This window comes from Frateuria sp. YIM B11624 (genome assembly GCF_049727805.1).
Taxonomy (GTDB): domain Bacteria; phylum Pseudomonadota; class Gammaproteobacteria; order Xanthomonadales; family Rhodanobacteraceae; genus Frateuria_A.
The window spans coordinates 1-55,666 of the sequence record NZ_JBCNYA010000025.1; the positions used below are offsets into that span (position 1 = coordinate 1).

54 protein-coding genes and 1 tRNA gene (1 of these 55 cut by a window edge) are annotated in these 55,666 nt (G+C 69.4%); 38 read left to right on the forward strand and 17 right to left on the reverse strand.

Annotated features, from left to right (window positions below):
- Positions 1-102: 102 nt before the first annotated feature.
- From otsA to AAIL17_RS13120, 3 genes are all read right to left on the reverse strand, one after another.
- Positions 103-1,512 carry an alpha,alpha-trehalose-phosphate synthase (UDP-forming) gene (otsA, locus tag AAIL17_RS13110; RefSeq protein WP_424683296.1) on the reverse strand — a complete coding sequence of 470 codons (1,410 nt, stop codon included), beginning with the start codon at positions 1,510-1,512 and terminating at the stop codon, positions 103-105.
- A 105-nt stretch (positions 1,513-1,617) separates the two neighbouring features.
- A complete protein-coding gene (otsB, locus tag AAIL17_RS13115) occupies positions 1,618-2,421 on the reverse strand; it encodes a trehalose-phosphatase (RefSeq protein WP_424683297.1) in 804 nt (267 codons plus the stop codon).
- A 309-nt stretch (positions 2,422-2,730) separates the two neighbouring features.
- Entirely contained in the window at positions 2,731-4,053 is a 1,323-nt protein-coding gene (locus AAIL17_RS13120; protein WP_424683298.1) for a hemolysin family protein, read from the reverse strand.
- Positions 4,054-4,191: 138 nt separating this feature from the next.
- Between AAIL17_RS13120 and AAIL17_RS13125 the strand changes: the two genes are divergently transcribed.
- Positions 4,192-4,821 (forward strand): DUF47 domain-containing protein, encoded by a 630-nt coding sequence (locus AAIL17_RS13125; protein WP_424683299.1) that lies wholly within the window; start codon positions 4,192-4,194, stop codon positions 4,819-4,821.
- Positions 4,822-4,834: 13 nt separating this feature from the next.
- Entirely contained in the window at positions 4,835-5,956 is a 1,122-nt protein-coding gene (locus AAIL17_RS13130; protein WP_424683300.1) for an anion permease, read from the forward strand.
- Positions 5,957-6,002: 46 nt separating this feature from the next.
- On the opposite strand, the gene AAIL17_RS13135 is transcribed toward AAIL17_RS13130, so the two are convergent.
- Positions 6,003-6,407 (reverse strand): hypothetical protein, encoded by a 405-nt coding sequence (locus tag AAIL17_RS13135; RefSeq protein WP_424683301.1) that lies wholly within the window; start codon positions 6,405-6,407, stop codon positions 6,003-6,005.
- A 64-nt stretch (positions 6,408-6,471) separates the two neighbouring features.
- Here AAIL17_RS13135 and AAIL17_RS13140 point away from each other — a divergent pair, with 64 nt between their 5' ends.
- Together AAIL17_RS13140 and recQ are read left to right on the forward strand one after the other, a co-directional pair.
- Positions 6,472-6,810: an MGMT family protein gene (locus tag AAIL17_RS13140; protein WP_424683302.1), complete on the forward strand. Its 339-nt coding sequence runs from the start codon at positions 6,472-6,474 to the stop codon at positions 6,808-6,810.
- Positions 6,811-6,960: 150 nt separating this feature from the next.
- Positions 6,961-8,796, forward strand: coding sequence for a DNA helicase RecQ (gene recQ, locus AAIL17_RS13145; RefSeq protein ID WP_424683303.1), 1,836 nt, complete (start codon positions 6,961-6,963; stop codon positions 8,794-8,796).
- A 161-nt stretch (positions 8,797-8,957) separates the two neighbouring features.
- On the opposite strand, the gene AAIL17_RS13150 is transcribed toward recQ, so the two are convergent.
- Complete coding sequence (locus tag AAIL17_RS13150) at positions 8,958-9,281, reverse strand: MliC family protein (RefSeq protein WP_424683304.1); 324 nt, start codon at positions 9,279-9,281, stop codon at positions 8,958-8,960.
- A 119-nt stretch (positions 9,282-9,400) separates the two neighbouring features.
- On the opposite strand from AAIL17_RS13150, the gene AAIL17_RS13155 reads away from it, so the two are divergent.
- A complete protein-coding gene (locus AAIL17_RS13155) occupies positions 9,401-9,922 on the forward strand; it encodes an FHA domain-containing protein (RefSeq protein ID WP_424683305.1) in 522 nt (173 codons plus the stop codon).
- Positions 9,907-11,640, forward strand: coding sequence for a protein kinase domain-containing protein (locus tag AAIL17_RS13160; RefSeq protein WP_424683306.1), 1,734 nt, complete (start codon positions 9,907-9,909; stop codon positions 11,638-11,640). Before AAIL17_RS13155 ends, AAIL17_RS13160 begins: the two co-directional genes overlap by 16 nt.
- 30 nt (positions 11,641-11,670) lie before the next feature.
- Here AAIL17_RS13160 and AAIL17_RS13165 read toward each other — a convergent pair whose 3' ends face one another.
- From AAIL17_RS13165 to AAIL17_RS13180, 4 genes are all read right to left on the reverse strand, one after another.
- Positions 11,671-12,609 (reverse strand): LysM peptidoglycan-binding domain-containing protein, encoded by a 939-nt coding sequence (locus tag AAIL17_RS13165; RefSeq protein WP_424683307.1) that lies wholly within the window; start codon positions 12,607-12,609, stop codon positions 11,671-11,673.
- Positions 12,606-13,457, reverse strand: a complete 852-nt coding sequence (locus tag AAIL17_RS13170; RefSeq protein ID WP_424683308.1) for a PP2C family protein-serine/threonine phosphatase — start codon at positions 13,455-13,457, stop codon at positions 12,606-12,608. The genes AAIL17_RS13165 and AAIL17_RS13170 overlap by 4 nt, the downstream gene beginning before the upstream one ends.
- 52 nt (positions 13,458-13,509) lie before the next feature.
- A complete protein-coding gene (locus AAIL17_RS13175) occupies positions 13,510-13,932 on the reverse strand; it encodes a DNA polymerase III subunit chi (protein ID WP_424683309.1) in 423 nt (140 codons plus the stop codon).
- Between the two features lie 63 nt (positions 13,933-13,995).
- Entirely contained in the window at positions 13,996-15,489 is a 1,494-nt protein-coding gene (locus tag AAIL17_RS13180) for a leucyl aminopeptidase (protein WP_424683310.1), read from the reverse strand.
- A 92-nt stretch (positions 15,490-15,581) separates the two neighbouring features.
- On the opposite strand from AAIL17_RS13180, the gene lptF reads away from it, so the two are divergent.
- Genes lptF through AAIL17_RS13200 form a run of 4 tightly spaced genes read left to right on the forward strand, consistent with a single transcriptional unit; the run spans position 15,582 to position 18,949 of the window.
- On the forward strand, positions 15,582-16,694 hold the full coding sequence (lptF, locus tag AAIL17_RS13185; protein WP_424683311.1) for an LPS export ABC transporter permease LptF: 1,113 nt from the start codon (positions 15,582-15,584) through the stop codon (positions 16,692-16,694).
- Entirely contained in the window at positions 16,694-17,791 is a 1,098-nt protein-coding gene (gene lptG, locus AAIL17_RS13190) for an LPS export ABC transporter permease LptG (RefSeq protein WP_424683312.1), read from the forward strand. Before lptF ends, lptG begins: the two co-directional genes overlap by 1 nt.
- A 31-nt stretch (positions 17,792-17,822) precedes the next feature.
- Positions 17,823-18,290: an OsmC family protein gene (locus AAIL17_RS13195; protein WP_424683313.1), complete on the forward strand. Its 468-nt coding sequence runs from the start codon at positions 17,823-17,825 to the stop codon at positions 18,288-18,290.
- On the forward strand, positions 18,287-18,949 hold the full coding sequence (locus tag AAIL17_RS13200; RefSeq protein WP_424683314.1) for an HAD family hydrolase: 663 nt from the start codon (positions 18,287-18,289) through the stop codon (positions 18,947-18,949). Before AAIL17_RS13195 ends, AAIL17_RS13200 begins: the two co-directional genes overlap by 4 nt.
- Here AAIL17_RS13200 and AAIL17_RS13205 read toward each other — a convergent pair.
- The 3 genes from AAIL17_RS13205 to AAIL17_RS13215 are packed head-to-tail and all read right to left on the reverse strand — an operon-like array spanning position 18,946 to position 21,984.
- Positions 18,946-19,665 carry a TVP38/TMEM64 family protein gene (locus AAIL17_RS13205; RefSeq protein WP_424683315.1) on the reverse strand — a complete coding sequence of 240 codons (720 nt, stop codon included), beginning with the start codon at positions 19,663-19,665 and terminating at the stop codon, positions 18,946-18,948. The genes AAIL17_RS13200 and AAIL17_RS13205 overlap by 4 nt on opposite strands.
- Positions 19,662-20,222 carry a nucleoside deaminase gene (locus AAIL17_RS13210; protein ID WP_424683352.1) on the reverse strand — a complete coding sequence of 187 codons (561 nt, stop codon included), beginning with the start codon at positions 20,220-20,222 and terminating at the stop codon, positions 19,662-19,664. Before AAIL17_RS13210 ends, AAIL17_RS13205 begins: the two co-directional genes overlap by 4 nt.
- Before the next feature lie 4 nt (positions 20,223-20,226).
- Complete coding sequence (locus AAIL17_RS13215) at positions 20,227-21,984, reverse strand: glutamine--tRNA ligase/YqeY domain fusion protein (protein WP_424683316.1); 1,758 nt, start codon at positions 21,982-21,984, stop codon at positions 20,227-20,229.
- Positions 21,985-22,120: 136 nt separating this feature from the next.
- Here AAIL17_RS13215 and AAIL17_RS13220 point away from each other — a divergent pair, with 136 nt between their 5' ends.
- From AAIL17_RS13220 to AAIL17_RS13235, 4 genes are read left to right on the forward strand one after another with little or no spacing between them, the layout of a single operon-like run.
- The gene (locus tag AAIL17_RS13220) at positions 22,121-23,044 is read left to right on the forward strand and encodes a 2OG-Fe(II) oxygenase (RefSeq protein WP_424683317.1); all 924 of its coding nucleotides are present in this window, start codon (positions 22,121-22,123) and stop codon (positions 23,042-23,044) included.
- Positions 23,045-23,082: 38 nt separating this feature from the next.
- The gene (locus tag AAIL17_RS13225; protein WP_424683318.1) at positions 23,083-23,358 is read left to right on the forward strand and encodes a DUF2007 domain-containing protein; all 276 of its coding nucleotides are present in this window, start codon (positions 23,083-23,085) and stop codon (positions 23,356-23,358) included.
- Complete coding sequence (locus AAIL17_RS13230; RefSeq protein WP_424683319.1) at positions 23,355-24,290, forward strand: DMT family transporter; 936 nt, start codon at positions 23,355-23,357, stop codon at positions 24,288-24,290. The genes AAIL17_RS13225 and AAIL17_RS13230 overlap by 4 nt, the downstream gene beginning before the upstream one ends.
- Positions 24,283-24,801: an adenine phosphoribosyltransferase gene (locus AAIL17_RS13235; RefSeq protein ID WP_424683320.1), complete on the forward strand. Its 519-nt coding sequence runs from the start codon at positions 24,283-24,285 to the stop codon at positions 24,799-24,801. The genes AAIL17_RS13230 and AAIL17_RS13235 overlap by 8 nt, the downstream gene beginning before the upstream one ends.
- Here the strand turns inward: AAIL17_RS13235 and AAIL17_RS13240 are convergent.
- Entirely contained in the window at positions 24,795-25,490 is a 696-nt protein-coding gene (locus tag AAIL17_RS13240; RefSeq protein ID WP_424683353.1) for a lysophospholipid acyltransferase family protein, read from the reverse strand. The genes AAIL17_RS13235 and AAIL17_RS13240 overlap by 7 nt on opposite strands.
- Positions 25,491-25,705: 215 nt before the next feature.
- Here AAIL17_RS13240 and clpB point away from each other — a divergent pair, with 215 nt between their 5' ends.
- The gene (clpB, locus tag AAIL17_RS13245) at positions 25,706-28,297 is read left to right on the forward strand and encodes an ATP-dependent chaperone ClpB (RefSeq protein WP_424683321.1); all 2,592 of its coding nucleotides are present in this window, start codon (positions 25,706-25,708) and stop codon (positions 28,295-28,297) included.
- A gap of 58 nt (positions 28,298-28,355) precedes the next feature.
- On the opposite strand, the gene AAIL17_RS13250 is transcribed toward clpB, so the two are convergent.
- Positions 28,356-30,779 carry a TonB-dependent receptor plug domain-containing protein gene (locus AAIL17_RS13250; RefSeq protein ID WP_424683322.1) on the reverse strand — a complete coding sequence of 808 codons (2,424 nt, stop codon included), beginning with the start codon at positions 30,777-30,779 and terminating at the stop codon, positions 28,356-28,358.
- 241 nt (positions 30,780-31,020) lie between these two features.
- Between AAIL17_RS13250 and AAIL17_RS13255 the strand changes: the two genes are divergently transcribed.
- The 20 genes from AAIL17_RS13255 (at position 31,021) to AAIL17_RS13350 (ending at position 48,579) form a co-directional block, all read left to right on the forward strand.
- Entirely contained in the window at positions 31,021-31,317 is a 297-nt protein-coding gene (locus tag AAIL17_RS13255; RefSeq protein WP_424683323.1) for an FmdB family zinc ribbon protein, read from the forward strand.
- Positions 31,318-31,518: 201 nt separating this feature from the next.
- A complete protein-coding gene (gene aspS, locus AAIL17_RS13260) occupies positions 31,519-33,303 on the forward strand; it encodes an aspartate--tRNA ligase (protein WP_424683324.1) in 1,785 nt (594 codons plus the stop codon).
- 117 nt (positions 33,304-33,420) lie between these two features.
- Positions 33,421-34,068, forward strand: coding sequence for an esterase/lipase family protein (locus AAIL17_RS13265; RefSeq protein ID WP_424683325.1), 648 nt, complete (start codon positions 33,421-33,423; stop codon positions 34,066-34,068).
- 60 nt (positions 34,069-34,128) lie between these two features.
- Positions 34,129-34,851, forward strand: coding sequence for a YebC/PmpR family DNA-binding transcriptional regulator (locus tag AAIL17_RS13270; RefSeq protein WP_424683326.1), 723 nt, complete (start codon positions 34,129-34,131; stop codon positions 34,849-34,851).
- Positions 34,852-34,897: 46 nt separating this feature from the next.
- Positions 34,898-35,440 carry a crossover junction endodeoxyribonuclease RuvC gene (ruvC, locus tag AAIL17_RS13275; RefSeq protein WP_424683327.1) on the forward strand — a complete coding sequence of 181 codons (543 nt, stop codon included), beginning with the start codon at positions 34,898-34,900 and terminating at the stop codon, positions 35,438-35,440.
- A complete protein-coding gene (gene ruvA / locus AAIL17_RS13280; RefSeq protein ID WP_424683328.1) occupies positions 35,437-36,036 on the forward strand; it encodes a Holliday junction branch migration protein RuvA in 600 nt (199 codons plus the stop codon). The genes ruvC and ruvA overlap by 4 nt, the downstream gene beginning before the upstream one ends.
- Positions 36,037-36,044: 8 nt before the next feature.
- Positions 36,045-37,955, forward strand: a complete 1,911-nt coding sequence (locus AAIL17_RS13285) for a potassium transporter Kup (protein WP_424683329.1) — start codon at positions 36,045-36,047, stop codon at positions 37,953-37,955.
- Positions 37,956-38,060: 105 nt separating this feature from the next.
- Entirely contained in the window at positions 38,061-39,107 is a 1,047-nt protein-coding gene (gene ruvB, locus AAIL17_RS13290) for a Holliday junction branch migration DNA helicase RuvB (RefSeq protein WP_424683330.1), read from the forward strand.
- A gap of 82 nt (positions 39,108-39,189) precedes the next feature.
- A complete protein-coding gene (gene ybgC, locus AAIL17_RS13295; protein ID WP_424683354.1) occupies positions 39,190-39,600 on the forward strand; it encodes a tol-pal system-associated acyl-CoA thioesterase in 411 nt (136 codons plus the stop codon).
- A gap of 46 nt (positions 39,601-39,646) precedes the next feature.
- Positions 39,647-40,333: a protein TolQ gene (tolQ, locus tag AAIL17_RS13300; RefSeq protein WP_424683331.1), complete on the forward strand. Its 687-nt coding sequence runs from the start codon at positions 39,647-39,649 to the stop codon at positions 40,331-40,333.
- Between the two features lie 17 nt (positions 40,334-40,350).
- Positions 40,351-40,800, forward strand: coding sequence for a protein TolR (gene tolR / locus AAIL17_RS13305; RefSeq protein WP_424683355.1), 450 nt, complete (start codon positions 40,351-40,353; stop codon positions 40,798-40,800).
- The gene (tolA, locus tag AAIL17_RS13310) at positions 40,787-41,728 is read left to right on the forward strand and encodes a cell envelope integrity protein TolA (RefSeq protein WP_424683332.1); all 942 of its coding nucleotides are present in this window, start codon (positions 40,787-40,789) and stop codon (positions 41,726-41,728) included. Before tolR ends, tolA begins: the two co-directional genes overlap by 14 nt.
- Before the next feature lie 7 nt (positions 41,729-41,735).
- Positions 41,736-43,052 carry a Tol-Pal system beta propeller repeat protein TolB gene (tolB, locus tag AAIL17_RS13315; RefSeq protein WP_424683333.1) on the forward strand — a complete coding sequence of 439 codons (1,317 nt, stop codon included), beginning with the start codon at positions 41,736-41,738 and terminating at the stop codon, positions 43,050-43,052.
- Between the two features lie 261 nt (positions 43,053-43,313).
- Positions 43,314-43,820 carry a peptidoglycan-associated lipoprotein Pal gene (gene pal, locus AAIL17_RS13320; protein WP_091339827.1) on the forward strand — a complete coding sequence of 169 codons (507 nt, stop codon included), beginning with the start codon at positions 43,314-43,316 and terminating at the stop codon, positions 43,818-43,820.
- Positions 43,820-44,686: a tol-pal system protein YbgF gene (gene ybgF, locus AAIL17_RS13325; RefSeq protein WP_424683334.1), complete on the forward strand. Its 867-nt coding sequence runs from the start codon at positions 43,820-43,822 to the stop codon at positions 44,684-44,686. Before pal ends, ybgF begins: the two co-directional genes overlap by 1 nt.
- Before the next feature lie 11 nt (positions 44,687-44,697).
- Entirely contained in the window at positions 44,698-45,378 is a 681-nt protein-coding gene (queE, locus tag AAIL17_RS13330) for a 7-carboxy-7-deazaguanine synthase QueE (RefSeq protein WP_424683335.1), read from the forward strand.
- Between the two features lie 142 nt (positions 45,379-45,520).
- Positions 45,521-46,216, forward strand: a complete 696-nt coding sequence (queC, locus tag AAIL17_RS13335; protein ID WP_424683336.1) for a 7-cyano-7-deazaguanine synthase QueC — start codon at positions 45,521-45,523, stop codon at positions 46,214-46,216.
- Between the two features lie 143 nt (positions 46,217-46,359).
- Positions 46,360-46,435 (forward strand) — tRNA-Lys (locus tag AAIL17_RS13340).
- Between the two features lie 105 nt (positions 46,436-46,540).
- Positions 46,541-47,569, forward strand: a complete 1,029-nt coding sequence (gene ltaE, locus AAIL17_RS13345; protein WP_424683337.1) for a low-specificity L-threonine aldolase — start codon at positions 46,541-46,543, stop codon at positions 47,567-47,569.
- Positions 47,566-48,579, forward strand: coding sequence for a glycoside hydrolase family 43 protein (locus AAIL17_RS13350; protein ID WP_424683338.1), 1,014 nt, complete (start codon positions 47,566-47,568; stop codon positions 48,577-48,579). The genes ltaE and AAIL17_RS13350 overlap by 4 nt, the downstream gene beginning before the upstream one ends.
- Before the next feature lie 6 nt (positions 48,580-48,585).
- Here the strand turns inward: AAIL17_RS13350 and AAIL17_RS13355 are convergent, their stop codons facing one another.
- The 3 genes from AAIL17_RS13355 to AAIL17_RS13365 form a co-directional block, all read right to left on the reverse strand.
- Complete coding sequence (locus AAIL17_RS13355) at positions 48,586-49,836, reverse strand: polyhydroxyalkanoate depolymerase (RefSeq protein WP_424683339.1); 1,251 nt, start codon at positions 49,834-49,836, stop codon at positions 48,586-48,588.
- Positions 49,837-49,975: 139 nt separating this feature from the next.
- Positions 49,976-50,719 carry a class I SAM-dependent methyltransferase gene (locus tag AAIL17_RS13360; protein ID WP_424683340.1) on the reverse strand — a complete coding sequence of 248 codons (744 nt, stop codon included), beginning with the start codon at positions 50,717-50,719 and terminating at the stop codon, positions 49,976-49,978.
- Between the two features lie 43 nt (positions 50,720-50,762).
- Positions 50,763-51,263 carry an RDD family protein gene (locus tag AAIL17_RS13365; protein ID WP_424683341.1) on the reverse strand — a complete coding sequence of 167 codons (501 nt, stop codon included), beginning with the start codon at positions 51,261-51,263 and terminating at the stop codon, positions 50,763-50,765.
- 46 nt (positions 51,264-51,309) lie between these two features.
- On the opposite strand from AAIL17_RS13365, the gene xerD reads away from it, so the two are divergent.
- From xerD to purL, 3 genes are all read left to right on the forward strand, one after another.
- Positions 51,310-52,221 carry a site-specific tyrosine recombinase XerD gene (gene xerD, locus AAIL17_RS13370; RefSeq protein WP_424683342.1) on the forward strand — a complete coding sequence of 304 codons (912 nt, stop codon included), beginning with the start codon at positions 51,310-51,312 and terminating at the stop codon, positions 52,219-52,221.
- Between the two features lie 125 nt (positions 52,222-52,346).
- Positions 52,347-53,114 carry a disulfide isomerase DsbC N-terminal domain-containing protein gene (locus tag AAIL17_RS13375; protein ID WP_424683343.1) on the forward strand — a complete coding sequence of 256 codons (768 nt, stop codon included), beginning with the start codon at positions 52,347-52,349 and terminating at the stop codon, positions 53,112-53,114.
- 172 nt (positions 53,115-53,286) lie between these two features.
- On the forward strand, positions 53,287-55,666 hold the 5' portion of the coding sequence (purL, locus tag AAIL17_RS13380) for a phosphoribosylformylglycinamidine synthase (protein ID WP_424683344.1). It continues 1,481 nt past the right edge of the window; only the first 2,380 of its 3,861 coding nucleotides appear in the window; its start codon is at positions 53,287-53,289; the stop codon falls past the right edge of the window.

Consider the following 55,666-nt stretch of genomic DNA (forward strand, 5'->3'; position numbering starts at 1 on the left):
CGGGGTTGTGCGGGCGAAATACCCGAACGCCGTGGTGGGTGGGCTTCAGCCCACCAGCGCCCTGATACGGGATCGCGGTGGGCTCAAGCCCACCCTGCGGCTTCAACTGGTCAACGCGTGCAGGAACGCGATGCGCCAGGCGGTCAGGTCGTGCCGCTGCAGAACGTCCATCATCGAGCGCCAGCGCGCGATGCGCTCGCGCTGGGGCATGGCCAGTGCGCGTTCCAGCGCGTCGGCCACCTCCACCGTGTCGGCGGGGTTGACCAGCAGCGCCTCGGTCAGCTCCTGCGCCGCGCCGGCGAAGCGCGAGAGCACCAGTACGCCGGGGTTCTTCGGGTCCTGGCTGGCCACGTATTCCTTCGCCACCAGGTTCATGCCGTCGCGCAGCGGCGTGACCAGGCCCACGCGCGCCACGCGGTAGTAGCCGGCGAGCAGGGTGTGCGGGAAGGACTGGTTGACGTAGCGGATCGGCACCCATTCGGGCGTGGCGAACTTGCCGTTGATGTGGCCGGCCATGCGCTCCAGTTCGCGGCGGATCAGCCGGTACTCCGGCACAGCGCCGCGCGAGGGCGGCGCGATCTGCAGGAAGGTGACGCGGCTGTGCAGCATGGGCGAGCGCTCGAGCACGTGGGCGAAGGCTTCGAAGCGCTGCGCCAGGCCCTTGGAGTAGTCCAGCCGGTCCACGCCGATGATCAGGTCGCGGCCGTCCAGGCTCTGCTTGAATTCGCGCACGCCGTTCTCGACCGCGGCCTTGCGCGCGACGTCGGCCACCTCGGCGGTGTCGATGCTGATCGGAAACACGCCGGCGCGGAACAGCCGTCCGTTGGCCGCGCGCAGCCGGTTGCCGGGACGCATCGCGCCGCCGACCTCGTGCAGGAAATAGTCCTCCAGCGCGCGCAGGTCGCGCGCCGTGTGCAGGCCGACCAGGTCGTAGCTGGCCAGCGTCTCCAGCAACTCGCGGTGCTTGGGCAGCGCGATCAGCAGCGCCGCGGCGGGCAGCGGCGTGTGCAGGAAGAAGCCGATGCGGTTGCGCACGCCGCGCTCGCGCAGCATCGCCGCCAGCGGAATCAGGTGGTAGTCGTGCACCCAGATGATGTCGTCCGGATCGAGCAGCTTGACCAGCTCGTCGGCGAAGATCGCGTTTACCCGCAGATAGCCTTCCAGGTGGCTGCGCTGGTAGTCGACCAGGTCCGGCCGGTAGTGGAACAGCGGCCACAGCGTGCGGTTGGCGAAGCCGGCGTAGAAGTCGTCGTGGTCGGCGCGCGAGAGGTCGATGGTGACGTAGTCGATCGGTCCGTCGCTGAGCCGGTGCAGCTCCTCCGCACTGGTCGGGGCGACCTTGCCGCTCCAGCCGAACCACAGTCCGCCGCGCTCCTGCAGCGCCGCGCGCATGGCCGAGGCGAGTCCGCCGGTGGCGGTCTGCTTGGGCATGGCGACGCGGTTGGAAACCACCACCAGCCGCCCGGGTTTCTTGCCGGTGCGGCTCATCGCGCGCCACCGGTGCACGGGCATGCGTGATTCGGCGCGGCTGGGCCGTCGCCAGGAGCCTGGGTCGTGGAAACGCTCGAGGCTTTGCACCCCGGGCGGCTTCTGCGGCCCAGGCTCCCAGGAACCAGCTCAGGGCTGGCGCGTAAGTGGCTGTCCTCCGCCGCTGTCGGCATCGATGGAAACTCCCTTTGGATGGTCTGGTCCGTGGCCGAGCGTGCCCCGCACCCGCTCCAGCCAAGCGTGGGCGGCGGCCGGGCTAGGCAGCGTGAACCGGGCGTGCGTCGGCTCGCGGTCGCCCACCCGCACACTCAGGCCGCCGGCGCGATCGACGACCACGAAAGCGTGCTCGTCGGTGAGGTCGTCGCCGAGGTACACCGGCGTGCGGCCGGCGAACGGCGGCTGCTGCATCAGCTCGTCCACCGCCCGGCCCTTGTCCATGCCGGCGGGCTTGAACTCCATCACTAGGTTGCCCGGTTGCAGCTCGTAGCCAGGCAAGGTGGCGGCCAGCGCCTCGGCGGCCTCGCGCAGGGCCGGCAGACGTTCCGGGTCGCGTCGGCAATGCAGCGCCATGGCGTGTTGCTTGTCTTCCAGTTGCACGCCCTCCAGCCGCGCGGCCAGGGCATGCACCGCCGCGCGCATGCGCGCCTGGTCGGCAGGATCGACGCGAACTTCGCGGCGACTGCCATCGGCGGCGCGCAGTTCATAGCCGTGCAGGCCGGCGAGCGCCCAGGGCGGCCTGCCGAACAGCTGCGCCAGGTCGTCCACGCGGCGGCCGCTGACCAGCGCCAGGGCGCCGTCGAGCCGGTCGTGCAGGGCCTGCAGCAGCGCACGCAGCGCGGGCGACACGACCACCGCCGCCGGGTCGTCGACGAAGTCGAGCAGGCTGCCGTCCACGTCGAGGAACAGGGCCCAGCGCTGGTCCGGCCGGGACAAGGGTGGCGCCGGCAAGGGGGCGCTCACGCTGGCGGGCTTGGGCGAAGACATCGGGTCCAAGCCTAGCAAAGGGAGCGTGAAAAGCCGAACCACGGGGATGAAGATTTGCGCTCCGATCGCCCCCATCCGCCTGTCGGCACCTTCCCCTGTGAACGGGGAAGGCTCGCTCGACTGGGCTGCGGCAGGAACGAACCTTTTCCCGCGAAATGGGGAAGGCCCGCCAGGCGGGCTGCCGCAGGAACGATCCTTCCCCCGTTCACGGGGGAAGGTGCCCGCAGGGCGGATGGGGGAAGCCTTGCGAAGGTCGACCTACTGCTCGTCGTCCGCCGCCTCGATGCGCGGTGCCGGCGTCACCAGCAGCTTGTCGATGCGCGCGCCGTCGAGGTCCACCACCTCGAAGCGGATGCCGCGCCAGGCGAACACCTCGCCGACCTGCGGGATGTGTCCCAGCGCGGTCATCACCATGCCGGCGGCGGTGCGGAACTCGTGTTCCTCCTCACCGGGCAGGCGATCGATGTGCAGCAGCTCGCGCAGATCCTCGGTGGACAGCGAACCGTCGACCAGCCAGCTGCCGTCCTCGCGCGGCACGATCGGCGGGTGCTCCTCGCTGCCGCCGTGGCCGAGCTGGCTTGCACCGACCACCGCCGCGAGCAGGTCGTTGAGCGTGACCAGGCCGTCGATGTCGCCGTACTCGTCGACCACCAGCGCCATCGGCGTCTCGGCGTCGCGGAACTCCTCCAGCAGGTCCATCGCGCGTGCCGTGCCCGGCACGTACAGCGGCTTGGCGAGCTGGCGGAACAGCTCGGGCGTCTCGCCGGCGATGCCGCCGATCAGGCTCTTGACCTCCAGCACGCCGACCACGTCGCTCTCGTCGCCCTGGTAGACCGGGTAGCGCGAGTAGGGCGTCTCGCGCATCACCGCGATGTTCTCCTCGCGCGATGCGGCGTGGTCCAGCCAGGCGATGCGCATGCGCGGGGTCATCACGCTGTCGACCGTGCGGTCGCCCAGGCGCAGCACGCGGTTGACCATGTTGTGTTCGTCCGGATCGAGCACGCCCTGTTCGGCGCTCTCGGCGACCAGCAGCCGGATCTCTTCCTCGGTGACCCGGCCGCTACCCTGATCGTTCGCGCGCAACAGCCTGAGCAACAGGCCGCTCGAGCGGTTGAGCAGCCACACGAACGGACCGGTAACGCGGGACAGCACCAGCATCGGCATCGCCACGAAGCCCGACAGCCGCTCCGGCGCGGACAGCGCCAGCCGCTTGGGCAGCAGCTCGCCGATCACGATCTGGATGTAGGAAATCACCACGAAGCCGAGCACGATCCCGACGCCATGGGCATACGGCGCCAGCCAGCTCAACTGGCCGCCCTGCAGGATCTGCGCGAACCGGTCGCCCAGCCGGTCGCCGGCCAGCGCACCGGTGATCAGCATCACCAGCGTGATGCCGACCTGCACGGTGGAGAGGAAGTGCTCGGGCGATTCGGCGTGGCGCAGCGCCACGCGGGCGCGGCGGCTGCCCTGGGCCATCTGCTTGAGGCGGCTCTTGCGCGAGGCGACCAGCGCCATTTCCGACAGCGCGAAGAAGCCGTTGAACACCGACAGCAGGATCACGAGCGCGATATCGGTCAGCATCGCGGCAGGGGTCTTGGGGGAGGCATGGGCGCAAGTGTAAGGCTTGTGACGGGCCCGCCCACAATAGGCGGTCGTGCGTGAAGCCGTAGCGCTCCTGTAACATTCCGCCGTTTCCCCTCAACTTCCGGGCACCCGCGCATGTTTTCACTGCAGACCATCTTCGGTAAGGGCGACAAGTTCTACGGCCTGCTCGAACAGAGCGCCGCGGCCGCCCACGAGAGCGCCAGGGCGCTGCGCCAGATGCTCGAGCACACCGAGCGGGCGCCGGTGATGGCCGACTTCGCCGGCGCCCGCGCCCGCGAGAAGGCGCTGGCCGCGCAGATCAGCGAGGAACTGGTCAACACCTTCGTCACCGCGCTGGACCGCGAGGACATCGAGGCGCTCAACTCCGCGCTGTACAAGATTCCCAAGACGGTGGAGAAGTTCGCCGAGCGCTACCTGATCGTGGCCGAGCGCGTGAAGGACGTGAACTTCGCCCAGCGCGCCTGCGTGCTGGAGGAATCGGTCAGCGTGGTGGTGGAGATGATCGGCGAGTTGCGCCAGGGCCTGCGCATCGATCCGGTCAAGAAACTGCAGGACCGCCTGCAGGCGCTGGAATCCGAGGGCGACCGCATGCTGCTGGCGCCCTACCGCACGCTCTACGTGGAAGGCCACGACGCGATGAAGGCGATGCTCGCCAAGGATCTGTTCGAGCTGATCGAGAAGGCGATCGACAAGTGCCGCGACGTCGGCAACATCGTCTATTCCATCGTGCTGAAGAACTCCTGAGGCGACCTTCCGCATGAGCATCGGCCTGGTCTTCGCGGTGGTGGCGATCGCGCTCGCCTTCACCTACATCAATGGCTTCCACGACACCGCCAATTCGATCGCCACGGTGGTGGCGACCAAGGTGCTCAGCCCCGGCCAGGCCGTGCTGCTGGCGGCGGTGACCAACCTGGTCGGCGCGTTGTGGGGCACCGCGGTGGCCAAGACCATCGCCGCCGGACTGATCGACACGCACGTGATCGACGCCGGCCCGCAGTTGCTGATCTGCGCGCTGCTGGCCGCCACGGTGTGGAACCTGATCACCTGGTGGCTGGGCCTGCCGTCCAGCTCCAGCCACGCGCTGGTCGGCGCGCTGGTCGGCGCGGCGATCGCGGCGGCCGGCGACAACTTCGGTGCGGTCATCTGGGCCGAGGGCGGCGCGCACTGGTGGGCCGGCAAGGGCGTGATCCCCAAGGTGGTGGTGCCGATGGTGGTCTCGCCGCTGATGGGCTTCGTCATCGGCTTCGCGCTGATGGGCGCGCTCTACGCGCTGTTCGCGTGGCTGGCCAATCGCAAGGGCTGGCTGCAGCGGCTGGGCCGCACGCCGTTCGTCAACGCCTTCTTCGGCAAGGCGCAGATCGTCTCGGCCAGCGCGATGGGCCTGGCGCACGGCATGAACGACGCGCAGAAGAGCATGGGCATCATCGCGCTGGCGCTGGCCGGCGGCACCGCCGCGGGACAACTGGACCACCTGCCGCACTGGCTGGGTTTCCTGCGCATCGCGGGCTCGCCCGAGGGCGGCTTCGACGTGCCTTCCTGGGTAGCGGTGGTGTGCGCGCTGACGATGGCCGCGGGTACCGCCGGCGGCGGCTGGCGCATCATCAAGACGCTCGGCCACAAGATGGTCAAGCTGCATCCGATCAACGGCTTTGCCGCCGAGGGCAGTTCGGCCGCCGTCATCCTCACCGCGTCGGCGTTCGGCATCCCGGTGTCGACCACGCACAACGTGTCCGCCTCGATCATGGGCGTGGGCGCGGCCAAGCGCTTCAATGCGATCCGCTGGTCGGTGGTCGAGCGCATGGTGTGGGCGTGGATCCTGACCCTGCCGATCACCGCACTGCTGGCCTACGGCTTCGTGCGGCTGGCGCAGGCGTTCTGATCCGCGCATTGCAGGAGCCCGCTCGTCGGCTCCTGCGCGACTGGTACTACAGGCTGTCACCCTCGCTGGCGATGATCTGCTCCAGCTGGTCGCCCAGTTGCCCCAGCTCGCCGATCAACCGTTCCAGTTCGCCGCCGTCGAGGAATTCGTACGGGCGGTTCTCGCACAGGTGCAGGTAGGGCGAGCCATCCAGGTCGGCCACGGCGAGAAAGCCGGTGCGCTGCTCCCAGTTGAAGCGCAGGCAGCGGCGCGGGTCGGTGCCGGCCAGCGGCCCGATCGGCGTGGACAGGCGCAGGTAGCGGCGGCCGCCTTCGTCCTCCAGTTCCGCCAGATAGATGCCCTGGTGGCGGCCGAGCGGCAGGACGAGATCGAAGCTGATCAGGTAGGGGTCGTTCTGCCGCAGCGTGTACTGGCTGCCGACGTGGGAACGCACGGCTTCGAAATGGCGCATGGGCGGGCTCCTTGATGCGGGCCCGATGGTAACCTGCCGCCCCATTGCGCCAAAGTGACGGCCCATGCAGGAAAGCCACGCCCGCGTCTACGAGGCGATCGCCGCGATTCCGCGCGGCCGCGTCGCCAGCTACGGCGCCATCGCCGCGCGCGCCGGCCTGCCCGGGCGCGCGCGCCTGGTCGGCAAGCTGCTGGGCGAGACGCCGGAGGGGATGGAGCTGCCGTGGTACCGCGTGCTGCGCGCGAGCGGGCAGATCGCGTTGCCGCCGGGCAGCCGCGGTTTCCGCGAGCAATGCCGCCTGCTGCGCGCGGAAGGCGTCGAGGTGGTCAACGGCCGCGTGCCGCTGTCGCGCTTCGGGCTGGACGCGGACCTGGACCGGGCCTTGTGGGGCATGCCCATGTAGTGCGGGCTTCGGTGCACTGCCGCCGCATGGTGAAGGTGGGTGGAAGCACCATGCGCGGCACGCGTCCTACGCGCCGCATCCGGCTTTGCCTACCGTTTCCCGCACCCGTCGCCGACGGTCGTGGGACGGCGCTTTGGTAGCATGCACACGATGTCCTCCCGCGCCCTCGATCTCCTCCATAGCGTCTTCGGTTACGCCAGCTTCCGCGGCCAGCAACAGGCCATCGTGCACGCGGTGGCCGAAGGCGGCGACGCGCTGGTGCTCATGCCCACGGGCGGCGGCAAGTCGTTGTGCTACCAGATTCCCGCGCTGTTGCGGCCGGGCACGGCGATCGTCGTATCGCCGCTGATCGCGCTGATGCAGGACCAGGTCGACGCCTTGCGCGAGGCGGGCGTCGCCGCGGCCTATCTCAATTCCAGCCTGCCGCCGGAGGACCAGCGCGAGGTCGAGCGCCGCCTGCTGGCCGGTGGGCTCAAGCTGCTCTACGTCGCGCCCGAGCGCCTGCTTACGCCGCGCTTCCTGGGCCTGCTGGAACAGATCGACGTGGCCCTGTTCGCGATCGACGAAGCGCACTGCGTGTCGCAGTGGGGCCACGATTTCCGCCCGGAGTACCGCGAGCTCACGGTGCTGGCCGAGCGCTTCCCGCAGATCCCGCGCATCGCGCTCACCGCCACCGCCGATCCACGCACGCGCGAGGAGATCGTCGAGCGGCTCGGCCTGCGCGCGGCGCGCCAGTTCGTTTCCAGTTTCGACCGGCCGAACATCCGCTACCACGTGACGCTCAAGCACAACCCGCGCACGCAGCTGATGCAGTTCCTCGACGGCCATCGCGGCGAGGCCGGCATCGTCTACGCGCTGAGCCGCAAGAAGGTCGAGGACACCGCCGCGTGGCTCGCAGAGGCCGGCATCGAGGCCTTGCCCTACCACGCCGGGCTCGATGCGCGCGTGCGCGCGGCCAACCAGCAGCGCTTCCTGCGCGAGGACGGCGTGGTGATGGTCGCCACGGTCGCCTTCGGCATGGGCATCGACAAGCCGGATGTGCGCTTCGTCGCGCACCTGGACCTGCCGCGTTCGATGGAGGGTTACTACCAGGAGACCGGCCGCGCCGGCCGCGACGGCCTGCCGGCCGAGGCGCTGATGCTCTATGGCCTGTCCGACGTAGTGACGATGAGCCAGATGATCGCGCAGTCCGACTCGGCCGACGAGCGCAAGCGGATCGAGCGGCAGAAGCTCGAGGGCCTGCTCGCCTTCGCCGAAGCTACCCGCTGTCGGCGCGAGTTGCTGCTCGGCGCCTTCGGCGAGGACTACCAGGGCCCCTGCGGCCACTGCGACAACTGCATCGAGCCGCCGAAGACCTGGGACGCCACCGTGCCGGCGCAGAAGGCGCTCTCGGCGGTCTACCGCAGCGGCCAGCGCTTCGGCGCCGGCCACGTGATCGACATCCTGCGCGGCATCGAGGGCGAGCGCATGCGCCAGCTCGGCCACGACCACCTCACCACCTTCGGCATCGGTGCCGACATGGACGAGAAGGGCTGGCGCTCGGTATTCCGCCAGCTGCTCGCCGCCGGCCTGCTCGAGGCCGATGCCGAAGGCTACGGCACGCTGCGCCTGACCTCGGCCAGCCGCGCGGTGCTCACCGGCGGCCAGCAGGTGCTCTTGCGCGAGGATGCCCGCCCGGTGCGCAGCGCGCGCCGCCGCCGCGACAGCCAGTTGATCACCGGCGCCAGCCTCGGCATCGAAGCCTACGAACAGCCGCTGTGGGATGCCCTGCGCGCCCTGCGCACGCGGCTGGCGAAACAGCAGGGCGTGCCGCCCTACGTGGTATTCCACGACGCCACCCTGCTGGCCATGCTGCGCGCGATGCCGTCCTCCGAGGAGGAGCTGGCCGAGGTCAGCGGCGTGGGCGAGGCCAAGCTCAAGCGCTACGGACGCGATTTCCTCGCCGTGATCAATGCCGGCGAACCGGTGGCCGACGACACGCCATAGGTGACCTCGAAAGACCCGCGCATGTAGGAGCGCCTTGGGCGCGGCAGCGGGGGCATCCAGGTCGCGCACAAGGTGAGCTTCTACAGCGTAGCAATCGGCTTTTCGAGGTTTCGCAAGGGCGCTGGCGGTATTCCCACGAAGGGAGGGTCCTCACGCCTGCTTCACGATCCAGGCGCCTGCCGGCACGCGATGCCGGGCGCGGAGGCGATGTCCTCTCCGGCACGCAGGGGCGCCAGCCATGCCTGCCCGCCCTTGGTCCACCACTGCCAGCCCTCGCCCACGTAGCGCGCGCCGCTGGCCGAACGGGCGATCGTGAGCCGGTGGGTGGCGCCGTCCACGGCCAGCACGGCATGGTCGGTGCCTTCGTAGTCCGCCTGTATCTGCCGCCCGTCGTCGCAGCGGTAGGCGACCGAGGGCGTCGTGGAGCGGGGCGGCTGGCAGGCCGCCAGCAGGGCGGCGGCGACGAAAACCAGGCAATGGCGCATGTGTTCTCCTCCGCAATGTGAACGTGGTCGCGCCTTGGCACGTGGCATGGCAGGCGTCCGCATGCTTCGATGACAAACGCTTGGCTATAGTGCGCCAGCGACTCCCTTCGAGGCATCCGATGAACAGCCCAGCCCAGATCACCGTATTGCCCGGCAGCAAGCGCTCGGCCGGACCGCAGGGGACCCGGTTGTTCTCCGCCGAGGAACTGCGCCAGTTCGCACGCGAGGCGGCGCCCGTGCTGCTGGGGCGTGCCAGCGCCGCCTCCCCGGTGCTGGAGGGGGCCAACGGCGCGTTGCTCGGCCGGCGCCTCTCGTTGCGGGCCGGGCGACAGACCATCGGCCGGCGCGGCGACAACGACATCGTGCTGAACGACCTCAGCGTCTCGGCCTCGCATGCCTGGATCATGAACCAGCAGGGCCACTACGTGATCATGAACACGCTGTCGACCAACGGTACCTTCGTCAACGGCAAGCGCATCCACGAGGCGAAGCTGCGGCACGGCGACCGCGTGCGCTTCGGGCAACTGGAGTTCACGTTCCTGACCCGCGAACGCGGCGCCGGCGCGTCCCGGCGGCGCTGGCTGGCGCTGGGGGCGGCGGTGCTGCTGGCAGCGGGGATCGCGGCATGGTGGCTGGCCTGATCCCAGCCGTGGATGAGCGGGCGGTCCCACCGACGGTGGGCCGCTACCGCATCGAGGGCGTGCTCGGCGCCGGCGCCATGGCGGTGGTCTACGCCGGCTTCGATCCCGAGATCGAGCGGCGGGTCGCGATCAAGTGCCTGCGCAGCGCGGTGGCGGCCGATCCGGCCTACCGGGCGCGCTTCCTCACCGAGGCGCGCGCGGTAGGCCATCTGACCCACCCGCACATCGTCACCCTGTTCGACGTGGGCGAGATGGCGGACGGCCGCCCATACATCGCGATGGAGCGGCTCTCCGGCGATACCCTGGCCAGCCGCGTGGCGCGCGAGGGATTCCCGTCCCTGCCCGTGATCCTCGGCCTGGTCGTGCAGATCGCCGGCGCGCTGGACTACGCCCACGCCCAGGGCGTGGTGCACCAGGACATCAAGCCGGAGAACATCATGCTCTCCGACGGCTGGCAGCATGCCAAGGTCAGCGACTTCGGCATCGCCGAGCGCCGCGACCCGCGTTCGGCGGGAGCGCCGCGCCGCGAGATCGGCGGTACGCCCGCCTACATGGCGCCGGAACACCTGCGCGGCGAGCGCACCGATGCGCGCAGCGACCTGTTCTCGCTCGGCGTGGTGCTGTACTGGCTGTTGAGCGGCAAGTTGCCGTGGGAGGAAACCGGCGACGTCAAGCGGCTGCTGGCCGAACGCCAGCGCCTGCCGCAACCGTCGCTGCAGCCGCGCGATCCGTTCACTCCCTCGATCCTGCTGGACATCGTGCAGACGCTGTTGGCGCCGGCGCCGCAGGACCGCTACCAGCGCGGCGCGGAGCTGGTCGACGACCTGCGCCTGGCCCTGCGCGAGTACGAGCGCCTGCACGAGAAGCCGATCGCCACGCGGCTGATCTCCCTGCGCCTGCGCTGGGCCGGCATCCTGGCCGCGGTGCTGAGCCTGACCCTACTGATCGGCCTGGCTGCCATCTATGCGCGCCAGAACGCGGCGGTCACCGGGCTGGCGCAGGACTACGGCCGCTCGCTCGGCCGCATGGTCGCCGGCGAGGCGGCCGAGAACCTGCTGCTGGACGATCGCGCGGCCACCCGCGCGCTGGTGCAGGACATCTCGCGCAACAGGCAGATCTATTACCTGGCGATCGCCAACCGCTACGGCGAGGTGATCGCCAGCACCCGCGGGGACGAACTGGGCAAGCCGCTGCCGGTACGCACGAACGAGGAGTTCCTGCCGGGTGCGGGCGACGTCGCCAGCTACCGCGTGCGCATTCCCGACGGCAGCGATCCGGGCGAGATGCTGGTGTTCGACGTGCCGGTGCGCTATCAGACCGCGCAGGTCGGCCAACTGCGCCTGGGGATCAGCGATGCGCCGCTGCGCGCGGCACAGAAGACCACGCTCAAGGCCATCGTGGCCGTGCTGCTGGTGACGCTGGCCGCCGTGACGGGTGCGGCCTGGTGGCTGTTCCGCCGCCTGCTCGGCCTGCTGGACGTGCTGGGCGAGGCGATGCTGCGGGCCGGGCGCGGCGATTTCAGCCATCGCATCCGGCTGGTGCGCCATGACGAACTGGGCCGGCTGTTCGCCGCCTTCAACCTGATGTGCAACGCGCTGCAGGCGCGCGAGCGCAGGCCGCGACGGCCGATGGCGAGACCGTCCTCTGCGCCGCTGGAGCTGCCCACCCGCATCCTGCCTGCGCCCGAGCAGGTCGGCGACAAGGTGTCGCGCGACTAGCCGGACGTCCGGCCGGGGAGCAGCCTGGGTTCAGAACTGCTTGAGCCGCTGCTTCAGTTCGAGCGCGCGCGCACGGTAGACGGTGGCCGGCTCGAAATCGGGCTCGATCGCCAGCACGCGGTTCCACAGCGAGATCGCCTGGTCCAGCTGCTGGTCGCGATACAGCACGATCGCGCGCTGGTGGTAGACCGACACCAGCTGCTTGCGCAGCGATGTGGCGTCCGCGCCGTCGGGCGGCAGGTGCGGGTCGGCGTCCAGCGCCTCGTCCATGCGTTCCAGCGCCTGCGTGCGCTGGCCCTTGTGCAGCAGGGCCAGGCTTTCGTCCTGCAGCCGGCGTGCCTTCGCCGCTTCGGAGGCGTCGGCGGGTGCGGCGGCGGAGGCGGCCAGGGCCGGGCCTTCCGGCGTCTTGCCCGGGGCCAGCCGCGAGGCCGGCAGGCGCAAGGTCTGGCCCACGCGCAGCATCGACGGATTGGTCGAGTCGTTGTAGCGCGCCAGGATCAGGAAGCGGCCGCCGTCGCCCAGGTAGCGCGCCGCCAGCGTGCTGTAGGAGTCGCCCGGCCGTACCACGTACGGGCGCGAGGCTTGTCCCAGCGCCTGCATAGGGTCGACGGTGAGCTGGCGCAGCACGCCCTGTGCCGCGGCGTCGTCCGGGTGGACCTGCAGGTAGCGGCGAAGTTGCCGCTCGCCTTCGGCGTAGTGGCCGAGCTGCAGTTGCTGCCTGACGATGGCGGCAAGCGAGGGCGGCGGGGCTTCGTCCTCGGCGGCGCGCGGTTGCGGCGTGGGAGTGGACGCCGGCGTCACCACCACCCTCGGTGGCGTTTCATGGCCGAACATCCGCGTTTTCAGCTGCCTGAGCTGGGCGCAGCCGCCCAGGCCGACGGCGAGCAGGCCGACGCATACCAGTGGCGCCCACCCGTGCCGGCCCGTTACCACGCGCACATATCCCATGTCGTGCACCGCATCCCTCATGCCTGTCGAATCCCCACGTCGCCGGGCCGGACCGGAGGCCGGCCCGCGGACTGCGCCCGCGATCCCGCAGCGCGTGCGCGCCACCACTGCACCCAGCCTATCCGGGCGAAGATCAAGGAGACATTGTCGCCGTCCGCGCCGCCGCGCTCCACTGCCTGGCCGAGCGCGTCGCGCAGCGCCCGGCGCAGGTCGCGCCGGCGTGCGTGCCGGCCCAGCTCATCGGTGGACAGGCGTTCCCACGCGCCGTCGCTGCACAGCACGAAGGACTGGCCCGGGCGCAGCACGGCCAGGCCGTGCTCGACCTGCGGGGGCTGCGGGCCGCCCAGGCCGCGCAGCAGCCTGTGCTGGTCGGCATCGTCGCCCATCGCCTCGGCGGCGAGTTCGCCGCGCGCCACCTTCATCTGCGCCACGCTGTGGTCCTCGGTGCGGCCCAGGCAGCGTCGGCCCTGGAAGCGGTACAGCCGGCTGTCGCCCACGTGCGCCCAGCAGACGCGCGACCCGTGGATCAGCAGGGCGACCACGGTCGAGTGCGGCGCCGCCTGCGCCAGCCTTTCGCCGCGCCGGCGCAGTTCCGCGTGCGCGGCCTGGCACAGCGACTCCAGGAACAACGGCCCGGGCTGGTCGCGCCACAGGCCTTGCCGCCACAGCCGGCGGGCGACCTCGACGACGCCCGCGGAGGCCAGCTCGCCTGCGCCGTCGCCGCCCATGCCGTCGGCCAGCACCAGCAGCCGCGCGTCGCTGATCGGATCGTGCAGGCAGACGAAGGCGTCTTCCTGCGTGGCGCGTCCGCCGCGGGCGCGGCCGGCCGCGACCGACGGTAGCGCCTGGACTTCGATCCCCTGGTCCATCGTTCGGCCCCTGCCCGAAGATGACCAGAGCATACCGCCGCGGCTGCGGGCCTTACATGTCGAACTTGGCGAGTTGGAAACCGCGTTGCTGGTATTCGCGCCAGCGCTCGCGCGAACCGGTGCGCGCGTCCGGGTCGGCCGCCACCACCTCCAGCACGCGCTCGAAGCGGCCAGCCGGGCAGGCCTCGCGCAGGTTGATCAGCAGCGGGCGGTCGGGCGTGTCGATGCCCGGCGGCACGATCAGCACGGCGGTGTTGGCATCGTCATCGTCGCCGGCGAGCTGATGCGGGATGTAGGCGTCGGCGTCGAAGTCCCACAGGAGTTCGTCGAGCGCCTCGGCCTGCTCGAAATCGCGCACGAGGATCAGCGTCGGCTGCTGCGCCGCAAAGGCACGGCGCGCCAGTTCGCACACCAGCAGCAGGGGCTGCTCGCGGAAGCGCGGCTTGTCGATCAGGTAGAAGTCGGCGCGTGGCATGGTCGACTCGTCAGTAGGCAGGAGGTCGGGCGCCGCGGCTTGCGCGGCGCCCGGTGGGCGGCGTCAGCCGGCGCGGTCGATCAGCCACTGCGCCAGCAGCGGCACCGGACGGCCGGTGGCCAAGCCCTTGCGGCCCTCGTCCCATGCGGTGCCGGCGATGTCCAGGTGCGCCCAGCGCTGGCCCTCGGTGAAGCGCGAGAGGAAGCACGCGGCGGTGATCGCGCCGGCGCTCTTGCCGCCGATGTTGGCCACGTCGGCGAAACCCGATTCGAGCTGCACCTGGTAGTCGTCCCAAAGCGGCAGGCGCCAGGCGCGGTCGAGCGTGGCCTCACCGGCGTCCAGCAGTTCGGCGGCGAGATCGTCGTGCTTGCTCATCAGGCCGCTGGCGTGCTTGCCCAGCGCGATGACGCAGGCGCCGGTGAGCGTGGCCGCGTCGACGATGGCCCTGGGCTGGTAGGTCTGCGCGGTCCAGGTCAGCGCATCGCACAGGATCAGGCGGCCCTCGGCGTCGGTGTTGAGCACCTCGATGGTAAGGCCGGACAGGCTGGTGAGCACGTCGCTGGGGCGGTAGCTGTCGCCGTCGGGCATGTTCTCGGCCGAGGGCACCACGCAGACCAGGTTGAGCGTCAGGCCCATCTTCACCGCGGCGACGAATGCGCCCAGCACGCCGGCCGCGCCGCCCATGTCGAACTTCATCTCCTCCATGCCGGCGCCGGGCTTGAGGCTGATGCCGCCCGAATCGAAGGTGATGCCCTTGCCGACGAAGGCGTAGGGTTTGTCGCCCTCGGCACCGCCCTTGTATTCCAGCGCGATCAGCCGCGGCTTGTTGACCGAGCCGCGCCCGACCGCCAGCAGCGAGCCGAAGCCGAGCTTTTCCATCTCGTCATGGTCGAGCACGCGGCAGCTCACACCCTCGTTGGCGTCGGCGAAGGTTTGCGCGCGCGCGGCGATGTAGGAGGGGGTGCAGATGTTCGGCGGCAGGTTGGCCAGCTCGCGGGCGAAGCGCACGCCCTCGGCGATCGCCGTCGCCTGTGCAAGGCCGGTGCCCGCCTCGTCGCCGGCGGCGAAGGCGAGCGACTTCAGTTCCGGCTGCCCGTTCTTCTCGCGCGGTTTGAACGTGGCGGTGTAGCGGTAGGCCGCGTGGTCGGCGGCCAGCGCCGCGGTACGCACGCGCCAGGCGGCGTCGCGACCGGGCACGTCCACTTCGGTGAGGAACGACACGGCCGATTCCGCCGGCAGCTTGCCCAGCGCGCGGACGGCTTCCAGGGTCACCTTCTGGTAGCGCGCCGCGTCGAAGCTCTTCTGCGCACCCAGGCCGACCACCAGCACGCGACGCGCGGCCACGCCAGTCGGCGCGAACAGCACGCAGACGCTGCCGGCCTTGCCGTTGATGTCGCCGCTTTCGACCTGGCGCTTGATCGCCCCTTCGGCGGCGCCGTCGACCCGCGCGGCGGCGCTGGTGAGCAGGCCGTTCTCGTAGACGCCCACCACCAGGCAGGGCGTTTCGACGGTCTCGGGCGAACTGCTGGCGGCGACCAGACTGAACTGAAGCGTCATCGGGAGGGGTCCTGCAAGCTAAGAAGAAGGTTGACCGGCTAGACTTGGCGCTTTAGCGCCGGCCTGCGGTGCGAGACCTTCAATCCTATCGCATGCTGAGCATCCTCGACCGATACTTCCTGCGCGAGCTGGCCCAGACGGTGGCGGCCACGACCATCGTGCTGCTGGCGATCATCACCGGCACCACGTTCGCGAAGGTGCTGCAGCAGGTGGCGGGCGGCAGCTTCCCGGCCAGCGTGATGTTTCCGGTGCTGGGCCTGCGCACGCTCGACGGGCTGACCAACCTGCTGCCGCTGGCCGGCTTCCTCGGCGTGATGATGGCGCTGGGCCGGATGTACCGCGAGAGCGAGATGCACGTGCTGGCGTCTTCCGGCATGGGACCGCGCGGGCTGCTCAAGCCGGTGGCGATCCTGGCCGGCCTGATCGTGTTCGTCACCGCGCTGGTGTCGCTGTGGCTGGGGCCGTGGGCGGTACGCACCGCCGATGCGCTGGTGGCCGAGGCCAACCGCTCGGTGATCGCCGCCGGCCTGGACGCCGGCCGCTTCACCGAACTGCCCGGCAAGGGCGGCATCATCTTCGTCGAGCGCCTGAGCCGCGACGGCAGCGTACTGGGCAAGACCTTCGTCGCCTCCGAGGGCGTGGACAAGGACGGCGTCCGCGAGCTCAAGCTAGTCACCGCCGCGAACGGCCAGCTCTACCAGGACAGCGAGGGCGAAGGCCGCTTCATGGCGCTGCGCAACGGCTGGCAGTACAAGATCCCGCTCGGCCGCGAGGACTGGTGGCGCATGCAGTACGCGCGCAACGACGTGGCGCTGTCGGACGTTCAGGCCGACGAGGACGAGGATCCGGCCCATTCGCAGGACACCTGGGCACTGGCCACCTCGCCCTCGCCCGACGCGCGCGCCGAGTTCGCCTGGCGCATCCATGCGCCGCCGATGGCCTTCGTGCTGCTGATGCTGGCCCTGCCGCTGTCGCGGCAGAGCCCGCGCGAGCCGCGCTACGGGCGCGTCCTGCTGGCGCTGCTGGGCTTCTACTTCTACTACCTGCTGCTGGCACTGGGCCGCGCGCAGATCGGCAAGGGCCACTGGGCCAACTCCGCGCCGCTGCTGCTGGTGCACCTGCTTGCACTGGCGCTGGCCGCCTGGATGTTCTGGAAGCAGTACGCGCCGCGCAAGCCGCGCGGCCCGAGCAAGGCGGTGGCGTGATGCAGCTTTCGATCAAGCGCGTCGACCGGCTGGTCGGCATGACGGTGCTGGGCTCGCTGCTGACCACCTGGCTGGTGCTGACCGGCTTCGACGTGGTGACCCAGTTGCTGCGCCAGCTCGGCTTCGTCGGGCGCAACGGCTTCACCACCTACGACGCGGTGAGCTTCGTGCTGGTGACGGTGCCGCGGCGCCTGTACGAGTACTTCATCTTCGCCGCGGTGATCGGCGGCCTGATGGGCCTGGGCAACCTGGCCGGCAACGGCGAGCTGACCGCGCTGCGCGCCGCCGGCATGTCGCGCCTGCGCATCGCCGCCTCGGCCGCCGGCGTGGTGGCGGTGCTGATCGTGGGCGTGACCATCCTGGGCGAGACGGCCGCGCCGTGGGGCGACCAGAAGGCGCAGGTGATCCAGTTGCGCATGAAGGCCGACCACCTGGGCCTGTCCGGCAACACCGGACTGTGGGCCAAGGACGGCAACCGCATCGTCAACGCCAAGGCCACGCTGATCAAGCAGGTGCAGGGCCACAACGTGGTGCAGCTGGCCGACGTGCGGGTGTTCACGCTGACCCCCGACGGCCAGGTCAGCCGCTTCGACTGGGCCCGGACGGCCGAGAACGACGGGCGCCAGTGGGTGCTCAGGGACGTGCGCACCACCACGCTCGACGCGAAGGGCACGCACGCCGCCACCCGTGCCAGCGAGCTGTGGGACTCGCGGCTCAACCCGCGCGTGCTGGAGCAGTCGGTGATCCAGCCGCAGTACCTGCCGATGCGCGACCTGCACCGCAACATGACCTACCTGGAGCGCAACGGGCAAAACCCGGGCGTCTATGCGGTGACCTTCTGGGGCCGCGTGCTGTACCCGTTCAATACGCTGGTGCTGGTGCTGTGCGCGATGCCGTTCGCGTTCGGCGCGCTGCGCTCGGGCGGCCTGGGCAAGCGCATCTTCGTGGGCATCCTGCTGGCGATCGGCTGGTACTTCCTGCAGAAGGCGCTGGTCAACTTCGCCACGATCTACGGCGTGCCGCCATTGCCGGCCAACCTGCTGCCGGCCGGAGTGCTGGCGCTCGGAGCGTGGCTGTATTTCCGCAGGCGCAACTGATGCGCCTGCAGGGCTGTCGGGAGAAACGCACATGAGCAAGCACATCGCCGAACTCATCTGGACCCGCGAGGACCAGCCCTTCCTCGACAACCGCTACAGCCGCCGGCACATGGTGCGGTTCGACGGCGGCGAGCGGGTGCCGATGTCCTCCTCGCCCAGCGTCGTGCCGGCGCCGATGTCCGACCCTTCCGCGGTGGATCCGGAGGAGGCCTTCGTCGCCTCGCTGGCGAGCTGCCACATGCTGTGGTTCCTGGGGCTGGCCGCCGGCCAGGGCTTCCGCGTGGACAGCTACCGCGACGCGGCCGTCGGCAGCATGGGCCGCGACGAGCGCAACCGCATCGTCATGCGCGAGGTGCTGTTGCGGCCGCGGGTGGATTTCTCCGGCGACCTAGTGCCCACCCGCGCGCAGATCGAACAACTGCACCACGCGGCGCACGAGGCGTGCTTCCTCGCCAACTCGGTACGCTGCGACGTGCGCTGCGAGCCCGATTTCACGTGAGTGCCTCGTCGCCGGGCCTGGTGATCTTCGACTGCGACGGCGTGCTGGTCGACAGCGAGCCGATCGCCAACCGCGTGTTCGCGCGGATGCTGGCCGGGCAGGGACTGGTGCTGACCGACGCACAGATGGACGAGCTGTTCCTCGGCCGCACCATGGCGCACTGCCTGGTGCTCGCCGCCGAGCGGCTCGGGCGGTCGCTGCCGGAGGACTTCGAGGTCGAGCACGATCGTCTGCTGTTCGAGGCGCTGGCGGCGGAACTCGCGCCGGTGCCGGGCGTGCGGCAGGTGCTCGACGCTCTGGCATCGCCGTTCTGCGTCGCCTCCAATGGCGGCCCGGACAAGGTGCGCTTCAGCCTGGGGCAGGTCGGCCTGCTGCCGCGCTTCGAGGGCCGGATGTTCAGCGCTGCCGAGGTGGCGCGCGGCAAGCCTGCGCCGGACCTGTACCTGCACGCGGCGCGCCGCATGGGCGTGGCGCCGGCCGGGTGCGTGGTGGTCGAGGACTCGCCGGCCGGCGTCGCCGCCGGCGTGGCGGCGGGCATGCGCGTGCTGGGCTTCGCCGCCCGCACGTCGGCCGCGCACCTGCGCGACGCGGGCGCGCAGCAGGTGTTCGCCGGGATGGATGAACTGCCCGCGTTGCTCGGCGCGACAGTGCTCGCCTAGCCGCCGGTGCCGCCCTGCGGCTGGCGCCGCCGGCGCGTGAAATGGCCGATCAGCAAAGGCACCAGCGCGAGCAGGGCGATCGCCCCAAGCGGCAGCAGCACCTCGCGGTGCATGAAAAGGTTGATGCCGATCCGGTCGCTTTCCCTGAGCGCATGCCCCAGGCCCGCGCCGATCGAGGTCTCGAAGATCAGCGCCACGGTGCCGCCCAGCCAGGTGGCGCCGACGAACAGCCACAGCGGGCAGCGCAGCCAGGCCAGGCAGACGGTGATCAGGCCGAACGGCGCCACCGGCACGAAGCGCAGGAACAGCGTGTAGCTCACCGGATGCTGTTCGAAGCCGTGGTGCAGCTTCGCCACCAGCGCAGGCGGATGGCGGCTGCCGGCGCCGAAGGCGTAGCGGCTGGCCAGGAACAGGATCAGCGAGCCGAGCGTCAGGCCGACCGAGGAATACGTGGTGCCCTCGACCACGCCGAATGCGAAGCCGCCGGCGAAGATGATGATCACCGTGCCGGGGATGCCGGTGGCCATCGCCAGCGTCAGCAGGCCGATGTACGCCAGCCGGGCGAGCCACGGGTTGGCCGCGATCTGCGCGTGCATCTCGGTCTGGTGGGCGACCAGTTGTTCGGGATTGAGCCGGTCCAGCGCGCCGGAGGCGAACAGCACCACGCCGGCGATCACCAGCAGCAGCAAGGGCAGCGCGGCGCGCAACCGGCTCAATAGTGCGCTCCGCCCTGGCCGTAGTCGGCGAGCACCGCGCGCGCTTCGTCGCGCAGGATGTCGCGGCGCACGGCGATGCCGCGGCGCTCGAGCTGGGCGATCCAGTCGGCCGGCAGCGGACCTTCGTCGAAGCTGGTGAGCGATTCGACGTCCTCGCCGCGCGCGCCGATCAGCAGTTCGTCGATGCCCGCCCACACCGTGGCGCCGTAGCACTGGCAGCACGGCTGCGCGCTGGTGGCCAGGATGTAGCGGCCGTTGTCGCCCGCGTTGAGGCGGAAACTCGACAGCCGCTGCTGCGCCAGCATGTAGGCCATCATCTCCGCGTGCGCGACCGAGCAGGTCTGCGGCACCACGCGGTTGATGCCGGCGGCGACCAGCCGACCGTCCTCGTGGAACACCGCCGCGCCGAACGGCCCGCCGTGGCTGCGCCTGACGTTCTGCCGCGCCAGTTCGATCGCCAGGCCTACGCGCTCCTCGTCGGTGAGGTAGCGCCTGCGGGTATCGGCAACTTCTTCCACCCAGGGCGGAAGGGTCAGATGGAGCTGGAGCGGCAGCAGCACGTCAGGCCTGCTTGGCCCAGGTGTCGCGCAGGGTCACCGTGCGGTTGAACACCGGCGCGTCCGGCCGGTGGTCCACGCGGTCGGCGACGAAGTAGCCCAGCCGCTCGAACTGGAAGCGCTGTTCCGGTTCGGCCTTCGCCGCGGACGGTTCCAGCCAGCCGCGGCCGACGCGCTTGGCCTCCGGATTGATGTGCTCGATCCAGCTCTTGCCGTCGCTCTCGTCGTCCGGTGCCGGCACGCTGAACAGGCGGTCGTACATGCGCACCTCGGCGGCCACCGCGTGGCGTGCGCTGACCCAGTGGATGGTGCCCTTGACCTTGCGGTCGGCACCGGGCAGGCCGGCGCGCGAATCGAGATCGAGCGTGCAGCGCAGCTCGATCACGTCGCCGGCGGCGTCCTTGACCACCTCCTCGCACTTGACGATGCCCACGCCGCGCAGCCGCACTTCGCCGCCGGGGACCAGGCGCTTGAAGCCCTTGGGGGGCACCTCGGCAAAATCCTCGCGCTCGATCCACACGGTGCTGGAAAACGGCACCTCGCGCGTGCCGAAGCTCTCGTCCTTCGGGTGATTGGCGAAGGTGAGGGTTTCCTCGTGATTGCCCGGCAGGTTGGTGAGGGTGAGCTTGAGCGGATCGAGCACCGCCATGCGCCGCGGCGCGGTGGCGTCCAGGTCCTCGCGCACGCAGTTCTCGAGCAGCGCGTAGTCGATCACGCTGTTCTGCTTGCTGATGCCGAGGCGCTCGATCAGCAGGCGCAGGCCGGCCGGCGTGAAGCCGCGCCGGCGCAGGCCACGCAGGGTGTTCATGCGCGGGTCGTCCCAGCCGTCGACCAGGCCTTCGCTGACCAGCTGCGCGAGCTTGCGCTTGCTGGTGATGCTGTAGGAAAGGTTGAGACGCGAGAACTCGATCTGGCGCGGCTTGGCCGGCTTGGCCTCGAGCCCGGCATCGACCACCGACTGCCACAGATCCGGATGCGCGGTCAGGTCGACGTTGTCCACGCACCAGTCGTAGAGCGGGCGGTGATCCTCGAACTCCAGCGTGCACAGCGAGTGGGTAATGCCTTCCATCGCATCGGACAGCGCGTGCGCGAAGTCGTACATCGGGTAGATCGGCCACGCGTCGCCGGTGTTCTGGTGGACGATCTTGCGGATGCGGTACAGCGCCGGGTCGCGCAGGTTGATGTTGCCCGAAGCCATGTCGATCTTCGCGCGCAGCGTCTTGCTGCCGTCGGCGAACTCGCCGGCGCGCATGCGCCTGAACAGGTCGAGGTTCTCCTCGACGGAGCGATTGCGGTAGGGCGAATTGCGGCCAGGCTCGGTCAGCGTGCCGCGGTACTCGCGCACTTCGTCGGCCGAGAGGTCGTCGACGTAGGCCTTGCCGTCCTCGATCAGCTTGAGCGCGGCGCGGTAGAACACGTCGAAGTAGTCCGAAGCGTGGCGCAGGTCGTGCCAGTCGTAGCCCAGCCAGCGCACGTCGTCCTTGATGCCCTCGACGAACTCGGGGTCTTCCTTGCCCGGGTTGGTGTCGTCCAGGCGCAGGTTGCACCAGCCGCCGAACTCGCGCGCGATGCCGAAGTTCAGGCAGATCGCCTTGGCGTGGCCGATATGCAGGTAGCCGTTGGGCTCTGGCGGGAAGCGGGTGCGGATCGCGCGGTGCTTGCCGCTGGCCAGGTCCTCGCGAATGATCTGGCGCACGAAATCCCGCTGCACGGCGTTTTCGCTGGTGCCTGGGGTTTCGGCGGCGGGGTTCTCGCTGGACATCGGTGGCTCGGGCGGATACGGGTGGGAACCTAAGAGTTTACCCTGAGTTGCGCGCGTCCCCGTCGATCCGGCGACATGCCGTCGCGACCGGGGCCGCCCGCTACAATCCGCCGATTCCGTTCTCTCGATGCGTCCGATGCCTGCAGCCGGCCTTTCCATCCTTGATCCCCGTGTCCTCGAAACCTCGGCAGGTCACCGCGCCGAGTTCAGCTCGGCGGCGCCGTTTCCGCACGTGGTCATCGATGATTTCCTCGCCCCGGCGTTTGCCGACGAGCTGCTGGCCTCGTTCCCGGCGTTCGAGCGCGGCAACAGCGTGGGCGACGACGGCACGCCGGGCGGCAAGTCGACGCTCGACCGCATCCGCGGCATCGGGCCGGCCTACCAGCGGTTGGACGATGCCATCAAGAGCCCGGAATTCCTGCGCGCCGTCGGCGAGCTCACCGGCATCGAGGGGCTGATCTACGATCCGTGGTACCTCGGCGGCGGCACCCACGAAAACCGCGACGGGATGGCGCTGGATCCGCACGTGGACTTCAACTTCCACCCCAGCGAGCGCTGGCACCGGCGGCTCAACCTGATCGTCTACCTCAACCGAGAATGGGAGCAGGCCTGGGGCGGCTGCCTGGAGCTGTTCCGCGATCCCCACGCCGACGCCCGCCCGGCGCGCTCGGTGGTGCCGGTGTTCAACCGCTGCGTGATCTTCGAGACCTCCGAGCGCTCCTGGCACGCGTTCGACCCGATCCGGCTGCCGCCGGAGCGCGCCGGCCTCACCCGCCGCTCGATCGCGCTGTACTTCTACACCAAGGAGCGGCCCGCGGAAGAGACCGCGCCGCGCCACACCACCTACTACGTCAATCGCCAGCTGCCCGCGCACATCGACGAAGGCCGCACGCTGTCGCGCGGCGACGTGGCCGAAATCAGACAGCTGCTGGAGCTGCGCGACTCGCACATCCGCATGCTGTATGCGGAGAACACCGCGCTGCGCCAGGCGCAGGACCGCGGCCTGACCGGGCATCTGCTGTACCTGGCCAAACGCGCCTACGTGCGCTTCCGGCGCTAGGGCTTGCCGCTCCCCGGGGCGCGCAGTAGCGTGGCCGCATGCGCATCGCCTACCGAGCCGAAAGCCTGATCGACGCCCATCTGGTCAAGGATGCGCTGGAGCGCGAGGAGATTCCCGCGTTCATCGCCGGCGAGTACCTGACCGGCGCGGTGGGCCAGTTGCCGGCGATCGACTACGTGGCGGTGATGGTGCCCGAGTCCTCCGCGCAGGCCGCCGATGCGGTGGTGCGGCAGGTCGAGGCGCAACTGGCCGAGGCGCGAGCCGCGCTCGACGGCTGGGATGGCGACGCGCAACTGGCCACCGACACGCCGTGAACACGTCCGTCTCCACGACCACGACGCCATTGGCGCCGTCGGCGGCGGTCGGCCGGATGGCGCTGGGCGCGATGCTGCTGTCCACCACCAGCATCTTCGTGGTGCTGGCGCAGGTGGCGCCGACGGTGTCGGCGTTCTACCGCATGCTGTTCGGCGGCGCGATGCTGCTGGGCTGGGTGGCGCTGGGAAGGCGGTGGGTGCACGTACGCGCTCAGGACCTGGCGCTCGCTCTGTTGCCGGCGCTGGGTTTCTCGCTGGACCTGATCTTCTGGCATCGCTCGATCCTCTGGGTGGGACCGGGCGTGGCCACGCTGCTGACCAACTTCCAGGTGTTCCTGATGGCGCTGGTCGGCTGGTGGGTCTACCGCGAGCGGCTGGGGCGCTGGTTCCTGCCGGGCATCGCGGTGGCGCTGGCGGGGCTGTGGCTGCTGGTCGGCGCGCACTGGTCGCTGTTCGATGCACGGCACCGGCTCGGCGTGTGGCTGGGACTGGCCAGCGGCCTGGCCTATACCGTCTACCTGCTGAGCTTCCGGCGCGCGCTGTCCGGGCATACGCGGCTGTCGGCAGCGCAGTTTCTCGGGCTGATGAGCCTGCTGAGCGCGGCGTTGCTCCTGCTGTGGGGGCTGGTCGAGGGCGATGCCTTCGCGCTGGTGAAGGTGCGCGGCTGGAGCGCGCTGCTGGCGCTGGGTTTCTTCGGCCAGGTGCTGGCGTGGCTGCTGATGGTGCGGGCGATGCCGCTGCTGCCGGCCTCGCTGGTGGGCCTGTTGTTGCTGCTGCAGCCGGCGCTGGCCTTCGTGCTGGACGTGCTGCTGTTCCGGCGGCCGACCGGCAGTGGCGACTGGCTGGGGCTGGTGCTGGCGCTGGCCGGCATCCTGCTCGGAACCCTGCGCACGCGCCCTGCCGCGCCCGAACCGAGTGACGACCATGCATGATTTCGCTTCCCTGATCCGCGCCATCCCCGATTTCCCGCAGCAGGGCGTGGTCTTCCGCGACGTCACGCCGCTGCTCGCCGACGCCGGCGCGTTCGCGCGCTGCATCGACGCGCTGGCCGAGCCGTGGCTGGGCGAGCGCGTGCGCGCGGTATGCGGCATCGAGTCGCGCGGCTTCATCTTCGGCGCGGCGCTGGCACAGAAGCTCAACGCCGGCTTCGTGCCGCTGCGCAAGCCGGGCAAACTGCCGCCGCCGGTGGTGGGCGTCGACTACGCGCTGGAATACGGCCACGACCGGCTGGAAGTGCGCGCCGATGCCTTGCAGCCGGGCGAGCGGGCGCTGCTCATCGACGACGTGCTCGCCACCGGCGGCACGCTGGCGGCGGCGCAGGCACTGCTCGACCGGCTCGGCGTGGACCTGGCGGGCGCGGGCGTGGTGATCGAGCTGCCGGACTTGCAGGGCCGCGTGCGCTGGCAGGGCGACAGGCCGCTGCACGCGCTGCAGCGTTACTGACCGGCGCTTCCTTCCAGCAACGCCACCACCGCCGCGCGGGCCTGCTGGGCCAGCGCGTTGCGGTCGTGCGGCGCGAGGCCGTGCGTCGGCAGCGGATCGCCCAACCGCAGCACGATGGTGCCCGGGCGGACGCGGAAACCCGAGGCCGGCAGCACCGCGCCGCTGCCCTCGATCGACACCGGCACCACGCACACGCCAGCCTCGATCGCCAACTGGAAGGCGCCGCCCTTGAACGGGCCCACGCGGCCCTCGCGGCTGCGCGTGCCCTCGGGGAAGGCGCAGACGCTGGCGCCCCCGCGCACGACGTCCACCGCCGCGTGCAGCCGCCGCGCCGAACTGCGCGCGCTGGCGCGCTCGATGAACACCATGCCCATCGCCCGTGCGTACCAGCCGACGAACGGCACCTTCGCCAGCTCCTGCTTGAGCACGAAGCGCACCGGCACCGGCAGCGCGCGGAACAGCGCGCAGATGTCGATCATCGACTGGTGGTTGGCCACGAACACGTGCGGCCGGGACCAGTCGATCCGCTCCAGTCCGTGCACCTCCAGCCGCGCGCCGGCGCCGCGCAGCAACCCGGGCGCCCAGCAGCGCGAGGCCATCCGCAGTGGCCAGTGGCGTCCGCCGGTGAGCATGCGCACCAGCAGCGCCAGGCAGATCCAGCCGGCGGTCCAGAGCACGGTGAACAGCAGTTACAACGCGTTGAACAGCGGCCAGGCCAGGCGGCTCATACACGCGATCCGGAAGGTTTCATCACGACGCGTCCCTGCAAACCGAGCCGAAAATGATACGGGTCAAGTACCGGCCCCGAACAGCCGGCAACCATTGTCTTGAAGGCTGCTGAGACGCCCCTATTTCCTTCGCATTGCGGCGGGGGCCGCCCACGATTCCCGAGGAAATCCCGATCATGCGGATGGACAAACTCACTTCGCGTTTCCAGCAGGCGCTGGCCGACGCGCAGTCGCTGGCCGTGGGCCGCGACAACAACATCCTGGAGCCGGCGCACGTGATGGCGGCGCTGCTGGACCAGCAGGGCGGCTCGACCGCGCCGCTCCTGACCCAGGCGCACGTCAACGTGCCGGCATTGCGCGAACGCGTCGGCGAGATCCTGGGCCGCCTGCCGCAGGTGCGCGGGCAGGAGGGCAACATCAGCGTCGGCAACGACCTGACCCGCCTGCTCAACCTCACCGACAAGCTGGCGCAGCAGCGCGGCGACCAGTTCATCGCCAGCGAGCTGTTCGTGCTGGCTGCGCTGGAGGACAAGGGTGAAATCGGCGCGGCACTGAAGGCCGCCGGCGCCACCAGGGCCAACCTCGAGGCTGCGATCGAAAAAGTGCGCGGTGGCGAGAAGGTGCAGAGCGAGAACGCCGAGGACCAGCGCCAGGCGCTGGAAAAGTACTGCGTCGACCTGACCTCGCGCGCCGAGAGCGGCAAGCTCGACCCGGTGATCGGCCGCGACGAGGAGATCCGCCGCACGATCCAGGTGTTGCAGCGGCGCACCAAGAACAACCCGGTGCTGATCGGCGAACCCGGCGTGGGCAAGACCGCCATCGTCGAGGGCCTGGCCCAGCGCATCGTCAAGGGCGAAGTGCCCGAGGGCCTGCGCGACCGCCGCGTGCTCGCGCTGGACATGGGTGCGCTGATCGCCGGCGCCAAGTTCCGCGGCGAGTTCGAGGAACGCCTGAAGGCCGTGCTCAACGACCTGGCCAAGCAGGAAGGCCGGGTGATCCTGTTCATCGACGAGCTGCACACCATGGTCGGCGCCGGCAAGGCCGAGGGCGCTATGGACGCGGGCAACATGCTCAAGCCGGCGCTGGCGCGCGGCGAGCTGCACTGCATCGGCGCCACCACGCTGGACGAGTACCGCAAGTACATCGAGAAGGACGCCGCGCTGGAGCGCCGCTTCCAGAAGGTATTTGTCGGCGAGCCGAGCGTGGAGGACACCATCGCCATCCTGCGCGGCCTGAAGGAGCGCTACGCCGTGCATCACGGCGTGGAGATCACCGATCCGGCGATCGTCGCCGCGGCGACGCTATCCAACCGCTACATCACCGATCGCCAACTGCCCGACAAGGCGATCGACCTGATGGACGAGGCAGCCTCGCGCATCCGCATGGAGATCGATTCCAAGCCGGAGGAGCTCGACCGCCTTGAGCGTCGCCTCACGCAACTGAAGATCCAGCGCGAAATGCTCAAGAAGGAGACCGACGAGGCCTCCAAGAAACGCCTGGCGGATCTCGAAAGCGACATCGAGAAGCTCGAGCGCGAGTTCTCCGACTTGAACGAAGTGTGGAAGTCGGAGAAGGCCGCGCTGCAGGGCGCGACCAAGATCAAGGAGCAGATCGAGGCCGCGCGGCTGGAGCTGGAATCGGCCCAGCGCCGGCAGGACTACGCCAAGATGAGCGAGATCCAGTACGGCCGCCTGCCGGAACTGGAGAAGCAACTCGCCGCCGCGCAGGCGGCCGAAAAGCAGGAATTCAAGCTGGTGCAGGACCGCGTCACCGACGAGGAGATCGCGGAGGTCGTCTCGCGCTGGACCGGCATTCCCGTGTCCAAGATGCTCGAAGGCGAGCGCGAGAAGCTGCTGCACATGGAAGCGGCGCTGCACAAGCGCGTGGTCGGCCAGGACGAGGCCGTCCGCGCCGTCTCCGACGCGATCCGCCGTGCCCGCGCGGGCCTGTCGGACCCGAACCGTCCGTATGGCTCGTTCCTGTTCTTAGGTCCCACCGGCGTGGGCAAGACGGAGCTGTGCAAGGCGCTGGCCGAATTCCTGTTCGACACGCAGGAAGCGATGGTGCGCATCGACATGAGCGAGTTCATGGAGAAGCACTCGGTCGCCCGCCTGATCGGCGCGCCCCCGGGCTACGTCGGCTACGAGGAAGGCGGCTATCTCACCGAGGCGGTACGCCGCCGGCCCTACGCGGTGATCCTGCTGGATGAGGTGGAGAAGGCGCACCCGGACGTGTTCAACATCCTGCTGCAGGTGCTCGACGATGGCCGCCTGACCGACGGGCAGGGCCGCACGGTGGACTTCCGCAACACCGTCATCGTGATGACCTCCAACCTGGGCTCGCAGATGATCCAGGACGCGGCCGACGCGGGCGGCGATGCGGAGGAGCAGTACACCAAGATGAAGGCCGCGGTGATGGGCGTGGTGCAGGCGCACTTCCGGCCCGAGTTCATCAACCGCCTGGACGAGCTGGTGGTGTTCCGGCCGCTGGAGAAGAACCAGATCCGCGCCATTGCGAAGATCCAGCTGGCCTACCTGGAGAAGCGCCTGGCCGAGCGCGACCTCAAGCTCGACATCGGCGACAACGCGCTGGCGCTGCTGGGCAACGTGGGCTTCGACCCGGTCTATGGCGCGCGGCCGCTCAAGCGGGCGATTCAGCAGCAGCTGGAGAACCCGCTGGCGAGGGAGATCCTCGAGGGCCGCTTCGCGCCTGGCACCACGATCCATGTGGACGCCGAGGGCGGGCACTTGACCTTCCGAGCCGCCTGACGCCGCTTGGCTCCCTCTCCCCGGAGGGGAGAGGGAGCAGATTCGAGGTAAGTGGGAACTACCAGCTGTAGCGGATTTTCCCGTACACGTACGCACCATTGAACCCGAACGGCGAGAACACGCTGTACGGCATGGCACCGTTGTTGTCGCTCGCCTGGATCACCCGGTCGGGATAGGTGTCGAACACGTTGTCCGCGCCCACCGTGAACATCCAGCGGTCCAGCGAGTAGTTCAGCGCCAGGTCGAACAGCCATTTCGAATCGAACACCTGGTCCAGCGTCGGGTCGGTCGAGTTGTACGAGGTGAAGCTGCCGTAGCGGGTCAGCGTGCTGTCCAGGCTCCAGCGGCCGCTGGTGTAGAGCCAGTTGAAGATCAGCTTGCTGCGTGGCGTGGTGTCGGCCAGCAGGCCGAACTGGTCGCGCCGGTCGATGCGCTTGAAGCTGACGCCCAGGGCATCGAGCACCGCCGGGTTGGGCCGCACGTCGGTTACTTCGTTCTTGTTGTAGTTGTAGCTGATGGTGGTGTGCAGCGAGGCGCCGTCGCCGACGTCGAACAGGTAGCTTGCGACCAGGTCGATGCCGCGCGTGCGCGTGTCCACCGCATTGGTGAAATAGGAGATGCCGCTGAAGTTGGTGTTGGTGATGCCGTTGGCGGTGAGGTAGTCGCGCACCGCCGGTGAGGTGGTGGAGATCGTGCTGGACAGGGTGATGCGGTCGCGGATCTTGATCTGGTAGATGTCCGCGCTGAGGTCGAGGCCGTCGGCCGGACTCCACACCGCGCCGAAGGTAAGGTTGCGCGACTTCTCCGGCTTCAGCGGCTCGCCGCCCAGCAGCATGGCGATGCCGCTGGTCGAGGACACCAGTCCGGTGTTGTAGATACCCGCGGGCAGGCCGAGCGAGTTGCCCGCGCCGAAGTACAGCGAGGACGTGTACGAATAGAACTGCTGCGCCAGCGACGGCGCGCGGAAGCCGGTCGAGGCGCTGCCGCGCAGGGCGAAGCGGTCGGTGAAGTCGAAGCGCCCGGCCAGTGCGCCGGAGGTGGTGGTGCCGAAGTCCGAGTAGTCCTCGTGGCGCACCGCCAGCGAACCGCCGAGGCGGTCGGTCAGGTTGGTTTCCAGGCTCAGGTACTCGGCCACGTCGTGCCGGCTGTGCGAGCCGGCGTTGACCGGCTGGTAACCGCCGAAGCCCTGCGCGCCGCCGGAGAAGCCGGAGGTGCCGGTGTAGTAGGAAGGCAGGTCGCCGGCCCGGATCTGGTAGCTCTGGCGCAGGTATTCGGCGCCGAAGGCGAGCGTCACGTCATTGGGCAGCCAGCCGACCGACAGGTCCTTGGCGATGTCCAAGTCGAGCGACTGCTGCGCGGCGTCAAGGATGCCGTCGTGGAAACGCGTCGGAGTGCTGCCGAAGTCCTCGAGGTACGCCCGGTTGAGCGTGTTGAAGGTCGCGTACGAAACCCGGTTGCCGCCGTAGTTGCCGGAAACGTCCCAGCGCCAGCCGCCGGCGGTCTTGCCGCGGATGCCGGCCACCAGCGAGCGGTCGGTGGCGTCGGCGTTCTCCAGCGGCAGGTAGCCGTTGGGGTAGAGCGACGGCACCGCGTTGGCGTTGTCCAGGTTGCGGAAGAACGCCGGAGACACCGAGTTGCGCTTGCCGTAGTGGCCGAAGGCGTAGAGCTGCGCGCCGCCCAGGTCGTACTGCGCATTGAGCATCAGGTTGCGGTCGGTGACTTCCGGATCGCCGTAGCGCTGGGTCACGCCCTCCTGCGGGCGCGTGCGGTTGGGGCCGGCGCGGTTGGTGTAGTCCTGGTGGCCGGCCTGTGCGGTGAAGCGGATCCAGCCGGCGTCGGACAGCGGAATGCCTGCATTGGCCGAGCCCTGCCACTTGCGCCCGTCGCCAGCGGAGTACTCGCCGCCCGAGAGCGCCACATCGCCGCCCTCGGCGCCCTTCTTCAGCACGATGTTGATCACGCCCGCGATGGCGTCGGAGCCGTACTGCGCCGAGGCGCCGTCGCGCAGCACCTCGATGTGGTCGATGGCGTCGATCGGGATGGTGTTGAGGTCGACCGCCTGCGAGCCGCGGCCGAGCACGCCGTTGGTCAGGATGATCGCGCCCGGGTGCCAGCGCTTGCCGTCGACCAGCACCAGCACCTGGTCCGGCGATAGGCCGCGCAGCTGCGCGGGACGCTGCGAGTCGGCGGTGTCGGCGGCCGAGGGGCGCGGGAAGGTCAGCGAGGGAATCACCCGCGCCAACGCGGTGGAAAGTTCGGTGGTGCCGGTCTGCTTGAGCAACTGGGCCGAGACCACGTCGACCGGGGTGAGCGAGCTGCTTTCGGTGCGGTTGTCGGCGCGCGTGCCGGTGACGATCACGGTGCCGAGGTTCTTGGCTTTCTGTGCGGCGGCGCTCGTGTCCTGTGCGTGCGCGGCGGAGCAGGCGAGCAGCAACGCGGCCGGGAGCAGCGCGAGACGGGGGAGCGGGCGGGGATGCTTCACGGGGAACTCCTGTAACGGTGCGGGGCGATGCACGGCCGATGGAGCGCATCGGGGGCGACGGACGTTTCGACGTCCACTGGGGCGCGCGCAGGCGTGGTGTCGCGTGAAGTCCATGCGCGCCATCGGGCAGGCTACTCCCGGCGCCAGGCCGCGCCAAGGCGCGCGCCATTGAAATCGCGACAGACGACTCGATAATGCGCACCAGCTGTTCACGGGGCGGCCTGCCCGGAGTTTTCGTTCCATGCCCATCTACGAATTCGAGTGTGCCCAGTGCGGGCATCGTTTCGATCGACTGCAGAAGTTGTCCGACCCGGACCCGTCGGCGTGTCCTTCCTGCGCCGCGCCGCGCGTGCAGCGCAAGCTGAGCGCCCCGTCGTTCCGCCTGGCCGGCAACGGCTGGTACGAGACCGACTTCAAGAAGGACGGCGACAAGAAGCGCAACCTGGCGGGGGATGGCGAGGCGAAGGCGGCCAGTCCCGCCCCCGCGCCGGCGCCTGCACCGGCGAGCGAGAGCAAGCCCGCCGCCAGCGGCGACTGAACACGGCTGCCCAGTCGCGCCTGCGCAACGGCGTCGGCGCGCGCGGTGGAGGGGTCTCCGGCAACCGTCCGCCCCGGGCAAGGGCCACACGCCGCGTGGATGCCCACGGCCGGGTGGATGAAGGCTCATCGCGCAACGGCGGATGCTAAAATCGCCGATTCGCACGCCCCATCGGCACCACGCCCCGGAGTTTCCCTTCCTATGCGCACGCACTACTGCGGCCTCATCGACGAGTCGCTGGTCGGCCAGACCGTCACCCTGTGCGGCTGGATCAACACGATCCGCCTGCAGAGCCACGTCGCCTTCATCGACCTGCGCGACCACGAGGGTCTCGCCCAGGTGGTGGTCGAGCGCGAGAACGCGGGCGCCTTCGCGGTGGCGGGCGAGGTCGGCAACGAGTATTGCCTGAAGGTCACCGGCACGATCCGCCGGCGCCTGTCGGTCAACGACAAGCTGAAGACCGGCACGGTGGAGCTGCTGGCCGACACGGTCGAGGTGCTCAACGCGGCGAAGGACCTGCCTTTCGCGCTGCACGAGAACCCCAACGAGGACCTGCGGATGACCTACCGCTACCTCGACCTGCGCCGCCCGGAGATGCAGACGATGATGCGCCGGCGCATCAGGCTGGTGCAGGCGCTGCGCCGCTACCTCGACGCGCGCGGCTTCCAGGACATCGAGACGCCGATCCTGACCAAGGCCACGCCCGAGGGCGCGCGCGACTACCTGGTGCCCAGCCGCGTGCATCCGGGCCAGTTCTACGCGTTGCCGCAGTCGCCGCAGCTGTTCAAGCAGATTCTGATGATGGCGGGCTTCGACCGCTACTACCAGATCGCCCGCTGTTTCCGCGACGAGGACCTGCGCGCCGACCGCCAGCCGGAATTCACCCAGCTCGACCTCGAATTCGCCTTCGTCGAAGAGCAGGACGTGCAGGATTTCGTCGAAGGGCTGATCCGCCACGTTTTCAAGGAAGTGGTGGACGTCGAGCTGGACGCCACGTTTCCGCGCATGACCTACGCCGAGGCGATGCGCCGTTTCGGTTCGGACAAGCCCGACCTGCGCATCGCGCTGGAGCTGGTGGACGTGGCCGAGGCGCTGAAGGGCGTGGAGTTCAAGGTGTTCGCCGAGCCGGCCAACGATCCGGCCAGCCGCGTGGCGGCGCTGCGCGTGCCGGGCGGTGCCGCGCTCTCGCGCAAGGACATCGACGGCCTGACCGAATACGTCGCCCGGTACGGCGCCAAGGGATTGGCCTGGATCAAGGTCGAGGATCGCGCCAAGGGTCGTGAGGGCGTGAGCTCGCCGGTCGCGAAGTTCCTGGACGACGCGGCGCTGGAAGCCGTGCTGTCCGCATCCGGCGCGCAGACCGGCGACATCATCTTCGTCGGTGCGGGCAAGTGGAAGCCGGTCACCGACTTCATGGGCGCGCTGCGCCTGAAGGTCGGCAAGGAACGCGGCCTGGTCGAGGCGGGCTGGAAGCCGCTGTGGGTCACCGACTTTCCGATGTTCGAGTACGACGACGAGGAACAGCGCTACGTCGCCCTGCATCATCCGTTCACCGCGCCGAAGGTCGACGACATCGCCGACCTCAAGGCCAACGCCGCCACGGCGGTCAGCCGCGGCTACGACATGGTGCTCAACGGCAACGAGATCGGCGGCGGCTCGATCCGTATCCATCGCCCGGACATGCAGAGCGCGGTGTTCGAGCTGCTCGGCATCGGCGCGGAGGAGGCCGAGGCCAAGTTCGGCTTCCTGCTCAAGGCGCTGAAGTTCGGTGCGCCGCCGCACGGCGGCCTGGCCTTCGGCATCGACCGCATCGCCGCGCTGATGGCCGGCACCGAATCGATCCGCGACGTGATCGCCTTCCCCAAGACCACCAGCGCGCAGGACCTGATGACCGACGCGCCTTCGCCGGTGGCCGAGGCGCAGTTGAAGGAGCTGCATGTGGCTGTGAGAGGCGGGGAACGGGGAACGGGGGACGGGGAACGGTAAGCTCCTCCGCTCCTCCACCCGCGCGCGTCCAGGAAGCCTGGCTGGGGCCGGGCCCAAAAGCTTGCAGTGAACATCCCGTTCCCTGTTCCCGTTCCCTGTTCCCGGCAGCTCAGACCCATGCCCGACCAGATCATCCTGCTGCACGGCCTGTGGATGCGCGGCTTCGCGCTCGGCCTGCTGCACAAGCGGATGGCCGACGCCGGCTTCGCGGTCGACCGCTTCGACTACATGAGCGTGGTGTCCTCGCAGGAGCGCATCGTCGAGCGCCTGCACCGGCGCATGCAGCGCTTCGCGCCCGGCCCGGTGCACCTGGTTGGCCACAGCCTGGGCGGCCTGCTTGCGCTGCAGGCCTGCCGCGAGGCGGCCGAGCTGCCGCCGGGACGGATCGTCTGCCTCGGCTCGCCGGTCAAGGGCAGTGCCGCCGCGCGCGGCTTCGCCGGATTCGGCCAGGGCGGCGAGGCGTTGCTGGGGCACAACCGCGAGCTGCTGGAGAACGGCATGGAGCGCTGGGAGGGCGCGCGCGAGGCCGGCATGATCGCCGGCCGCGTGCCGATCGGCCTGGGCGCCATGCTGACGCACATGGAAGGGGAGCACGACGGCACCGTGGCCGTCGCCGAGACGCAGCTCCCCGGGCTGGCGGACCATTGCGTGGTCGAGACCAGCCATACCGGCCTGTTGCTGTCGGCCGACGCGGCCCGCCAGGCGGTGCATTTCCTCCGCCACGGCCGTTTCGCCCCCGCCCTGGACGAGCCCCTGCAGGAATGAGTGGTTTGCGCGCCGGTTGGAGTAAAATCGGCCGCTTGTCCATTGTTCAGGTTTTCCCCCATGGGTAGAGGCCCGTCCATCGAAGGCCGCAAGAACGCCGAAGACGCCAAGCGCGCCAAGGTGTTCACCAAGCTGATCCGCGAAATCACCGTTGCCACCCGCGCCGGCGTCGCCGACCCGGCCGCCAATCCGCGCCTGCGCGCGGCGGTGGACAAGGCGCTGTCGGCCAACATGACCAAGGACACCATCGAGCGCGCGATCAAGCGCGGCTCGGGCGCCGAAGGCGCCGGCGAGGAGCTGCGCTACGAGGGCTACGGCCCGGGCGGCGTGGCGATGATCATCGACTGCTTCACCGACAACCCGACCCGCACGGTCGCCGACGTGCGCCACGCGCTGACCAAGCACGGCGGCAACCTGGGCACCTCCGGCTCCGTGGCGTTCCAGTTCACCCGCTGCGGCGAGCTCACCTTCGCCACCGGCGGCGACGAAGCAGCCGAGGAGAAGGTGCTGGAGGCGGCGCTGGAGGCCGGCGCCGACGACGTGGTCAACGAGAACGGCGAGAGCACCGTGATCTGCGCGCCGGAGAACTTCGAGGCGGTACAGCAGGCGCTGGCCGGGGCCGGCTTGGAGTCGCTGCACGCCGGCGTGGGCATGCGCGCGAACAACCGCGTGGCCGTGCCCGACGACGTGCTCGAGCCACTCACCGACCTGCTCGAACGCCTCGATGCGCTGGACGACGTGAGCGAGGTCTATCACAACGCCCTGCTGCCGGCCGATGGCTGACGACCGGGCCGGTGATGCGTAGTACGCCGCCGCAGTCGTGTCCGGCATGACCACCCGGCCAGAAGCATCCGCCTGCCGCATCCTCGGCATCGATCCCGGCAGCCAGCGCACCGGCTTCGGGATCATCGACGTCGACGCGGCGGGCAAGCTCACGCACGTGCACCACGGCGCGCTGGCGGTGGCGGGCGAGGACACCTTCCCGCTGCGCCTGAAACGCATCTTTGACGAGCTGGCGGCCATCATCGAGGTCCACCGGCCGGCCGAATGCGGCATCGAGCGGGTGTTCATGGCGCGCAACCCGGATTCGGCGCTGAAGCTCGGCCAGGCGCGCGGCGCGGCGATCTGCGCCGTGGCCGCCAAGGGCCTGGCGGTGCACGAATACGCGCCCACCGAAATCAAGCAGGCCGTGGTCGGCAGCGGCCGCGGCGACAAGGCGCAGGTACAGCACATGGTGGGATTCCTGCTCGGCCTGAAGGGCCCGTTGCAGCCGGACGCGGCCGACGCGCTGGCGATCGCGGTGACCCATGCGCACACGCGCGCGAGCCTCGCGCGCGTGGGCATTCCCCGCACGGCCTGGAGACGGCGATGATCGGACGACTGCGCGGCATCCTGGTGTCCAAGCAGCCGCCCTGGCTGCTGGTGGACGTCGGCGGCGTCGGCTACGAGCTGGAAGCGCCGATGTCGACCATCTACGACCTGCCGCAGACCGGCAAGGAAGTCACCCTGCTCACCCATCACGCGGTGAAGGAGGACAGCGTCGCGCTGTACGGCTTCCTGCGCGAGGACGAGCGCGCGCTGTTCCGCAACCTGCAGAAGGTGTCCGGCATCGGCGCGAAGATCGCGCTGGCGGTGCTCTCGGGCGTCTCCACCGCCGACTTCGCGCGGCTGGTGCAGGCCGGAGACGTGGTCGCGCTGACCAAGATCCCGGGCATCGGCAAGAAGACCGCCGAGCGCATGGTGGTCGAACTGCGCGACCGGGTCGAGGGCCTGGGCGCTGCACTGCCGGGGCTCGGCGGCAAGGGCGCAGGCGCGCCGCTGGATCCGGCCGGCGAAGCCACCGTCGCCCTGCAGCAACTGGGCTACAAGCCGGCCGAAGTCACCCGGCTGGTACAGAAGGTCGCCGCCGAGGGCGACGATGCCGAAACCATCATCCGCAAGGCGCTGCGCGCCGCGCTGGGTGCGTGAGCACACAGATGAACGACGCAACCCGTAACGCGCCGACCGAGGCCGCCGAGCAACTGCACGGCACCAAGCGCGCGCTGATCCTGGGCGCCATTGGCGTGGTGTTCGGCGATATCGGCACCAGCCCGCTGTACACGATGGCCGAAGTGTTCCGGCCCGAGTACGGCCTGCATCCCCAGGAAAGCACCGTGCTCGGCGTGCTTTCACTGGTCACCTGGGCGCTGGTGAGCGTGGTGGCGATCAAGTACGTCACTCTCATGATGCGTGCTGACAACAGAGGCGAGGGCGGCATCATGGCGTTGATGACGCTGGCCCAGCGCGGGGTCGGCAGCTCGCCGTTGGCTCGCCGAGTGATCGTGCTCATGGCATTGCTGGGTGCGGCGCTGTTCTTCGGCGACGGCGTGATTACGCCGTCGATGACGGTGCTATCAGCGGTCGAGGGCCTGGAAGTGATGGCGCCGGGTTTGGAACATTGGGTGGTGCCGCTCGCGGTGCTGGTGCTGTTGTTCCTGTTCTGGCTGCAGAAGCACGGCACGGCAAAGGTGGGTGCCCTGTTCGGACCGGTGATGGCGATCTGGTTCCTTGCGCTGGCGGCGATCGGCGTATGGAACCTCATCCAGGCCCCCGAAGTGCTCAAGGCACTCTCGCCCTGGTACGCGGTGCGCTTCTTCGCATCCCATGGCGTGATCTCGTTCGTCGCACTGGGCGCCGTGGTGTTGTGCGTGACCGGCGCCGAGGCGCTGTACACCGACATGGGCCATTTCGGCCGGTTCCCGATCCGCGCGGCGTGGTTTTTCTTCGTGATGCCATCGCTGCTGCTCAACTACTACGGCCAGGGCGCATTGCTGCTGCACGATCCGAAGGCCGCAGCCAATCCGTTCTTCCACGCGGTGCCGGACTGGGCCGGCTACCCGATGATCGTGCTGGCCACCGCGGCCGCGGTGATCGCCTCGCAGGCGGTGATCTCCGGGGCGTTCTCGGTGACCCGCCAGGCGATCCAGCTCGGCTTCGTGCCGCGCATGCAGGTGGTGCATACCTCGCGCGAGGCGATCGGCCACATCTTCCTGCCGTGGGTGAACCGCGCGCTGATGGTGATGGTGATCCTGACCGTGGTCGGCTTCGGCTCGTCCAAGGCGCTGGGCGGCGCCTACGGCATCGCGGTGACCGGCACCATGGCGATCGACACGCTGCTGGTGATGCTGGTGGCGTGGCGCCGCTGGAACTGGAGCCTGGCGGCGGTGATTCCGCTGACCATCGGCTTGCTGTGCGTGGACCTGTCCTTCTTCGGCGCCAATACGCTGAAGATCCCCGACGGCGGCTGGTTCCCGCTGGTGCTGGGCCTGTTCCTGTTCACCGTGATGACCACCTGGCGGCGCGGCCGCGAACTGGTGGTGCGCGAGATCAAGCAGGGCGGGCTGGCGCTGGCGCCGTTCATCGAGAACATGGCCGAGCACCCGCCGCTGCGCGTGCCAGGCACGGCGGTGTTCCTCACCGCCAACCAGTACGCGGTGCCGCACGCCCTCCTGCACAACCTCAAGCACAACAAGGTGCTGCACGAGCGCAACGTGATGCTCACCGTGCAGATCCTGGAGACGCCGGTGGCCGAGGCCGACGAGCGCATCGAGATCACCCCGATGGACGGCGGCTTCTACGGGCTGGAGCTGCGCTTCGGCTTCGCGGAGGATCCCAATATCCCGCAGGCGCTGTCGATGTGCGGCCGCGAAGGGCTCACCTTCGACCTGATGGACACCACCTTCTTCCTCTCGCGCGAGACCATCGTCGCCGACGTGCGCCGCCCCGGCATGGCGCTCTGGCGCGACAAGCTGTTCGCCTTCCTGGCGCGCAACGCGCTGCCGGCCACGGCGTTCTTCCAGATCCCGGGCAACCGGCTGATCGAACTCGGCGCGCAGGTGGAGATCTAGCGGGAAGGCGTAGGGTGGGCTTCAGCCCACCGCCGGTTTCCCGCGGGTGCATGGTGGGCTGAAGCCCACCCTACGAGGCCCTTGCCGGCCTGCCATAATGCCCGCATGACCGAAGCGCGCATCATCACCCCCGCCGCCCAGCTCGACGACGAGGCGCTGGAAGCCTCGATCCGCCCGCAGCGCCTGGCCGAATACCTGGGTCAGCAGGCGGTGCGCGAGCAGTTGTCGATCTACATCGAGGCGGCCCGCAAGCGTGGCGGGGCGCTCGACCACGTGTTGATCTTCGGGCCGCCGGGGCTGGGCAAGACCACGCTCTCGCACGTGATCGCCAACGAACTGGGCGTCAATATCCGCTCGACCTCCGGCCCGGTGCTGGAGCGCGCCGGCGACCTGGCCGCGCTGCTGACCAATCTCGAGAAGAACGACGTGCTGTTCGTCGACGAGATCCACCGCCTCTCGCCGGTGGTCGAGGAGGTGCTCTATCCGGCGATGGAGGACTTCCAGATCGACATCATGATCGGCGAGGGTCCGGCCGCGCGCTCGATCAAGCTGGACCTGCCGCCGTTCACGCTGATCGGCGCGACCACGCGCGCCGGCCTGCTCACGGCCCCCCTGCGCGACCGCTTCGGCATCGTGCAGCGGCTGGAGTTCTATTCGCCCGACGAACTGACTGCGATCGTGCGCCGTTCGGCGCGCATCCTGGGCATCGACTGCGAAGTGGAGGGCGCGCAGGAGATCGCCCGCCGCTCGCGCGGCACCCCGCGCATCGCCAACCGCCTGCTGCGCCGCGTGCGCGACTACGCCGAGGTGCGCGCGGGCGGCAGGATCACGCTGGCCGCGGCGCAGGCGGCGATGGGCATGCTCAAGGTCGACGCCGAAGGCTTCGACGAGCTGGACCGGCGCATGCTCGCCACCATCATCGAGAACTTCGACGGCGGCCCGGTCGGCGTCGAGTCGCTGGCCGCCGCGTTGTCCGAGGACCGCGGCACGCTGGAGGACGTGGTCGAACCGTACCTGATCCAGCAGGGCTTCCTGATCCGCACCGCGCGCGGGCGCATGGCCAGCGCCAAGGCCTGGCGGCACCTGGGCCGCAATCCGCCGCCGCGGCAGGCGATGATGGGCGACATGTTCGACGGCGACGCCGGCCTTTGATTTCGACTTCCGTCCGCCCTGCATGCAGGACGTCGAATTTCGCTCCCCTGCCGTCCCATTCACCCGTTCGAGCGCCATGAACATGCTTCAAGCCGCCCCCTTCACCTGGCCTGTCCGCGTCTACTGGGAAGACACCGACGCCGGCGGCGTGGTCTACCACGCCAGCTACCTGCGCTTCCTGGAACGCGCCCGCAGCGAGTGGCTGCGCGCGCAGGGCGTCGACCAACTGGCGTTCAAGAAGGCCACCGGCCTGGCCTTCATGGTCCGGGCGATGGAGCTGGATTTCCTGCGGCCGGCCCTGCTGGATGATGAATTGTCGGTGACGGTGGCGGTCAAAGCATGGCGTTCAGCCAGTATCCTGTTCGATCAAGCGATCGGCCGGGCGGACGGCACGGAGCTGGTCCGCGCGCAGGTGCGGGTCGCCTGCGTGGACCTCAACCGCATGCGCCCGGCACCGATCCCGGCCGACCTCATCCCCGGCCTCGCCCCCTGAACGCTCGCCCCTTTTTGAAAAGCACGCCCCGGAGAACCCCCAAGCCATGAACGGTGGACTGAACATCATCAAACTGGTCACCGAGGCCAGCCTGCCCGTGCAGCTGGTGATGCTGCTGCTGCTGGTGTTCTCGTTCCTGTCGTGGGTGATCATCTTCCGCAAGTACTCGCAGATGAAGGCGGCGATGGAGAACGCCGAGGCGTTCGAGGAGCGCTTCTGGTCCGGCGGCGACCTGGCCGGCCTGTTCCGCGAGGTGAGCGGCCGCGGCGCCGACAACGGCGGCATGGAGACGATCTTCGAATCGGGCTTCCGCGAATTCGCCCGCCAGCGCCAGCGCAAGACGCATGACATGCGCGTGGTGATGGAAGGCACCGAGCGCGCCATGCGCGTGGCCGGCACGCGCGAGATCGGCGGGCTCGAACGCAACCTGGAATTCCTCGCCAACGTCGGCTCGATCAGCCCGTACATCGGCCTGTTCGGCACCGTGTGGGGCATCATGGGCGCCTTCCAGGGCCTGGGCGAGGTCAAGGACGTCACCATCGCCGCGGTCGCGCCGCACATCTCCGAGGCGCTGATCGCCACCGCGATGGGCCTGTTCGCCGCGATCCCGGCGGTATGGGCGTACAACCGCTACGCCAACAAGGTCGAGCGCGTCGCCTCGCGCTACGAGGTGTTCCAGGAAGAGTTCTCCTCGGTGCTGCAGCGGCAGATCCAGACCGACGAAGCGGTCTGACGGGGGCAGCCATGGCCATGCGAAGCGCCGCGCGCCACAAGCGCATGAAGCTCAAGTCCGAGATCAACGTCGTGCCCTACATCGACGTGATGCTGGTGCTGCTGATCATCTTCATGGTCACCACGCCGATGCTCAATTCCAACGTCGACGTCAACCTGCCGCAGGCCAACGCCAAGTCGCTGCAGGACAAGAAAAACCCGGTGGTCATCTCGGTCGGTGCCGATGGCAGCCTGTACCTGACGCTGGAAGGTGCCAAGAAGGAGCCGGTCGACGCCGCCACCATGCAGGCCAAGGTGGCCGCCTTCGTCCAGGCCAACCCGGACATCAGCGTGCTGGTCGCGGGCGACCGCGAAGGCAAGTACGACGGCGTCTACCAGGTGCTCGCCGAGCTGCAGCAGGCCGGGGTCAGCAAGGTCGGCCTGATGAGCCAGCCGCCGGGTGCGGGCGCGGACAATGCGCGAAAATAAGGGCACCTCCACGGCGGTGCTGCTGTCCGCCGTCCTGCACCTGGGTATCGTCGGCTTCCTTGCGCTGGCGATCGTGCCGTGCTCGTTCTACGAGAGCCTGTTCGCCACGCTGCACCTGCCGGCGGGCTGGAACCCGATCACCTGCGCCAAGCCGCTGGAGCTGCAAGGCCCGGTGATCGAGGCCACGCTGATCGGCCCCACCGGCGCGCCGCCGCCGAAGGCCGTCAAGAACGCCAAGCCGGTGCCGACCATCCCGCCGCCGCCCACGGTGACCCCGCCGGACGTCAAGACGCCGCCGCCGGAGATCAAGACACTGCCGCCGCCGCCGGAGCATCCGGACGTCATCGACCAGGAAAAGGTCGTGGCCGACGCGCTGCAGAAGGCCGAGGACGCGAAGAAGGAGCAGGAAGAGAAACAGCGCCAGCGCCAGGCCGAACTGGACGCCCAGGCGGCCAAGAAGAAGGAAGAGCAGAAAAAGCAGCTGGACGAGCTGTTCGCCAAGATGGACGCGGCCGCCAACGCGCGCCAGAAGGCCGAGAACCGCGCCAAGCAGGCCAAGCAGCAGATGGAAGACCTGAAGGACGCGCAGGACAACGGCCAGGCCGACCTGCCGCGCGCGGCGCAGCGCCAGACCGGCAACAACGCCCAGAACAGCACCTTGGCCGACCAGTATGCAGCGGCCATTCAGAATGCGGTCACGCCCAACTGGTTACGTCCGGATAACATGCCGGATGTTCCTTGTGTCGTGCACATCGTGCAGCTGCCCGGCGGCGACGTGATGAGCGCCAAGGTCGATTCCAGTTGTCCCTACGACGATGCCGGCAAGCGGTCGATCGAGAATGCCGTGTTGCGAACCAAGACCTTGCCCTACAAGGGCTTCGAGAGCGTTTTCCAGCGCGAACTTACGCTTACCTTCCGGCCCCAGTGAGTCATCCATGCGCAAATTGAAAACGCTTTTCGCCTTCGCCGTGCTGTGCCTGGCCGCGCTCGTGGTCGCGCCGGCGGGCGCGCAGTCGCTCAACGTGGACATCGTCGGCGGCCTGAAGACCGCCACGCCGATCGCCGTGGTGCCGTTCGCGCAGAACGGCGGCGCGCCGCTGCCGACCGACGTGGCCGACGTGATCCGCAACGATTTCAACCGCTCGGGCAAGTTCCGCGCGCTGGCCAAGAGCGAGATCGTCGAATCGCCCTCGCGCGGCGCCGACATCAAGTTCGCCACCTGGCGACTGCTCAAGCAGGACTACATCACCGTCGGCCGCATCAGCGACGCCGGCGGTGGCCTGCTGCGCGTCGAGTACGAGCTGTGGGACGTCAACAAGCAGCAAAGCCTGCTGGCCCAGGCGTTCACCGCGCCGGCCGGCGATCTGCGCGGCGTCGCCCACCAGATCGCCGACCAGATCTACGAGAAGATCACCGGTGTGCGTGGCGCGTTCTGGACGCGCATCGCCTACGTCACCGCGGTGGGCCTGGGCAACAACACCACGTATTCGCTGATCGTGGCCGATTCGGACGGCTACAACCCGCAGGTGGTCGCGCGCTCGCGCGAATCGCTGCTGTCGCCGGCCTGGTCGCCGGACGGCAAGAAGATCGCCTACGTCTCCTTCGAGAGCGGCAACTCGCAGGTCTACGTGCAGGACATCACCACCGGTGCGCGCCAACTGGTCGCCGCGCACAAGAAGGGCATCAACGGCGCCCCGGCCTGGTCGCCGGACGGCAGCAAGCTGGCCGTGTCGCTGTCCTACGTGGGCAATCCGGAGATCTTCGTGATCGACATGGCCTCGCGCCACGAGACGCGCCTGACCAACAGCCTGTCGATCGATACCGAGCCGACCTGGTCGGCGGATGGGCAGAGCATCTACTTCACCTCCGACCGTTCCGGCCGGCCGCAGGTCTACCAGATGTCGGCCAGCGGCGGCTCGCCCACCCGCATCAGCTTCGAAGGCCAGAACAACGCCAATGCCGACGTCAGCTACGACGGCAAGCTGATCGCGATGGTGCAGGGCAATGGGAACGTGTATCGTATTGCCATCATGGATCGCAGTCTGGGTGGGCAGGTGCGCTTCATCTCGCCCGGTCCGATTGACGACTCCCCGAGTTTCGCACCGAACGCCAGCATGCTGTTGTACGCGGCCACGGAAGGGCGCCGCGGCGTGCTGTATGCCGTTTCGGCCGATGGCCAGGTCCGCCAGCGCCTCGTGCTGTCCGACGGGGATGTCCGCGAGCCGGCCTGGGGTCCGTACCGGCAGCGTTGAGTTTTATTTTCCGTTGGGACGCGCAAGCGGCCCGGCGGAATGCCCATGGAGCGGGCCGAAACGACGCCTCGGCGTCATTTCGCTTCTGGCGGCCGCCTGGCAAGGGCGTCCAGCCAATCGGTTGCCAGGCGCGACAACAAGCGCCTGGCCCGCGGCAGTACCAAGCTTCACACAACAAGCCGGACCACCGGCGAAACTGTCCCAACACCGCAATCGTCATTGACTGTCGGAACTCAAACCCGTTTTGAAGGAACGTCACCCATGAATAAGACCGCACGCGTCGCCCTGGTCGCCCTGCTGTGCATCGGCGCAGCTGCCTGCTCGAAGAAGCAGGAAGTCAAGCCGCAGCCCCAGCCGGAGCAGCAGCCCGCCACCCAGCCGGCGCCGGAAAGCAACAAGTACACCCCGGCCGACCTCGACACCGACGCCTGCCTGCGCCAGCGCGTCGTGTACTTCGACTTCGACAAGACCGAGATCAAGCCGGAGTTCCAGCAGATCATGGCTTGCCATGCCAAGTACCTGCAGGATCGTCCGGAGTCGCACATCCGCCTGGAAGGCAACACCGACGAGCGCGGCACCCGCGAGTACAACCTGGGCCTCGGCGAGCGCCGCGGCAATGCCGTGTCCGACGCCCTGCAGGCGAACGGCGGCTCGGCCAGCCAGGTCGAAGTGATCTCCTACGGCAAGGAAAAGCCGGTGTGCCGTGAGCACAACGAGGATTGCTGGAGCAAGAACCGTCGCGTCGAGATCGTCTACACGGCGAAGTAATGAAGACCGCACTGGCTAAGCAGTTCAAGGCCAGGCTCGGCATGGCGGGCGCGATCGCGTCCGCCATGCTGTTCGCCGTCCCGGCCTTCGCACAGGATTCCCGGCTGAGCCTCGCCGACCGCGTGACGCGGCTGGAGCAGCAGGCGCAGGCGCAGAACCAGGGCGGCACCAGCCTGGTGAACCAGGTGCAGCAACTGCAGGCGCAGGTGCAGCAACTGCAGGGCCAGGTCGAGGAACTGCAGCACCAGCTGCAGCAGATGCAGGACAAGAACAAGGCGCAGTACATCGACCTCGATTCGCGGCTGGGCCGCCTCGAGGGCAACGGCGCCGGCACGAATTCCCCCGCCGCGGGCGCCAACGCCGCCCCGGCTCCCGCCGGTTCGGCCGCTGCCGCAGCGACCCCGGCCAACCCGGCGCAGGCGTCCACCGCCGCGCCGGCCAGCGGCGGCAGCGCGCCGGCCGCGGCGCCCGACGCCAACGCACAGGCCGCCTATGACGCCGCCTTCCAGGCGCTGCGCGGCGGCGACTATGCGCAGGCTTCGCGCGGCTTCCGCAGCTTCATCCAGCAGTATCCGGCCAACACGCTCACGCCGAACGCCTGGTACTGGTTGGGCGAGTCCTACTACGTCACGATGAACTACCCGGTGGCGCTGGAGGCTTTCCAGCGGCTGCTCTCGCAGTTCCCGCAGAGCGAGAAGGCGCCCGACGCGTTGCTCAAGGTCGGCTACAGCCAGCTCGAGCTCAAGCAGGCCGACGCGGGCAAGGCCACGTTGCAGCAGGTCGCCAGCAAGTATCCCAACTCCCGCGCCGCCAGCCTGGCGCTGGAACGCCTGCGCCGACTGCAACTGCAATCGGCGATCCGCTGAGGCTTGCGGTGATGGGCAGTGACGCGGGCATGGCGCCCGCCGCGCCGGTGGCCGAGCGCCTGCGCATCACCGAGATCTTCCATTCGATCCAGGGCGAGGCCGACGCGATCGGCTGGCCCACCGTGTTCGTGCGCCTCACCGGCTGCCCACTGCGCTGCGTGTGGTGCGATACCGAGTATTCGTTCCACGGCGGCCAGTGGCATGCCGTCGACGACATCCTGGCCGAAGTGGCCCGCCACGGCGCGCGCCACGTCTGCGTGACCGGCGGCGAGCCGCTGGCGCAGAAGCGCTGCCTGGTCCTGCTGCGCAGGTTGTGCGACGCCGGCTACGAGGTTTCGCTGGAAACCTCCGGCGCGCTGGACGTCGCGACCGTCGATCCGCGCGTGCGCAAGGTGATGGACCTCAAGGCACCGGACTCGGGCGAAAGCGCGCGCAACCTGTGGAGCAACCTCGACCACCTGCTGCCGCACGACCAGGTCAAGATCGTCATCGCCAGCCGCGCCGACTACGAATGGGCGCGCGGCGTGGTGGCCGAGCACGCGTTGGAGCGCCGTTGCATGGTGCTGTTCTCGCCGGTGCACGGTGCGGTGCAGCCGCGCGAGCTCGCCGAGTGGATCCTCGAGGATCGCCTGCCGGTCCGCTTCCAGATGCAGCTGCACAAGCTGCTGTGGAACGACGCGCCCGGAAGGTGACTTGTGCGTTCATCCATGAACGCGAAAGTCGAAAAAAAAGCAGCTATCCATGGTTGCACTTTTCAGAAATGCCAGTGCTGCGGCCTGTGACGCCGCGAGCGCTTTCCGGCCGGTGACCGGCCGCACGCAAGGAAACCATCCCATGTCCGCAACCCCTTCCCGCAAGGCCGTCGTGCTCGTCTCCGGCGGCATGGACTCGGCCGTCACCCTCGCCATCGCGCGCGAACGCGGCTTCGCAGTCCACGCGCTCAGCGTCGCCTATGGCCAGCGCCACGGTTCCGAGCTGGAGGCCGCCGAACGCGTCGCCCGCGCGCAGGGCGCGCTCGAGCACAAGACCGTGCAGGTCGACCTGCGCAGCATCGGCGGCTCCGCACTGACCGCCGACATCGACGTCCCGACCGATCTCACAAAGAGCGGGGGCGGCGAAGGCATCCCCGTCACCTACGTGCCGGCGCGCAACACCATCATGCTGTCGATCGCACTTGGATGGGCCGAGGTACTGGGCGCCAGCGACATCTTCTGCGGGGTCAACGCGGTCGACTACTCGGGCTATCCCGATTGCCGGCCCGCTTTCATCGACGCCTTCGAACAGTTGGCCAACGTCGCGACCAAGGCGGGCGTCGAGGGCGCGGGCCTGCGCATCCACGCGCCGCTGATGCGCATGAGCAAGGCCGACATCGCCCGCGAGGGCGGACGCCTGGGCGTGAATTTCGCGCAGACCGTCAGCTGCTACCAGGCCGACGCCCAGGGCCGCGCCTGTGGCCACTGCGACGCCTGCCGCCTGCGCGCCGAAGGCTTCCGCGCTGCGGGGCTCGCCGATCCCACGCGCTACGCGTGACCTGTCGTCGTAGGTTGGGACTTCAGCCACCTTCCTTTTGCGGAAGGACTGGCGGGCTCAAGCCCACCCCACGGCAAGCACGCTGCGGTGCGCTTTGCTTGTGCGTCCTGCACGCAAACCTTAAAATCGCCCGTTCGCTTGATGGGTCGTTAGCTCAGTTGGTAGAGCAGTAGACTTTTAATCTATTGGTCCCGAGTTCGAGTCTCGGACGACCCACCATCTTCGCCCGCGCCCGTCGCGGGTTTTTTGTGCGCCGTCTCCGGTGCTTGCCTCCCGCACCGCCGCGCGCCAAGCTGCCTTTTTACAGCGACGGCGAGGTGCAACGTGGACTGGGTGGATCTTCGCAGCGATACGGTGACCCGGCCGACCTCCGCCATGCGCGCGGCGATGCAGGATGCGCCGGTGGGCGACGACGTTTACGGCGAGGACCCGACCGTCAACGCGCTGCAGCAGCGCTTGGCCGGCGAGCTGGGCTTCGAGGACGCGCTGTTCGTGCCCAGCGGCACGCAGTCCAACCTGCTGGCGCTGATGTCGCACTGCGAGCGCGGTGACGAATACCTGGTCGGCATGGATGCGCACACCTACAAGTTCGAGGGCGGCGGCGCGGCGGTGCTGGGCTCGATCCAGCCCCAGCCGATCGTGCAGGATGCCGATGGCGCGCTGCCGCTGGAGCGCGTGGCCGCGGCGATCAAGCCGGTCGACCCGCACTTCGCGCGCACGCGCCTGCTGGCGCTGGAGAACACGTGGCACGGCCGCGTACTTCCGATGGATTACCTGCGTGACGCGCACGACTTCGCGCGCGAGCGCGGCCTGGCGCTGCACCTGGACGGCGCACGCCTGTACAACGCGGCGGTGGCTGCGGGCGTGCCCGCGCGCGAGATCGCCAGGCATTTCGACAGCGTGTCGGTGTGCCTGTCCAAGGGCCTGGGCGCGCCGGTCGGCTCGGTGCTGGTCGGTTCGGCCGCGCTGATCGACAAGGCGCGGCGCTGGCGCAAGGTCACCGGCGGCGGCTGGCGCCAGGCCGGCCTGCTGGCCGCGGCCGGACTGCATGCGCTGGACCATCATGTCGCGCGGCTGGCCGACGACCATGCCCGCGCCGCCCGGCTCGCGGCGCAGCTGGGCGAGCTCCCGGGTCTGCGCCTGCTCGGCCAGCACACCAACATGGTCTTCGTCGAAGTACCCGCGGAGCGCCTGCGCGAGCTGGATGCGCACCTGCGCGATGCCGGCATCCGCATCAGCATCGGCTACCTGCCCACGCTGCGGCTGGTCACGCACCTGGACGTGGACGACGACGGCATCGCCCGCACGGCCGATGCGTTCCGCGCCTTCTTCGCGCGGGAGCGCACAGCGTGAGCCGCCGGCGCAATCCGGCGCGCGCATGGGCGCTGCTGCAGGCCGTCGCACTGGCGTGTGCCATGGTCTCGTCCGCAGTGGCCGGCAACACGCATGGCGACGCGACGCACGCCGGCAACCCGGTCATCCCGGGCTGGTATGCCGATCCGGAGGCGGCGATCTTCGGCAAGCAATACTGGATCTATCCCACCTGGTCGGATGCCTACGACCGCCAGCTGTTCATCGATGCCTTTTCCTCGCCGGACCTGGTCCGCTGGACACGCCATCCCCACGTGCTCGACGTGCACGCGGTCAGCTGGGCCAAGCGCGCGATGTGGGCGCCGGCGATAGTGGCCAAGGACGGGCGCTACTACCTGTTCTTCGCCGCCAACGACATTCAGAACGACCACGAGATTGGCGGCATCGGCGTGGCGGTGGCCGACCGCCCGGAAGGGCCGTTCCGCGACCTGCTGGGCAAGCCGCTGGTGGGCGCGTTCCACAACGGCGCGCAGCCGATCGACCAGTCGGTGTTCCGCGACGACGACGGGCAGTACTACCTGATCTACGGCGGCTGGAAGCACGCCAACATCGCGCGTCTGAAGGACGACTTCACCGCGTTCCAGCCCTTCGACGACGGCACGGTGTTCAAGGAGATCACGCCCGAGCACTACGTCGAGGGGCCGATGATGTTCAAGCGCGACGGCCGCTACTACCTGATGTGGTCCGAGGGCGGCTGGACCGGGCCGGACTACTCGGTCGCCTATGCGATCGGCGATTCGCCGACCGGTCCGTTCAAGCGCATCGGCAAGATCCTGAAGCAGGATCCGGCGATCGCCACCGGAGCCGGGCACCATTCGCTGCTGCACACGCCGGACGGGCAGTGGTACATCGTCTACCACCGCCGCCCCAAGGGCGAGACGGCGGCCAACCACCGCGTGGTGTGCATCGACAAGCTCGAGTTCGACGCGCGCGGCCTTATCCTTCCGGTGAAGATGACGCGCGAGGGCGTCGCGCGCCATCCGTTGCGCTGAGCCGCGTCAGCACGTGCCGGAAAAGCGCCGGATGAAGTCGCGCACCTGCGGATAGACCGTCTCGCGCCAGCGCCGGCCGCTGAAGATGCCGTAATGGCCGGCGCCCTCGATTACCCGATGGGCATGCCGCTTCGCCGGGATGCCGCCGCACAGTGCATGCGCCGCCTCGGTCTGGCCCAGCCCGGAGATATCGTCCAGCTCACCCTCGATGGTGAGCAGGGCGCTGCGCGTGATCGCCGCCGGATTCACCCGCTCGCCGGCGACGTCCCACAGTCCGCGCGGCAGCAGACATTGCTGGAACACCGTGCTGATGGTGTCCAGGTAGTAGCCGGCCGGCATGTCGAGCACCGCGTTGTACTCGTCGTAGAAACGCCGATGCGCCTCGGCGTCGTCCAGGTCGCCGCGCAGGAGATCCAGATAGAAATCCCAGTGCGACGTGAGGTGCCTGCCCGGATTCATGGCGACGAAGCCGGCATGCTGCAGGAAGCCCGGATACACCTTGCGGCCGCGGCCCGGATAATTGGCCGGCACCGTGTGGATCAGGTTGGCCTCGAACCAGGACAGCGGCTGCGTGGTGGCCAGGTCGTTGACGCTGGTGGGACTGCGGCGCGGGTCGATCGGACCGCCCATCATCACCAGGCTGCGCGGCGTCTGCTCGCCGCGGGCGGCCATCAGCGAGACCGCGGCCAGTACCGGCACGGTCGGCTGGCATACCGAGATCACGTGCAGCTCGCCCGCGCCGATGTGCCGGATGAAGCGCTCGACGTAGGCGACGTAGTCGTCCAGCCGGAACATGCCGGCCTCGGCCGGCACCATGCGCGCGTCGACCCAGTCGGTGACGTAGACCTTGTGGTCGCGCAGCAGCGTGCGCACGGTATCGCGCAGCAGCGTCGCGTGATGCCCGGAGAGCGGCGCCACCACCAGCACCACCGGCTGCTGGCGCATCGCCTCGATCACCGTCGGGTCGTCGCTGTAGCGCTTGAAGCGCTTCAACTGGCAGAACGGCAGTTCCAGCGCGGTCTGTTCCACCACCGCGACGGTGCGGCCGGCGGCCTGGATCTCGTGGATGCCGAAGGCGGGCTTCTCGTACTCCTTGCCCAGCCGGTACATGAGCTCGCAACCGGCCGCCCAGCGCGCCGCGCCCGGCCACTGTGCGAGCAGGCTGCCCGGCTCGCTGAACATCTTCGCGCTGGCCTGCGCGAAGTAGCTCATCGGGCCCAGGAAGGCGCGCTGCCATTCATGGAGTTGGTAGAGCATGGCGGACCGGTGCGTGGGGCAAAGCTCCATTCTAGTGGCTTTGCGCCTGGAATGCTGCGGTGCGGCAAGGCCGCCTTGGAGTGCGCTTGAAAAACAGTCCGAACCGATCGTGTTCGAAGGATGAGGCCGAAACGTCACCTCAAGCGCGGGCAATGCGCCGGCAGACCAGCAGCACCTCATCCACCCCGTCCACCTCGGGCAACCCCGCCCGCCACTGGAGCGGCTTCTGGAAGCGCAGCCCCAACGGCATGAACACGTGGTTGTACCACCACATCGCGCGCTCGCGCCGATGGGTCAGGAACCATTGCCCCAGGTCCAGCAGCCGCGAGGACTTCGGCTGCATGCCATAGATCGCGCTGCGCTCCAGCGCGAAGCCGTGCGCCGCGAGCTTGGCCTCGATCGCCTCCGGCTCGTAGCGGCGGCAGTGGCCGACGAACTCGTCGAACGCCGTCCACGCGTCGGCATGCAGAGGTACCGACAGCAGCAGCGTCGCCCCCGGCGCCGCCACGCGGGCCAGCTCGTGCAGCGCGCCTTCGTCGTCGGCCACGTGTTCGAGGATGTCGAACGCGCACACCAGGTCGAACTGCGCATCGGCGCAGGGCAGGGCGCCGATCATGCCGTGCATGGCGTTGGCGCCCCTGGCGCGCAACTGGCGCAGCGCCGCGTGGCTCAGGTCGACGAAGCAGGTGCCTTGCAGCGGCAGGCGCGGGCGCAGGCCCGGCGCGACTTCCAGCCGCCGGGGTGCCGCGGCGGCCAGCTCGCGCAGCAGCGGCCAGGTGTTGAAGCGCTCGGGCTCGACCAGCGTCGCCTGCGCCCAGAGCGCCTCGTAGAAGCCGCGATTGACGCGGAGCAGGTCGGCATCGCTGCGCACAGGGGTATCCATGCGCCCTTGTACAGCAAGCACGGCCGCGATGGATGTGAAGCGATCAGCCGATCCCGCGCAGCTCGGTCCCCGCGGCGATGTCGTGCAGGGCACGCCGGCGCGGGTCGACCAGCGCCGGTGCGAACCACAGCGCCCAGCCGGCCAGCACCGCCCACAGCGCAGCGCGCAGACCCAGGCAGGGTGCCAGTCCGAGCAGCAGCAGCGGCAGTGCGGCGACGACCACCCGCCGCAAGGCCCGTCCGGGCGTGACCTTGCCGCCATCGGCAGCGACCACGCGGATGCGCCATGGCCGCATGCCCAGCGTCTGTCCGCCGCGCAGCCACGAGACCACGAAGTAGGCGCCCACCACCAGGCCCTGCAGCGGTTGGTACCACCACGCGATCGCGGTATGCGCGCCGGTGGCCACCACCTGCCCGCCGGTGGCGAGCTGGCACAGCAGGCCCACCACCATCACGATCGCCACCACCGCGAGCAGGTCGTAGACCAGCGCGGTGAGGCGTCGCCACAGCGGGCAGGGAAGGGAGGCGTCGTGTGGTCGGTTCATCGGCGTTTCGCTTGCGCCCGTCGCGAACCGCGGCGAGCATCTGCGCATGCAGGAAAAGAGCGCAAGTATCGCCGAAGCCGACCAGCGCAGCATCGCCGCCTTCCTCGAACGGGTGTGGTCGGAAGACGGCCTGGCCGATCGCACCCTCGAGGCCTACCGGCAGGACCTGGAAGGGCTGGCGCGCTGGCTCGCCGCGCGCGGGCGCAACCTGCAGACGGCGCTGCGCGAGGATCTGTCGGCATTCCATGGCAGCCAGCGCGCGGCGGTACGCTCGATGGCGCGGCGCCAATCGGCGTTCCGCCGCTACTACGGCCAACTGGCGCGCGACACGCCCGGTTTCGAGGATCCCACCCTGCTGATCGAGCGCCCGCGCATGCCGCGCAGCCTGCCCAAGGCGCTGGCCGAACGCGAGATCGAAGCACTGCTGACCGCGCCGGACCTCGACTCCACCCTGGGCCTGCGCGATCGCGCGATGCTGGAGCTGATGTATGCCTCGGGCCTGCGCGTGTCCGAACTGGTGGACCTGCCGCTGGCCGCGCTCAACGCGCGCCAGGGCGTGCTGCGGATCACCGGCAAGGGCGGCAAGGATCGTCTGGTGCCGGTCGGCGAGGTGGCGCTGGAACGCATCGAGGCCTATCTCGCCGACGCGCGGCCACGGCTTGCCAAGGGTCGCCAGCCGGCGGCGCTGTTCCTCAGCCAGCGCGGCGAGGGCATGACGCGGCAGATGTTCTGGACCCTGGTCAAGCGCCACGCGCTGGCCGTCGGCATCGAGGGCAAGCGCATCTCGCCGCACGTGCTGCGCCACTCCTTCGCCACCCACCTGCTCAACCACGGCGCCGACCTGCGTGCGCTGCAGCTGCTGCTGGGCCACGCCTCGCTCAGCACCACGCAGATCTACACGCTGGTGGCGAAGGAAGGCCTGAAGCGCCTGCACGCGCGGCACCATCCGCGCGGTTGACGCTCCGCTTCCTCTCCCCGCAAGGGGCGCAAGCCAACGGTGCGCGCGACGTCAACCCGCGTTTGCCTTCCGTATGCAAGAATCGGCCTGTCGCCGCTTTCCCCGTGCGGCCGCGAGGTTTTCCCATGTTCAAGAAGCTGTCCTTCGCGCTGCTCGCCGGCGCCTTCGCGCTCGCCGCCTGCGCTGCCGATCGCCAGGATGCCGGCGCCGCCGCGATCGATCCCGCCACCGGGCAGGTCGTGCGTGCCGCCCTGCAGAAACTCGCCCCGGGCCTGCAGGTCGACGAGATCTCGCCCTCGCCGCTGCCGGGCTTCTACCAGGTGATCGCCTCGGGCCAACTGGTCTACGTCAGCACCGACGGCAAGTACATGCTCAACGGCGACCTGGTCGACCTGGGCGCGAAACAGAACCTCACCGACCGCGCCTGGGCCGGCTTCCGCAAGGCCGAGCTGGCCAAGGTGCCGGCCGCGCAGCGCATCGTGTACGCGCCGGCGAACCCGAAGTACACGGTCACCGTGTTCTCGGACGTCAACTGCGGCTACTGCCGCATGTTCCATTCGCACATCAAGCAGTTCAACGACGAAGGCATCGCGGTCGAATACCTGGCCTGGCCACGCGAGGGCGTGACCGATACCGCCGGCGTTCCCACCGATACCTACAAGGAAATGGTCTCGGTCTGGTGCGCCGCTGACCGCAAGGCCGCCTTCACTGCAGCCAAGCAGGGCAAGGCGCCCAAGCTGGCCACCTGCGCGAACCCGGTCAAGGACGAGTTCGACCTGGGCGTCAAGCTGGGCGTGACCGGTACGCCGATGGTCGTGGGACCCGACGGCATGGTCCTGGGCGGCTACGTAACCCCTGACAAGCTGCTGAAGCTGCTCGAAAAAGGCGGCTGATGGGGGTTGAGCCCGCTCCTCTTCGGGAGAGGGGCGGTGAGGGGCCGGAGCTTGCGGGGAATGTTCCCGCCGTCGGCCTCGGGAGACGCTCCCATGACGCCGCCTGGATGGGCCACCCGGCGGCATCGGGTAGAATAGGGCGCTTTCCTTCCACGCGCCGAATCCCCCCCGCATGATCGCTTTCGACGGGCAGAGCGCCCTTTCGCCGTTTCGCCTGGATCGCCTGAACGCCCGCCTCGATGCGGTGCATCGGGGCGCGCGCGTGCAGGCCTGCTGGTTCGTCTACGTGCTGGACGCCGACCACGCGCCGGAGGGCGCCGAGCGCCGGCGCCTGCTCGAGGTGCTGGAGGCGCGGGACACCGCGCCCGAGCCCGCCACACTGTGGACGGTGCCGCGGCTTGGCACCATCTCGCCGTGGTCGAGCAAGGCCACCGACATCCTGCACGGCGCCGGATTCGACGTCCGTCGCGTCGAGCGCGGCATCGCCTGGCAGGTCGCAGGCCTGCCCGACGCCGGCACGCCCGCCCGAACGGCGGTGCTGGCCGTGCTGCATGACCCGATGACCGAGTCGGTGCTGACCGGCCTGGCGCAGGCGCAGGGCCTGTTCCTGGCCGGCACGCCGGGCGACCTGGTGCACGTCGAGCTGGGCGGGAACGCGCGCGAAGCGCTCGCCGCCGCCAACGCCCGCCTGGGCCTGGCGCTGGCCGAGGACGAGATCGAGTACCTGGCCGCGCGCTACGCCGAGCTCGGCCGCGATCCGACCGACGCCGAACTGTTCATGTTCGCGCAGGCCAATTCCGAGCATTGCCGCCACAAGGTGTTCAACGCGAGCTGGACGATCGATGGCGAGGCACAGGACAAGAGCCTGTTCGCCATGATCAAGCACACCCACCAGCACGCGCCCGCGCACACGCTGTCGGCGTACAAGGACAACGCGGCGGTGATCGAAGGCCACACGGCCAACCGCTTCTTCACCGACGGCGAAGGCACCTGGCGCAAGCACGGCGAGCAGGTCGACTACGCGATCAAGGTCGAGACGCACAACCACCCGACCGCGATCGCGCCCTGGCCGGGTGCGGCCACCGGCGCCGGCGGCGAGATCCGCGACGAAGGCGCCACCGGCCGCGGCGCCAAGCCCAAGGCCGGATTGACCGGCTTCTCGGTATCCGACCTGCGCATCCCGGGCGCGCCGGAGCCGTGGGAAGTGGACCGCCCGCTGCCGCCGCGCATGGCCAGCGCCTTCGAGATCATGCGCGACGGCCCGCTTGGCGCCGCCGCGTTCAACAACGAATTCGGCCGTCCGTGCCTGGGCGGCTATTTCCGCACCTACGAACACGAGACCGGCGAGGCCGGTGTGCGTCGCGGCTACGACAAGCCGATCATGATCGCCGGCGGCCTGGCCAACATCCGCCGCGACCACGTGCAGAAGCGCGAGCTGCAGCCCGGCCACGCGGTGGTGGTGCTCGGCGGCCCGGCCATGTTGATCGGCCTGGGCGGTGGCGCGGCGTCCTCGGTGGCCTCCGGCGCATCCAGCGCGGAGCTCGACTTCGCCTCGGTGCAGCGCGACAACGCCGAGATGGAGCGGCGCTGCCAGCAGGTGATCGACAGCTGCTGGATGCGCGGCGACGCCAACCCGATCGTCAGCATCCACGACGTCGGCGCGGGCGGCCTATCCAACGCGATTCCCGAAATCCTCAACGACGCCGGCGTCGGCGGCGAGATCGACCTCTCCAGGGTGCCCTGCGACGATCCCTCGCTCTCGCCCATGCAGGTGTGGAGCAACGAATCGCAGGAGCGCTACGTGCTCGGCATCGCGCAGGACGACCTGGCGGAGTTCGAGGCCTACTGCGCGCGCGAGCGCTGCCCCTGCGCCGTGGTCGGCACCGCCACCGCCGAGCGCACGCTGCGCGTGACCGATCCGCGCCGCAACCTCACCGTCATCGACCTGCCGATGGACGTGCTGTTCGGCAAGGCGCCGCGCATGCATCGCGACGCGCAGCGCATCAAGCCGCGCGTGGACCTGCTGCCCGATCTCTCCGGCATCGGCATGGACGAGGCGGTGCAGCGCGTGCTGCGCCTGCCCACCGTCGGCAGCAAGAACTTCCTGATCACCATCGGCGACCGCACCGTCGGCGGCCTCAACCATCGCGATCCGATGGTCGGCCCGTGGCAGGTGCCGGTGGCCGACTGCGCCGTCACGCTCACCGATTTCGACGGCTACCAGGGCGAGGCGATGGCGATGGCCGAGCGCGCGCCGGTGGCGCTGCTCAACAGCGCCGACGCCGCGCGCCTGGCGGTGGGCGAGGCGATCACCAACCTGGCCGCCGCGCCGATCGATGCCTTGGGCGAGATCCGCCTGTCGGCCAACTGGATGGCGGCGGTCAACCATCCGGGCGAGGACGCCGCGCTGTTCGACGCGGTCAAGGCGGTCGGCATGGAACTGTGCCCGGCGCTCGACATCGCCATCCCGGTGGGCAAGGACTCGCTCTCCATGCAGACCGTGTGGCAGGACGGCGCGCAGCCGCAGCGCACGGTCGCGCCGGTGTCGCTGG

Excerpts from the sequence above, each read along its gene's own strand:
- otsA (WP_424683296.1), bottom strand. The coding sequence starts at position 1,512 with ATGCCCGTGCACCGGTGGCGCGCGATGAGCCGCACCGGCAAGAAACCC.
- AAIL17_RS13120 (WP_424683298.1), bottom strand. The coding sequence starts at position 4,053 with ATGCTGACCGATATCGCGCTCGTGATCCTGCTGTCGGTGTTCAACGGC.
- AAIL17_RS13125 (WP_424683299.1), top strand. The coding sequence starts at position 4,192 with ATGTTTTCACTGCAGACCATCTTCGGTAAGGGCGACAAGTTCTACGGC.
- AAIL17_RS13130 (WP_424683300.1), top strand. The coding sequence starts at position 4,835 with ATGAGCATCGGCCTGGTCTTCGCGGTGGTGGCGATCGCGCTCGCCTTC.
- AAIL17_RS13135 (WP_424683301.1), bottom strand. The coding sequence starts at position 6,407 with ATGCGCCATTTCGAAGCCGTGCGTTCCCACGTCGGCAGCCAGTACACG.
- AAIL17_RS13140 (WP_424683302.1), top strand. The coding sequence starts at position 6,472 with ATGCAGGAAAGCCACGCCCGCGTCTACGAGGCGATCGCCGCGATTCCG.
- recQ (WP_424683303.1), top strand. The coding sequence starts at position 6,961 with ATGTCCTCCCGCGCCCTCGATCTCCTCCATAGCGTCTTCGGTTACGCC.
- AAIL17_RS13150 (WP_424683304.1), bottom strand. The coding sequence starts at position 9,281 with ATGCGCCATTGCCTGGTTTTCGTCGCCGCCGCCCTGCTGGCGGCCTGC.
- AAIL17_RS13155 (WP_424683305.1), top strand. The coding sequence starts at position 9,401 with ATGAACAGCCCAGCCCAGATCACCGTATTGCCCGGCAGCAAGCGCTCG.
- AAIL17_RS13160 (WP_424683306.1), top strand. The coding sequence starts at position 9,907 with ATGGTGGCTGGCCTGATCCCAGCCGTGGATGAGCGGGCGGTCCCACCG.
- AAIL17_RS13165 (WP_424683307.1), bottom strand. The coding sequence starts at position 12,609 with ATGAGGGATGCGGTGCACGACATGGGATATGTGCGCGTGGTAACGGGC.
- AAIL17_RS13170 (WP_424683308.1), bottom strand. The coding sequence starts at position 13,457 with ATGGACCAGGGGATCGAAGTCCAGGCGCTACCGTCGGTCGCGGCCGGC.
- AAIL17_RS13175 (WP_424683309.1), bottom strand. The coding sequence starts at position 13,932 with ATGCCACGCGCCGACTTCTACCTGATCGACAAGCCGCGCTTCCGCGAG.
- AAIL17_RS13180 (WP_424683310.1), bottom strand. The coding sequence starts at position 15,489 with ATGACGCTTCAGTTCAGTCTGGTCGCCGCCAGCAGTTCGCCCGAGACC.
- lptF (WP_424683311.1), top strand. The coding sequence starts at position 15,582 with ATGCTGAGCATCCTCGACCGATACTTCCTGCGCGAGCTGGCCCAGACG.
- lptG (WP_424683312.1), top strand. The coding sequence starts at position 16,694 with ATGCAGCTTTCGATCAAGCGCGTCGACCGGCTGGTCGGCATGACGGTG.
- AAIL17_RS13195 (WP_424683313.1), top strand. The coding sequence starts at position 17,823 with ATGAGCAAGCACATCGCCGAACTCATCTGGACCCGCGAGGACCAGCCC.
- AAIL17_RS13215 (WP_424683316.1), bottom strand. The coding sequence starts at position 21,984 with ATGTCCAGCGAGAACCCCGCCGCCGAAACCCCAGGCACCAGCGAAAAC.
- AAIL17_RS13220 (WP_424683317.1), top strand. The coding sequence starts at position 22,121 with ATGCCTGCAGCCGGCCTTTCCATCCTTGATCCCCGTGTCCTCGAAACC.
- AAIL17_RS13225 (WP_424683318.1), top strand. The coding sequence starts at position 23,083 with ATGCGCATCGCCTACCGAGCCGAAAGCCTGATCGACGCCCATCTGGTC.
- AAIL17_RS13235 (WP_424683320.1), top strand. The coding sequence starts at position 24,283 with ATGCATGATTTCGCTTCCCTGATCCGCGCCATCCCCGATTTCCCGCAG.
- clpB (WP_424683321.1), top strand. The coding sequence starts at position 25,706 with ATGCGGATGGACAAACTCACTTCGCGTTTCCAGCAGGCGCTGGCCGAC.
- AAIL17_RS13255 (WP_424683323.1), top strand. The coding sequence starts at position 31,021 with ATGCCCATCTACGAATTCGAGTGTGCCCAGTGCGGGCATCGTTTCGAT.
- aspS (WP_424683324.1), top strand. The coding sequence starts at position 31,519 with ATGCGCACGCACTACTGCGGCCTCATCGACGAGTCGCTGGTCGGCCAG.
- AAIL17_RS13265 (WP_424683325.1), top strand. The coding sequence starts at position 33,421 with ATGCCCGACCAGATCATCCTGCTGCACGGCCTGTGGATGCGCGGCTTC.
- AAIL17_RS13270 (WP_424683326.1), top strand. The coding sequence starts at position 34,129 with ATGGGTAGAGGCCCGTCCATCGAAGGCCGCAAGAACGCCGAAGACGCC.
- ruvC (WP_424683327.1), top strand. The coding sequence starts at position 34,898 with ATGACCACCCGGCCAGAAGCATCCGCCTGCCGCATCCTCGGCATCGAT.
- ruvA (WP_424683328.1), top strand. The coding sequence starts at position 35,437 with ATGATCGGACGACTGCGCGGCATCCTGGTGTCCAAGCAGCCGCCCTGG.
- AAIL17_RS13285 (WP_424683329.1), top strand. The coding sequence starts at position 36,045 with ATGAACGACGCAACCCGTAACGCGCCGACCGAGGCCGCCGAGCAACTG.
- ruvB (WP_424683330.1), top strand. The coding sequence starts at position 38,061 with ATGACCGAAGCGCGCATCATCACCCCCGCCGCCCAGCTCGACGACGAG.
- ybgC (WP_424683354.1), top strand. The coding sequence starts at position 39,190 with ATGCTTCAAGCCGCCCCCTTCACCTGGCCTGTCCGCGTCTACTGGGAA.
- tolQ (WP_424683331.1), top strand. The coding sequence starts at position 39,647 with ATGAACGGTGGACTGAACATCATCAAACTGGTCACCGAGGCCAGCCTG.
- tolR (WP_424683355.1), top strand. The coding sequence starts at position 40,351 with ATGCGAAGCGCCGCGCGCCACAAGCGCATGAAGCTCAAGTCCGAGATC.
- tolA (WP_424683332.1), top strand. The coding sequence starts at position 40,787 with ATGCGCGAAAATAAGGGCACCTCCACGGCGGTGCTGCTGTCCGCCGTC.
- tolB (WP_424683333.1), top strand. The coding sequence starts at position 41,736 with ATGCGCAAATTGAAAACGCTTTTCGCCTTCGCCGTGCTGTGCCTGGCC.
- pal (WP_091339827.1), top strand. The coding sequence starts at position 43,314 with ATGAATAAGACCGCACGCGTCGCCCTGGTCGCCCTGCTGTGCATCGGC.
- ybgF (WP_424683334.1), top strand. The coding sequence starts at position 43,820 with ATGAAGACCGCACTGGCTAAGCAGTTCAAGGCCAGGCTCGGCATGGCG.
- queE (WP_424683335.1), top strand. The coding sequence starts at position 44,698 with ATGGGCAGTGACGCGGGCATGGCGCCCGCCGCGCCGGTGGCCGAGCGC.
- queC (WP_424683336.1), top strand. The coding sequence starts at position 45,521 with ATGTCCGCAACCCCTTCCCGCAAGGCCGTCGTGCTCGTCTCCGGCGGC.
- AAIL17_RS13355 (WP_424683339.1), bottom strand. The coding sequence starts at position 49,836 with ATGCTCTACCAACTCCATGAATGGCAGCGCGCCTTCCTGGGCCCGATG.
- AAIL17_RS13360 (WP_424683340.1), bottom strand. The coding sequence starts at position 50,719 with ATGGATACCCCTGTGCGCAGCGATGCCGACCTGCTCCGCGTCAATCGC.
- AAIL17_RS13365 (WP_424683341.1), bottom strand. The coding sequence starts at position 51,263 with ATGAACCGACCACACGACGCCTCCCTTCCCTGCCCGCTGTGGCGACGC.
- xerD (WP_424683342.1), top strand. The coding sequence starts at position 51,310 with ATGCAGGAAAAGAGCGCAAGTATCGCCGAAGCCGACCAGCGCAGCATC.
- AAIL17_RS13375 (WP_424683343.1), top strand. The coding sequence starts at position 52,347 with ATGTTCAAGAAGCTGTCCTTCGCGCTGCTCGCCGGCGCCTTCGCGCTC.